The 57,671-nt window shown below is 41.0% G+C and carries 44 protein-coding genes, 1 other RNA gene and 1 pseudogene (1 of these 46 running past the window's edge); 31 read left to right on the top strand and 15 right to left on the bottom strand.

Features of this window, described 5'->3' with window-relative positions; translation table 11 throughout:
- From F8N35_RS06550 to F8N35_RS06500, 11 genes are all read left to right on the top strand, one after another.
- Positions 1 to 329: the 3' end of a hypothetical protein gene (locus F8N35_RS06550; RefSeq protein WP_293050616.1), read on the top strand. It extends 1,738 nt beyond the left edge of the window; 329 of the gene's 2,067 nt are visible here — the last part of the coding sequence; the start codon falls outside the window, past its left edge; the stop codon is at positions 327 to 329.
- Entirely contained in the window at positions 307 to 582 is a 276-nt protein-coding gene (locus F8N35_RS06545; RefSeq protein WP_293050615.1) for a RyR domain-containing protein, read from the top strand. Before F8N35_RS06550 ends, F8N35_RS06545 begins: the two co-directional genes overlap by 23 nt.
- Before the next feature lie 94 nt (positions 583 to 676).
- The gene (locus tag F8N35_RS06540) at positions 677 to 1,237 is read left to right on the top strand and encodes a sigma-70 family RNA polymerase sigma factor (protein ID WP_293050614.1); all 561 of its coding nucleotides are present in this window, start codon (positions 677 to 679) and stop codon (positions 1,235 to 1,237) included.
- Positions 1,224 to 2,345, top strand: a complete 1,122-nt coding sequence (locus F8N35_RS06535) for a RyR domain-containing protein (RefSeq protein WP_293050613.1) — start codon at positions 1,224 to 1,226, stop codon at positions 2,343 to 2,345. The genes F8N35_RS06540 and F8N35_RS06535 overlap by 14 nt, the downstream gene beginning before the upstream one ends.
- A gap of 165 nt (positions 2,346 to 2,510) precedes the next feature.
- The gene (locus tag F8N35_RS06530; RefSeq protein ID WP_293050612.1) at positions 2,511 to 3,509 is read left to right on the top strand and encodes a WG repeat-containing protein; all 999 of its coding nucleotides are present in this window, start codon (positions 2,511 to 2,513) and stop codon (positions 3,507 to 3,509) included.
- 107 nt (positions 3,510 to 3,616) lie between these two features.
- Positions 3,617 to 5,665: a tetratricopeptide repeat protein gene (locus F8N35_RS06525; protein WP_293050611.1), complete on the top strand. Its 2,049-nt coding sequence runs from the start codon at positions 3,617 to 3,619 to the stop codon at positions 5,663 to 5,665.
- Positions 5,666 to 5,722: 57 nt separating this feature from the next.
- Entirely contained in the window at positions 5,723 to 6,241 is a 519-nt protein-coding gene (locus tag F8N35_RS06520; RefSeq protein WP_293050610.1) for a hypothetical protein, read from the top strand.
- 44 nt (positions 6,242 to 6,285) lie between these two features.
- Positions 6,286 to 7,284: a penicillin-binding transpeptidase domain-containing protein gene (locus tag F8N35_RS06515; protein WP_293050609.1), complete on the top strand. Its 999-nt coding sequence runs from the start codon at positions 6,286 to 6,288 to the stop codon at positions 7,282 to 7,284.
- 324 nt (positions 7,285 to 7,608) lie between these two features.
- The gene (locus tag F8N35_RS06510) at positions 7,609 to 8,388 is read left to right on the top strand and encodes an HNH endonuclease (RefSeq protein WP_293050608.1); all 780 of its coding nucleotides are present in this window, start codon (positions 7,609 to 7,611) and stop codon (positions 8,386 to 8,388) included.
- Positions 8,389 to 8,449: 61 nt separating this feature from the next.
- Complete coding sequence (locus tag F8N35_RS06505; protein WP_293050607.1) at positions 8,450 to 13,276, top strand: RecQ family ATP-dependent DNA helicase; 4,827 nt, start codon at positions 8,450 to 8,452, stop codon at positions 13,274 to 13,276.
- A gap of 423 nt (positions 13,277 to 13,699) precedes the next feature.
- Positions 13,700 to 15,154, top strand: coding sequence for a carboxylesterase family protein (locus F8N35_RS06500; protein ID WP_293050606.1), 1,455 nt, complete (start codon positions 13,700 to 13,702; stop codon positions 15,152 to 15,154).
- Between the two features lie 345 nt (positions 15,155 to 15,499).
- Here F8N35_RS06500 and F8N35_RS06495 read toward each other — a convergent pair whose 3' ends face one another.
- Positions 15,500 to 16,393, bottom strand: a complete 894-nt coding sequence (locus F8N35_RS06495; RefSeq protein ID WP_293050604.1) for a DMT family transporter — start codon at positions 16,391 to 16,393, stop codon at positions 15,500 to 15,502.
- 171 nt (positions 16,394 to 16,564) lie between these two features.
- On the opposite strand from F8N35_RS06495, the gene F8N35_RS06490 reads away from it, so the two are divergent.
- On the top strand, positions 16,565 to 17,191 hold the full coding sequence (locus F8N35_RS06490) for a ribonuclease H family protein (RefSeq protein WP_293050602.1): 627 nt from the start codon (positions 16,565 to 16,567) through the stop codon (positions 17,189 to 17,191).
- Positions 17,192 to 17,204: 13 nt separating this feature from the next.
- On the opposite strand, the gene F8N35_RS06485 is transcribed toward F8N35_RS06490, so the two are convergent.
- The 3 genes from F8N35_RS06485 to ubiE form a co-directional block, all read right to left on the bottom strand.
- Positions 17,205 to 18,662, bottom strand: coding sequence for a hypothetical protein (locus tag F8N35_RS06485; protein ID WP_293050600.1), 1,458 nt, complete (start codon positions 18,660 to 18,662; stop codon positions 17,205 to 17,207).
- Between the two features lie 71 nt (positions 18,663 to 18,733).
- A complete protein-coding gene (menA, locus tag F8N35_RS06480; RefSeq protein WP_293050598.1) occupies positions 18,734 to 19,594 on the bottom strand; it encodes a 1,4-dihydroxy-2-naphthoate octaprenyltransferase in 861 nt (286 codons plus the stop codon).
- Positions 19,595 to 19,731: 137 nt separating this feature from the next.
- On the bottom strand, positions 19,732 to 20,430 hold the full coding sequence (gene ubiE, locus F8N35_RS06475; protein ID WP_293050596.1) for a bifunctional demethylmenaquinone methyltransferase/2-methoxy-6-polyprenyl-1,4-benzoquinol methylase UbiE: 699 nt from the start codon (positions 20,428 to 20,430) through the stop codon (positions 19,732 to 19,734).
- 679 nt (positions 20,431 to 21,109) lie between these two features.
- Here ubiE and ychF point away from each other — a divergent pair.
- The 6 genes from ychF to uraA all read left to right on the top strand — a co-directional run bounded on the left by ychF (position 21,110) and on the right by uraA (position 28,644).
- Positions 21,110 to 22,213, top strand: a complete 1,104-nt coding sequence (ychF, locus tag F8N35_RS06470) for a redox-regulated ATPase YchF (protein WP_293050594.1) — start codon at positions 21,110 to 21,112, stop codon at positions 22,211 to 22,213.
- A gap of 182 nt (positions 22,214 to 22,395) precedes the next feature.
- Positions 22,396 to 23,079 (top strand): hypothetical protein, encoded by a 684-nt coding sequence (locus tag F8N35_RS06465; protein ID WP_293050592.1) that lies wholly within the window; start codon positions 22,396 to 22,398, stop codon positions 23,077 to 23,079.
- Positions 23,080 to 23,153: 74 nt separating this feature from the next.
- On the top strand, positions 23,154 to 23,858 hold the full coding sequence (locus F8N35_RS06460; RefSeq protein WP_293050590.1) for an MBL fold metallo-hydrolase: 705 nt from the start codon (positions 23,154 to 23,156) through the stop codon (positions 23,856 to 23,858).
- A gap of 2 nt (positions 23,859 to 23,860) precedes the next feature.
- A complete protein-coding gene (locus tag F8N35_RS06455) occupies positions 23,861 to 24,937 on the top strand; it encodes a hypothetical protein (protein ID WP_293050588.1) in 1,077 nt (358 codons plus the stop codon).
- Positions 24,891 to 27,317, top strand: coding sequence for a hypothetical protein (locus tag F8N35_RS06450; protein ID WP_293050586.1), 2,427 nt, complete (start codon positions 24,891 to 24,893; stop codon positions 27,315 to 27,317). Before F8N35_RS06455 ends, F8N35_RS06450 begins: the two co-directional genes overlap by 47 nt.
- Positions 27,318 to 27,351: 34 nt before the next feature.
- Positions 27,352 to 28,644 (top strand): uracil permease, encoded by a 1,293-nt coding sequence (uraA, locus tag F8N35_RS06445; protein ID WP_293050585.1) that lies wholly within the window; start codon positions 27,352 to 27,354, stop codon positions 28,642 to 28,644.
- A gap of 425 nt (positions 28,645 to 29,069) precedes the next feature.
- Here uraA and F8N35_RS06440 read toward each other — a convergent pair whose 3' ends face one another.
- The 3 genes from F8N35_RS06440 to F8N35_RS06430 form a co-directional block, all read right to left on the bottom strand.
- Positions 29,070 to 30,383, bottom strand: coding sequence for an NAD(P)-dependent oxidoreductase (locus tag F8N35_RS06440; protein ID WP_293050583.1), 1,314 nt, complete (start codon positions 30,381 to 30,383; stop codon positions 29,070 to 29,072).
- A gap of 230 nt (positions 30,384 to 30,613) precedes the next feature.
- Complete coding sequence (epsC, locus tag F8N35_RS06435) at positions 30,614 to 31,486, bottom strand: serine O-acetyltransferase EpsC (RefSeq protein WP_293050581.1); 873 nt, start codon at positions 31,484 to 31,486, stop codon at positions 30,614 to 30,616.
- A gap of 43 nt (positions 31,487 to 31,529) precedes the next feature.
- Entirely contained in the window at positions 31,530 to 33,155 is a 1,626-nt protein-coding gene (locus F8N35_RS06430; RefSeq protein WP_293050579.1) for a S41 family peptidase, read from the bottom strand.
- Positions 33,156 to 33,410: 255 nt separating this feature from the next.
- On the opposite strand from F8N35_RS06430, the gene F8N35_RS06425 reads away from it, so the two are divergent.
- Positions 33,411 to 34,640, top strand: coding sequence for a PLP-dependent transferase (locus F8N35_RS06425; protein WP_293050577.1), 1,230 nt, complete (start codon positions 33,411 to 33,413; stop codon positions 34,638 to 34,640).
- 63 nt (positions 34,641 to 34,703) lie between these two features.
- Here F8N35_RS06425 and rnpB read toward each other — a convergent pair.
- An RNA gene (rnpB, locus tag F8N35_RS06420) (RNase P RNA component class A) lies at positions 34,704 to 35,065 on the bottom strand.
- A gap of 298 nt (positions 35,066 to 35,363) precedes the next feature.
- Here rnpB and F8N35_RS06415 point away from each other — a divergent pair.
- The 11 genes and pseudogenes from F8N35_RS06415 (at position 35,364) to F8N35_RS06365 (ending at position 47,624) form a co-directional block, all read left to right on the top strand.
- Positions 35,364 to 36,848, top strand: a complete 1,485-nt coding sequence (locus F8N35_RS06415; protein WP_293050575.1) for a Do family serine endopeptidase — start codon at positions 35,364 to 35,366, stop codon at positions 36,846 to 36,848.
- A 218-nt stretch (positions 36,849 to 37,066) separates the two neighbouring features.
- Positions 37,067 to 37,927, top strand: coding sequence for an RNA polymerase sigma factor RpoD/SigA (locus F8N35_RS06410; RefSeq protein ID WP_068704774.1), 861 nt, complete (start codon positions 37,067 to 37,069; stop codon positions 37,925 to 37,927).
- Between the two features lie 247 nt (positions 37,928 to 38,174).
- Positions 38,175 to 39,749 carry a hypothetical protein gene (locus F8N35_RS06405; protein ID WP_293050570.1) on the top strand — a complete coding sequence of 525 codons (1,575 nt, stop codon included), beginning with the start codon at positions 38,175 to 38,177 and terminating at the stop codon, positions 39,747 to 39,749.
- Positions 39,750 to 39,926: 177 nt separating this feature from the next.
- Positions 39,927 to 40,547, top strand: a complete 621-nt coding sequence (locus F8N35_RS06400; RefSeq protein ID WP_293050568.1) for a TetR/AcrR family transcriptional regulator — start codon at positions 39,927 to 39,929, stop codon at positions 40,545 to 40,547.
- A gap of 25 nt (positions 40,548 to 40,572) precedes the next feature.
- Entirely contained in the window at positions 40,573 to 41,829 is a 1,257-nt protein-coding gene (locus F8N35_RS06395; RefSeq protein WP_293050566.1) for a TolC family protein, read from the top strand.
- A gap of 44 nt (positions 41,830 to 41,873) precedes the next feature.
- Positions 41,874 to 42,785 carry an HlyD family efflux transporter periplasmic adaptor subunit gene (locus F8N35_RS06390; protein ID WP_293050565.1) on the top strand — a complete coding sequence of 304 codons (912 nt, stop codon included), beginning with the start codon at positions 41,874 to 41,876 and terminating at the stop codon, positions 42,783 to 42,785.
- A 69-nt stretch (positions 42,786 to 42,854) separates the two neighbouring features.
- The gene (locus F8N35_RS06385) at positions 42,855 to 43,760 is read left to right on the top strand and encodes an ABC transporter ATP-binding protein (protein ID WP_293050726.1); all 906 of its coding nucleotides are present in this window, start codon (positions 42,855 to 42,857) and stop codon (positions 43,758 to 43,760) included.
- Positions 43,761 to 43,798: 38 nt separating this feature from the next.
- Complete coding sequence (locus tag F8N35_RS06380; protein ID WP_293050563.1) at positions 43,799 to 44,158, top strand: four helix bundle protein; 360 nt, start codon at positions 43,799 to 43,801, stop codon at positions 44,156 to 44,158.
- A gap of 81 nt (positions 44,159 to 44,239) precedes the next feature.
- Positions 44,240 to 44,971, top strand: a pseudogene (locus F8N35_RS06375) (ABC transporter ATP-binding protein); the annotation flags it as partial.
- 422 nt (positions 44,972 to 45,393) lie between these two features.
- Entirely contained in the window at positions 45,394 to 46,506 is a 1,113-nt protein-coding gene (locus F8N35_RS06370; protein WP_293050725.1) for an ABC transporter permease, read from the top strand.
- A 5-nt stretch (positions 46,507 to 46,511) separates the two neighbouring features.
- The gene (locus tag F8N35_RS06365; protein ID WP_293050561.1) at positions 46,512 to 47,624 is read left to right on the top strand and encodes an ABC transporter permease; all 1,113 of its coding nucleotides are present in this window, start codon (positions 46,512 to 46,514) and stop codon (positions 47,622 to 47,624) included.
- A gap of 113 nt (positions 47,625 to 47,737) precedes the next feature.
- Here the strand turns inward: F8N35_RS06365 and F8N35_RS06360 are convergent, their stop codons facing one another.
- Both F8N35_RS06360 and F8N35_RS06355 read right to left on the bottom strand, forming a co-directional pair.
- Positions 47,738 to 48,055: a hypothetical protein gene (locus tag F8N35_RS06360; protein WP_293050560.1), complete on the bottom strand. Its 318-nt coding sequence runs from the start codon at positions 48,053 to 48,055 to the stop codon at positions 47,738 to 47,740.
- Positions 48,056 to 48,482: 427 nt separating this feature from the next.
- Positions 48,483 to 50,276 (bottom strand): hypothetical protein, encoded by a 1,794-nt coding sequence (locus tag F8N35_RS06355; protein WP_293050559.1) that lies wholly within the window; start codon positions 50,274 to 50,276, stop codon positions 48,483 to 48,485.
- 502 nt (positions 50,277 to 50,778) lie between these two features.
- Here F8N35_RS06355 and F8N35_RS06350 point away from each other — a divergent pair.
- Positions 50,779 to 51,213: a peptidylprolyl isomerase gene (locus tag F8N35_RS06350; protein WP_293050558.1), complete on the top strand. Its 435-nt coding sequence runs from the start codon at positions 50,779 to 50,781 to the stop codon at positions 51,211 to 51,213.
- 442 nt (positions 51,214 to 51,655) lie between these two features.
- Here F8N35_RS06350 and F8N35_RS06345 read toward each other — a convergent pair whose 3' ends face one another.
- The 5 genes from F8N35_RS06345 to F8N35_RS06325 form a co-directional block, all read right to left on the bottom strand.
- Positions 51,656 to 52,096 (bottom strand): hypothetical protein, encoded by a 441-nt coding sequence (locus tag F8N35_RS06345; RefSeq protein WP_293050557.1) that lies wholly within the window; start codon positions 52,094 to 52,096, stop codon positions 51,656 to 51,658.
- Positions 52,097 to 52,641: 545 nt separating this feature from the next.
- On the bottom strand, positions 52,642 to 54,372 hold the full coding sequence (locus F8N35_RS06340) for an AAA family ATPase (RefSeq protein ID WP_293050556.1): 1,731 nt from the start codon (positions 54,370 to 54,372) through the stop codon (positions 52,642 to 52,644).
- 292 nt (positions 54,373 to 54,664) lie between these two features.
- Positions 54,665 to 55,297 carry a MarC family protein gene (locus F8N35_RS06335; protein ID WP_293050555.1) on the bottom strand — a complete coding sequence of 211 codons (633 nt, stop codon included), beginning with the start codon at positions 55,295 to 55,297 and terminating at the stop codon, positions 54,665 to 54,667.
- Between the two features lie 266 nt (positions 55,298 to 55,563).
- Positions 55,564 to 56,607 (bottom strand): Gfo/Idh/MocA family oxidoreductase, encoded by a 1,044-nt coding sequence (locus F8N35_RS06330; protein WP_293050554.1) that lies wholly within the window; start codon positions 56,605 to 56,607, stop codon positions 55,564 to 55,566.
- 284 nt (positions 56,608 to 56,891) lie between these two features.
- Entirely contained in the window at positions 56,892 to 57,557 is a 666-nt protein-coding gene (locus F8N35_RS06325) for a hypothetical protein (protein ID WP_293050553.1), read from the bottom strand.
- Positions 57,558 to 57,671: the final 114 nt, after the last annotated feature.

Below are 57,671 nucleotides of genomic sequence, written 5' to 3'. Positions count from 1 at the left end.
GTGGAGAATATATTAACTCTCTAACAAATGTTCAGAGACTTAATTTATCCAAAGGCGAACATTTACGCTGGAACGCATTTTATTTTGTGCATGGCTGGACTACTATTCCGCTTGAAGAGATTGAGGGAGAGACTATTGAGGAAAAATACAACAACCGGAAGAATACAGCATTAAAGAGACATTCATGTCTGACCTCCTGGGAAAACTTGGAAAAACTAAAAGGCGTAATTGGAGAAGATATGCAAAAAGCAGACATCGACTCTGTGCTAAATTTATTTAACTTCATTAACTATAATCCTCAAGATAATGCGTCAAAGATTTATAATTGAGATGTTATCAAAAGAAGAATGTACAGAAATACTTGAAATAATAGCCCATAATGTTCACAACCAATGGATGGCCGGGCGTCTTGCTGATGGCTGGAAGTACGGTTCCGAACGTAATGATGAAAAGAAAGAACACCCGTCCCTTATCCCATACGAGGAACTCTCGGAAGATGAAAAAGAGTATGACAGGCAAACTACAAGGTCAGTTCTGAAGAGTTTAGACGAGATTGGATATAAGATTGTAAAAAAGCAATAGTTACGAAAGGGTTTTCTTCTGATTCTTATCTAAGAGTGTGTGTGCTCTTTGTCTTTAGTCGCGAATCCCTTAAAATTATAAACAGAATGTGCCAATGACCGATCAGGAAATAGTACAAGGCTTAATAGACAGAAACAACACGATTACACAGTATTTCTTTTTTGAGAAATGCCAACCCTTGTTTCGCAGTATTATGCGTCTTGTGTTCTCTTATAAAGTAGATTATAATGAGTTTGTAAATGAGCTATATCAGGAACTATTGGATGACGATGCATACAAATTGCGGCAGTTCGATTATCGCAGTACATTTTTACAGTGGCTCAAAGTGGTTGCCATCCGTTATTTCATACGAAAGAGAAATGATGTGATAGAAGATGTCAGTAAAGAAATTTTGTATAATGAAAGAACTGACGAACCGGATGAATCTGAAAATAAAATTATGGCGCGAATGGACGTAGAACGTTTGCTGGGTTTGATAGACAATAAAAGGTATGTTTACGTTTTGCAGAAACTGATGATTGAAGGTGTTCCGCCTGAGTCATTGGCGAAAAATATGGACATAACCCCTGCAAATTTGTATAATATTAAGAAACGTGCGATATTAGCTCTGACCCATATCGTATTAAATGATATAAAAAGCTATGTCAAAAGATAATAAAACGAAGATTTCGGACGAATTGTTGGCCGCCTATCTGGAAGGTAATACCACACCGGAGGAAACTGCTCGAGTGCTTTGCGCCTTGGAAGATGATGAACAGCTACGTGAAATCCTGATAACTGCGGAACGTCTGGATAGCATTTTTGCAATCGATGAAATGGAATATACTTTACTTCCGATGGAGCAGTTGGCTGCGACAACAGAAGATAATTTGTGCGATTTTCAATGCGAAGAATATATTCTGCAAAGATTATCAATTGAATATGATGTTCAACGTCTGTCGGATAAAGCAAAAGAAAACAGATGGCTCAAAGATAAAGGCACACCATTACATAGTGTAGGCCGCTTACTTGAACAAAAAGGGTTGTTTGTTACCCGCAAGTACAAAGCCTCGACAGAGGATTTAATGAAAGCTTTCGATCAAGGATATTATGTGATTGTGGTGGTAAACGTGAATAAATTGGCGTGTGAAAATAAAATTGAACAGACAAATTCATCCTTTTCATATCACGCAATGGTGTTGCTTGATTTTGATGCAAACAAAGACTATGTGTCTGTCTTCGACCCGGCTGACAATTCTGCTGTAGTGAGATATTCTAAGGCGCAATTTCTGTATTCGTGGGAAGATTCTCTTTGTTATATGGTTTGTGCAGCTAAAAAATCAGGTACTATTGTATATGATCCTCAACCGATTGATTTGGAAGATGTTGAACTGACTGAAAATATGATAGAGCTCCGGGAGGCTATTGCTGAAAATGCACATGATGTTTGGGCAGCAGCCAGAATAAATGAAGGTTGGACTGTAGGCCTTGTGCGGGATGACGATAAAAAACAACATCCAGATCTTATCCCTTATGCAGATCTGCCTGATTCAGAGAAACAATATGATCGGGATATGGCCATGAACACTATTAAGTTAGTGAGAAAACTGGGATATGATTTTGTGAAACATTCAAATAAAGAATTGCAGAGATTGTTAATTAATAAACTCCGTGCTCAGGAAGAAATTTATCATTGTAAGAAGTGTGGAGCATCAGTTTTTAAATGGCAACTGTATTGTGATCAATGTGGTAACAAGTTGGAAAATAACGATTTTTGTAATTAGATGATTTGAAAGAACATTTATATAGCTTGTTAAGATTCTCAGGAAGGCTACAGAAAGTAATTTCTGTAGCCTTTTTTTGATGAAATATTGAGGAAAAATTATTCTCCTAATGATAGATTTTGAAATTTTAATGACTCTTTGTATGAAAACATACAACTAAACATTATGAAAAATCTATCGAAATTCTGGAAGGTCGTGCTGATACTTCTGTCAACGACGACAACAATTCTTCTTATTTATTTGTGTTGGTTCATCTATGACAAGCATTATGGAGTATTTAGTTCCCCTGATGCATTTAATAGTAAACTTGATTTGGTCTTGTATAAAGACGGTAAATACGCACTTCAGGATAACTCTACTAATAAAATTATAACATCCAAATTTGATTGGATTGCCACTCCTGGGAAGCAAGATACATTGATTGTATTTTGTAAGAATAGCAAACGTGGGTTCATAGATGCTTATTCAGGGCAAATGGCTATTAATGCAAAATATGAAAGAGCTTGGAACTTTTCTGAAGGTTTGGCTGCTGTCGTGATGAATGGGCAATTGGGTTTTGTCAATGAAGAGGGGCAATTATTTATACCTTGCAAGTTTCACTACACAGACGAAAAAGCAAAACTGGCCGATTATGTATTTACAGAAGGTAGCTGTACAGTAATGGACTCGAAAGGTAAATTTGGTCTGATAAATAAAAAAGGAGTGTGGATTTTATCACCCAAATATGATTTTATAAATAAGCCGATATTAGGCTATCGTATAGTAAAGATGAATAATCTCTACGGATTACTTAATAGTAAGTTGCAATTAGTACTTCCTGTAACCTACAATCATATTGAAATTGAAAAAAGCGGGATAAAACTGGCAAAGGATGGTGGTCAACAACTAATTGCATTTGATATGAAAACTGTATTGAAGCCGTTCGTATATGATTCAATTGCAAGTTTACAATATGGTTCTGGTCGAAATGATTCTACTGGTACAGAAATCATGATAAATACTAACTGCTTTGCTTATAACATTTTCACCAAATGGGGGTTAATGAAACGAGATGGTACTGTGGTAACAAAAGCTATCTATGACGAAATAGATGGGTTGGGTCAAAATCTATTTAGTTGTACGATAGAGGGATATAAACAGATGATAAATGCAAATGGGAAATGAATAAAGTTGTAAGTATTTGAAACTATCATGTTATAATTGACATTCAGAAAGATGATGTGTTATAACAATGGAGTTTATTAGTTCTTCAAAATTAAAATCATTTACATATGAAAAAAATTGTTTTCATCCTAATGCTTGTGTTATTCGCATTATCAGGGTTTGCACAGAGTGTGAATTTCAAGGAAGGTAAAAACGCATTTAATAACAATGATTTGGAGACAGCACTGAAGTTCTTCTCTAATGATATTCAGGATAATCCATCTCGTTCTGTAACCTACTTTTACAGAGCATGGATATATTATAAAAAATCGTTATATGCCAAGGCTTTGGAAGATATTAATGTCGGCATGAAACATATTACCAGAAAACAGAAGTTATTAAAGGGTGGATTGTATGAGCTTAAAGCCAAGGTTAATAAAGAACTGGAAGAGCCTGGTTTAGCAATTGAAAATTATACAGCCGCCATCAAATGCGATCCTAAAGATGATGATTTTTATGCGGGGAGGGCACAGGTTTGTTATGAAGCATGTCAGTATGAAAAGTCGGAATCCGACTATCTGAGTATTCTAAAATTTGACGAAAATAATGCCCGTGCAATGGCAGGATTAGGAAGAAATTATCTGGCTCAAAAAAGATATGAAGAAGCCGGAAAATTGTTGGAGAGGCTCAAAAAATTACATCCTAAATACGGCACGGCTTATTATTTCAGCTCAAAAGCATTGTATAAGCAAAAAAAATATGATGAAGCAATAGACGATATGTTTCAGGCATATATAATATGTGATTTGGATGAAGAATATTTTGAGAAGTTTCTTACGTATTCAGAAAAGAATTGCGGGCTGGCTATGGCTAAAATTAATGATAAAATAAAAAATGAGCCGGATAACTATTATTGGAGAGGAAGAGCCGGAACGCTTTTAATGAATAATGGAGAATATCGACGTGCGCTTAAATATTTTACTCAGGCAATTGATCTCAAGAAAGAACCGGATGCTTATTTGTTGACACAGAGAGGACTGTGTTATAATAATCTCGGGTTATTGTCATTGGCATCTGAGAATTTTAAAGAGTCTTTGAAAAATGATTCTACCTACACTTTTGATTATATTATGTTGGCAGAAATTGAACGACAGAAAGATAATTATGAAGGTGCGAATAGTAGTTTTTGTAAAGCTTTGGAGATAACTCCGGATCCATCGTGGTATTTTTATTTTTGTCGGGCAAATTTGATGTACAAAACAAATAATTACCAATTGGCATTAAATGATTATAATAAGGCAATTGAAAAAGACACAACACAATCTTATGCTTATCTGTATCGTGGACGATTGTATAAGTACAAACTAAATGACAAAGAAAAAGCAATAGCTGATTTTGAATTGGTTCTTAAGCGTGACACACTTCCATCAATATCTGGTAATGCAAGGACGTTTGCGTTATTTGAATTAGGTAGAATAGATGAGGCTGTCAATTATATGCGCAAAGTGCTGGATCAAAGCACCACAAGTAGTAATTTGTATGATGCTGCCTGTCTATATTCGTTAATGAATAAACCTGATGAGGCAATAAAGTCTTTATCAATGGCGTTTGAATCAGGATATGCGAATTTTGCTCATATTTATGATGATGAAGATTTGAAGAATATTAGAACACAGCCATTGTTTAACCAATTGTTGTCGGTTTGGAAGACAAAAATTGATAACGAATTCCAGTCGCTAACTTCTGTTAAGACCAAAGATGGTATAACAGAGAATGCAGTCAAAAAAAATACGGTTGTGCCATTACACAGTAAAGGAAGTGGAACATTTGAACTTGCCTGTAAAATTAATAATCTGCCTTTGAATTTTATCTTTGATACAGGAGCAAGCGATATCTCAATTTCTCAGACTGAGGTTCAGTTTATGTTGAAAAATAATTTTCTTAAGAGTTCTGATATTCTTGGATCTCAGCAATACATGGATGCCAATGGCAATGTTGAGGTGGGCACAAAAATTGTGTTGCGAAAAGTCGAGATCGGTGATGCCGTTTTGTATAATGTTGCAGCATCTGTTATCAATAATAATAAAGCTCCGCTCTTGTTTGGACAAAGTGCGTTAAGTAAATACGGAACGATAGTTATTGATAATGATAAAAAAACATTATCAATTTTATATTAGGTCAAAGCATTTGACACTAGAAGACAATCATTTATTTGATAAAATCAAAATGTAGCAATGAAACCAGATAATTCACATATTATGAGTATCGAAAATAATCTTATTCGTGACAAGTTTGGTAATAAAATAGAAGTCACGGAGCTAAATGATAATTGTTTTAAGAAGGTTACGCAAACGAATAATCATTCTGATTTCGAATTCATGGGGGAAACTTATTCCTGTAATCTTTTACTGTCAGCTGAAACAGTTAAAGTGTACTGGGATGAATACCATTCAATCCGAGAGCTTGTCAAAGATAAATATGGACGATTATTCCATTATAGATATGATGAAGAAATGCGTTTTGATGGTGGACCGGATAGAGAAGACTTTTTATGGACATTAGTTGAAAGCGAATCTCAATCAGATAGATTGTCTGAAGAATCAGGTATGTCTCTTTTAGTTGAACCTTTTATTGCTGGGGATGAAACTGGCTGGATGTCGGCACATGAATATGTAGATAAGGCTTATGTGAAGAACCTAAGAGCAAAATCAGGTTTTTTACAAAGGTTGAAAGATCTGTTTTCTGCTTTCTAAGCAATTGCAATTAAATTACTCATATATTCAAAATACTTAAAGCTATGTTTTATAAAAGAAAAATTGTGTTTGTATTGTTTGTAACAATACTTTTGGCTTCGTGTAAAAGCCATAGAGAGTCGACTATTGACCAAAAATTACAACATCAATTGGATTCTGCATTGCAAGTTTCAATGAAGAATGTGGATATTGATTCAGCAAAGATAATTGTCATGTCTGTCAAAGATGCCCAAATAAAAGCTATGATAGGAGTGCAAAAGAAAGATGCCAAAGGAACACTGTCTTCTTTCTTACCAGAACAATTCAATACTAAGGTTGAACCAGGCTCATTGTTTATTCCATTTTCTATAATGGCCGCAATCGAAAATGGGAATATATCGGCTAAAGATTCTGTAGATACAGGAAACGGCATGTATAACGTCGAGGGAAGTGTGATCTCTGATATGAGTGCATTTGCAGGAGGCTATCATAATGTTGAAGTAAGCGATTGCATCTATTTGCCATCGAATGTGGGTACTGTAAGAACGATAGAAAAAAGCTATGGATTAAACAATAAATTTTTGTCAGACTTAGTAGGGATGAAGCTAATTAATGCTTCGGATATTGGTAAATGTTCAGGGAAGTCTTCTGTGGCTTATATTTCAATTGGTTACAATTTAAGACTAAGTCCTATACAGCTAATAGCCAGATACAATGCTATTTTAAATGGCGGTCAGGTTTTAGATCCAGTTATATCTCACGAAAGGAATAGAATTGTTGCATCAAAAATCTGTTCGGATAAGACTAGTAATGTAGTGCGAGAAGTACTAAATAAAAAGGGCGATTTAATATTGGAAAAATGTGGAATCAAACAGCGTCATCTAATAGGCGGTACGTTTGGAAGGACTAATTGCTCTGATAAGCAAGGTAAACCCTATGAAATTCGTTCTATGTGTGTTTATTACCCAGTTATAAACCCTCAATATATCTGTCTGGTAATCAGATGTGGTAAGCATGATTTTGATATGGGATTATATAGATCAGTCCTTAATGTTTTATTGTGATCAATCGAAAAAGAGATAAGGTAATAGATATTATAAATATATCATATTTGCAACATGTGTTTTATAATATGCTGATATATTGATATTCTAACATTTGAAGAAGTGAAATAAGCACTAAATTAGCTCCGCTGATTTTCAATTCCCCTGAAGGGGACTTAAATAAAAACACCCCAACCTGAAAGTAATCAGGTTGGGGTGTTTTGGTTTTATGCATGATAGAGATAAATTCTGTGCAATTAATTGAATTTGTTAACATAAAAGAGGCTATTTCAAAGGGAATTTGTAGATTTGTACAACTTTTATTCTACAAAATAATAGATTCAAATGAAACAAGGCCAATCACTATGGACGCGTGAAGAATTAATTCTGGCAATTAATCTTTACTGTAAAATGCCTTTCGGTAAGATGCACAAAACGAATGCAGCTATAATCGAATTGGCTGAGCTGATTGGACGTACACCTTCATCGGTTGCTTTGAAGCTTGGCAACTTTGCGAGTTTCGACCCTACTCTAAAAGCTCGTGGAATAAAGGGCGCATCCAATGCCAGTAAGTTGGACAAGGCTATTTGGGATGAGTTCTATAATAACTGGGACGAAGCCTTGTTGCAAAGCGAAGTAATGCTTGCCCAAAAGCAACATTCCACCATCGAAAAGATTAATGACATTGATTTAGAGCAGTTTCCAAAAGATGGTAAAGAGAAAGAACGACTGATTAAAAACAGAGTCAATCAATCGCTTTTCCGAAAGATAGTGTTGGCTACTTACAACAACAAATGTTGTATTACGGGTTTAGAACAGCCAGAGCTACTTATAGCCAGTCATATTGTGCCTTGGAGTAGGAACGAATCCATCCGACTAAGTCCTATGAATGGACTTTGCCTGAATGCTCTTCATGACAAAGCTTTTGATTCGGGATTAATTGCTATTCGCCCCGATGATTATACGATTGTTCTTTCCGATAAACTAAAACAAAAGAAACTGATAAGCCCCGTTCTGGAAAGTAACTTTATAGCTTACGAAAAACAGACGATTATTCTGCCTGATAAGTTCTTTCCTGAGCCGGAGTATTTGGATTATCATTATCAGCATATATTTCAGAAATAGCATATTTGATAGTTAGCTATATTCTTATTATACTACATGTATAAACTCACGTTCTCAGCCCATGCACACCATCGCCTTTATCGATACTGAAGTAGACCCCAAGACCAGTAAGGTATTGGACATTGGGAGCATCCGAAGCGATGGGAATGTGTTTCACAAGGCCTCACTGGCTGAGTTTGTGCCATTTTTGCAGGGGACAGAATATGTCTGCGGGCACAACATCTTGAGTCACGACCTCAAATACATCGGCCCAACCCTTAAGCAGCCCGGGCTGCAACTTGTAGGAGTTATTGATACCTTGTATCTTTCACCACTACTCTTTCCTACCAAGCCTTATCATGCATTGTTGAAGGACGATAAGCTTCAAACGGAGGAGATGAACAATCCGCTGAACGATTCGATCAAAGCGCGCGATTTGTTTTACGACGAGGTCTCGGCATTTATGAGAATGGACGAAACGCTGAAACAGCTACTTTACCTGCTGTTGTGGGATAAACGGGAGTTTCGGTCCTTCTTTCGGTTTATAGGCTATAAAAGCACTTCACAGTCTGCTGATACTTTGATTCGGAGTCTATTTGCCAACGAGATATGTGCACATGCTAATATTGCCACACTGATAGAGCAACGACCTGTGGAGTTGGCCTATTGCCTGGCGTTGATTCATTCGTTTGCTTATAACAAAAACATACACTCCATTACACCACCATGGGTGCTGAAAAATTTTCCGGAAGTGGAACGGATTATGTTAGGGCTCAGAAGCAAGCCTTGCATCAGCGGATGTGCCTATTGTAATACTGCGCTGGATATACACAAAGGACTTAAACGGTTTTTTGGCTTTGATGCCTACCGCACCTATGGCGGAGAACCCTTGCAGGAAAAGGCAGTAAAAGCGGCATTGGACAACAAATCCTTGTTGGCCATCTTTCCTACAGGTGGTGGCAAGTCCATCACCTTTCAGGTACCTGCGCTGATGAGTGGCGAAAGTACCAATGGGCTCACCATTGTGATTTCACCCCTGCAATCGTTGATGAAAGATCAGGTGGATAACTTGGAAAAGAACGGCATTACCGAAGCAGTAACCATCAACGGACTGCTTGATCCGATAGAACGAGCCAAATCGTTCGAACGGGTAGAAGACGGATCGGCGTCTATCCTCTATATCTCGCCAGAGTCGCTGCGTTCGAAGTCCATCGAGCGGCTGCTGCTGGGGCGAAAGATAGTCCGTTTTGTGATAGACGAAGCACACTGCTTCTCGGCCTGGGGGCAGGATTTCAGGGTGGATTATCTGTATATCGGTGACTTTATTCGACAAATTCAGGAAAAGAAAAATTTGGAAGACGGCATTCCTGTATCTTGCTTTACGGCCACGGCCAAGCAAAAGGTCATCGAAGATATTTTACAGTATTTTAGAGAAAAGCTGTCGATAGACCTCGAGGTATTTAGTTCCAAAGCTTCCAGAACCAACCTCACCTACAAGGTTTTTGAGAGAAACGACGACGAAGAAAAATATCAGACTGTCAGGGATTTGATAGAAGAAAAAAACTGCCCTACAATTATTTATGTATCACGGACCCGGAAGGCTTTTTCTTTGGCCGAACGTTTGGCGAACGATGGGTTCAGTGCCCGATCTTACCACGGAAAAATGGATGCACAGGAAAAAACGGCCAACCAAAATGCCTTTATTGAAGGCGATGTCCAGATCATGGTGGCAACATCCGCTTTTGGCATGGGTGTGGATAAAAAAAACGTGGGGATGGTGATTCACTTTGAAATATCGGATTCGCTCGAGAACTATATTCAGGAAGCCGGACGAGCAGGTAGAGATGAAAAGATAGTTGCTGATTGCTTTGTGTTGTTTAACGAAGAAGACCTGAGTAAGCACTTTATTCTGTTGAACCAATCGAAGCTTTCTATCAGGGAAATTCAGCAAATATGGAAAGCTATCAAAGACATTACCCGATTCAGGTCGCATGTATCTAATTCGGCCCTGGAAATAGCGCGAAAAGCCGGTTGGGATGAGAATGTGGCCGAAATTGAAACCCGTGTAACAACTGCCATTGCAGCGCTGGAGGATGCCGGTTATCTGAAACGTGGACAGAATATGCCACGGGTATTTGCCAATAGTATTTTATGTAAGAATGCCCAGGAGGCCATCGAAAAGATTAACCATTCGAAAAAATTTCACGAATCTCAGAAACAGAAAGGCGTTCGGATTATCAAAAAGTTGATTGCAAGCAAAAGCCATAAACAAAATCCGGATGATGAAGCGGAGACCCGGGTTGATTATATCAGTGATGATTTGGGCATTTTACGCGAAGAAGTGATTAATATCATTACGCTTTTGCGGGAAGAAAATATCTTGGCAGATGCCAAAGACCTGACAGCATACATCAAGCGCAGTGAGCAAATCAACCGCTCGTTAAGCATCGTAGACTCATATGGTAAAATTGAGAAATTTCTTCTTGCTCAAATTGAAGAACAGGAGAAAACATTCAATCTGAAAGCCCTGAACGAAGAAGCCGAAGCTGAAGGTTGTAAGGATATCAGCATCAATAAAATAAAAACGATACTCAACTTCTGGTCAATCAAAAACTGGGTAAAGCGGCAAAACCTGGAGTATACCAGGAATCATTTGGCTGTAATAAGCCTGCATCCTATTGATGTGCTCCGAAATAAGTTGGAGAAGCGACGCGAACTGGCTCGCTTTATCGTGGAATTTCTGTATGAAAAATGCAGCCGGATTAGCACCGAAGAAGCATTGACCAAAGAAGAACTGTTGGTTGAATTTTCGGTACTGGAATTGAAACAAGCCTACGAATCGGGAATGAGCCTTTTTAAACTGAACATTGAGCTGGCTGATGTGGAAGATGTTCTGTTTTATCTTTCCAGAATAGAAGCGATAAAAATAGAGGGGGGCTTTTTGGTAACCTACAACCGACTAACAATAGATCGGTTGGAGCAGGACAACCGAAAGAAATACACCAAAGATGATTATGAAAAGCTGAATCAATTCTACGAAAATAAAGTACAGCAGATACATATTGTGGGCGAATATGCCAAGAAAATGATTGACGACTACCGAAGTGCGCTTCAGTTTGTAGACGATTATTTTCAACTAAACTACGGATCATTCCTGAATCGGTATTTTCCGGGAAGTAAGGCTGACACGCTCAAACTAAAGATGACGCCGGCTAAGTTCAGGCAACTGTTTGGCGAATTATCGCCCACCCAACTTAGCATTATCAACGACAACGAATCCAAATACATAGCAGTGGTAGCAGGTCCCGGAAGTGGTAAAACCCGCGTGTTAGTGCACAAACTGGCCTCACTCTTGCTAATGGAAGATGTAAAGCATGAGCAACTGCTGATGCTGACTTTTTCCAGAGCAGCGGTCTCTGAGTTTAAGAAACGACTGTATAAGCTGATTGGCAATGCTGCTTATTTTATTGAAATAAAGACCTTTCATTCCTATTGTTTTGACTTGTTGGGCAAAGTAGGCAGTCTGGAGAAATCGGACGATATTCTGAAGAAAACCATTGAGAAAATCAGAAACAATGAAGTGGAAATCAGTCATATTACCAAAACTGTTTTGGTAATAGACGAAGCTCAGGATATGAATGAAGACGAATACAATCTGGTGAATGCGCTGATGGAGCTGAACGAAGAGATGCGGGTGATTGCGGTAGGCGATGACGACCAGAATATTTTTGAATTCAGAGGCTCAAGCTCAAAATACATGGAAGATCTTATTCTTACCAACAATGCGGCTAAACATGAATTGATAGAGAATTATCGGAGCAAAAATAATCTGGTGGAATATACCAATGAGTTTTCGAAGCAAATAAAGCATCGTCTGAAAAGTACCGATATTTTTGCCCGACAACGCGACAACGGACAGTTGAAAGTAGTTCGGTACTATAGTAATAATCTGATTACACCAATGGTGGATGATATACTGGCCACAGGTTTATCGGGTACCACTTGCGTACTTACCAAAACCAACGAAGACGCCTTACAAATTACCGGACTGTTATTGAAAAACAAGGTTCAGGCGAAACTGATTCAATCTAATGAGGGATTTAGTTTGTATAATGTGCAGGAAATTAGGTGCTTTATTAATGTACTGAATCTGACGGATGATGTGTTTGTGATTTCGGAAGATGCCTGGGAGGCAGCCAAAAAGGAAATTGCCTACCAATTCAGAAACAGTCATCGACTGGATCTCTGCATGAACCTGATCAGGGATTTTGAGCAAAGCAATCCGAAAAAGAAATACAAATCGGACTTTGATACCTTCGTTCGAGAATCTAAATTGGAGGATTTCTATAGCGAAAATGGCGAAACGGTATTTGTTTCCACCATTCATAAAGCGAAGGGGAAAGAGTTTGATAATGTTTTCATTATGCTCGATAATTATAACGCTGAAAGCGACGAGGCCAAGCGGGTACTGTATGTAGGCATGACCCGTGCCAAACGCAATCTGACTATTCATTTGAACACCTATTTACTGGATGTCCCGTCCAAAGTGTTGGTGGACAGAATCGAAAACAAAGAGACATATTTAGTACCAAATGGTATTTCGCTGCACCTATCCCACAAAGATGTCTATCTGGGATATTTTGAATATGTGCAAAACAGAATTCGAAATATTGTCAGTGGAGATGCATTGATAATAAAAGAAGAAGGCTGTGCGAACTCCAACGGCGATTTGGTGCTGAAATATTCTCAAAAAACAGGAGAGACACTGAAATACCATGCCGAAAAAGGCTATAGGCTAAAAGAGGCCAAAGTCAACTTTATCGTGTATTGGCACAAAGAAGGTTCTGAGAAAGAGATCAAAATCATTTTGCCTGAATTGTATCTGGAGAAAGACAGAAAAGAAGAATAGTGTGCACTTTGTCCTTTAGTCCTCTTGCTGGCGCAGATCTCCTAATCTGTGGCCGATCTGAACAATAAAGAAACTTTCACAGGTATTTTAATCTATTTCGTATGACTTATTATACCCGATAAGGTATAATTTTGGTTTTTACTGATTTTATACCCGATAGGATATAAAATAGCGAATGTCTATGACTTTAAATGAATTAGTAACGTCAACCCGAACTGGCTGAAAATTCATGTTGGTAAGTGGTTTGTTCTTAGCTAGGAACGGAGAAATTCAGGATTGCGAACGGATAAAGTACACAAAGTGTTGCTGCTTTGATCTTGAGGGGCAGAAATATTGAAACAAAACCAGAAATCAGAGTATTTGTTCTTCTGATTTCTGGTTTTGTTTATTTACATTTGTGTGTTTTATTAACCTTAAAAAATCATGAAGAAATTAATTTATTTATTGTTTGCATTTGTATTTGGATACTACAACTGCGACGCAGCAAATCCTGTGCTGACCATTGAAGGCGGACAGCTTCAGGGTGTTAAAGCCGAAATAGAAGGAGTAACTGTGTATCGTGGAATTCCGTATGCCGCACCTCCCATTAAAAACCTCCGTTGGAAGGCTCCTCAGCCGGTTATTCCATGGCAGGGTGTGAGAATTGCCGACAAATTCGGGCATCCGGGTTATCAGTCTGTTCACTATCCCGGTGGTTATACAACAGAGTGGGGCTATGGTGATGAGTCACCTTATAGCGAAGATTGCCTCTACCTGAATGTATGGACAAAAGCTCCCGGTAACATTGGGAAGAAACTTCCTGTGGCTCTTTGGATTCACGGTGGTGGTTACAGAGAAGGGTGGGGCTCAGAGCCTGAATTTGACGGACAGGAATGGGCAAACAAAGATGTTGTGCTTGTTTCAATCAACTATCGTCTAGGTGTTTTCGGATTTATGACACATCCGGAACTTTCGAAGGAAAGTCCTAACCACGTTTCAGGTAACTATGGTATCCTCGACCAGATAGAATCTCTCAAATGGATTAAGAAAAATATCGCACAGTTTGGCGGCGATCCCGATAACGTTACCATATTCGGTCAGAGTGCAGGTGCCGGTAGTGTAAAAACACTCTGCGAATCTCCTCTGGCAAGAGGTTTGTTCAAAAAAGCAATTATCATGAGTGGCGGTGGCATAACGACAACCCCGCCTCCTGCTGCTGCTCCGGGTGCTCCTGCTACTATGCCGGCGTTTGCCCCTATGACTTTTGAACAGTCGGAACTTCAGACAAAGGAAATTATGGACTGGGCAGGACTTACAAGCCTTGAAAAAATGCGTGCTGCTTCTACTGAAACCATTTACACGCTTGGTAGCCTGTACAACGCAGTTACCGGAAAACGTACCCGTATGACTGCTATGCCTGTCGTTGACGGTTATGTTTCCCTTCAAAGCTTCGATGCTGCTGCCGTTGATAACAAACTGGCACAGGTTCCGTATATGATTGGTTACACCCTGAACGATATGGGTAGCATGGCTCCCGGTATCGCGGAATTCTGTCTGAATCGTGAAAAATTGGGAGGTAAGGCGTTTGCGTATGAGTTTGCCCGTCCTCTTCCAACCGATGGCAGAAGTGATGTACTCAAGGGAGCATTTCACTCTTCCGATCTTTGGTTTGTGTTCAAGTCACTCAAGCGTTGCTGGAGACCCTGGACGGCAGGTGACTGGGATCTCTCAGAAAAGATGCTGACTGCCTGGTCGAATTTTGCCAAATACGGTAATCCTAATGGAAAAACCGGTGAAAAGTGGGCGCCTTATACAAAGGAAAATCCCAAGTTCATGGTCTTTAAACTCGATGCAAGCGATAAAGAAAATTCAGGAATGGGCGAACCCTTAAAACCATAGGATTCCCTTTTTTTTTGATTTGATTCAAAATGTTGAATATTAATAAATTGAGTGGTATTTACTTTTAAAACAATGTAATTTCGCTCCTATGGAGCTCTGAAAAACATTATTCAATCATTTTCTACCATAATGTCGCTTCTCTGAAGCTTAATAAATGCTCCTTTGGGAGTAATATTATGGTAGTGATTTATTATTATTCACGAATCAAAAGCTCCGTAGGAGTGACATTATAAAAAGTCAAGATGATTTCATACGAAAATCATTAGCGTAGAGGAGTCAGAACAGATGTATAAACTTCGGTTAAAATAATCACGGAGGCTGTTTCATTTTATGAGGCAGCCTCTGTTATTTTGTTCTGCGAGAACCGGCAAAATATTCATTAAAAATAATACCAACGATAATCAGTATTAAGCCGATAAAGGTGGTTGTGTATATGTGCTCTTTCAAAACTAAGTGTATGATAAAGAGCGAAGTGAACGGGGCTAAATAACACAGTTGGTTGATAAGCACCGGATTGTTCGTTTTTTTTAGTGCAAGACTGAAAAAGATAAATGGTATGGCCATTTCAAATGCTCCGATATACATGCTGGCAAGGAATCCGTTGTTTGATGTAAGGTTTACTGGAACAAACAAAGTGGCAATCAGCAGATAGACAGAGCCGAACAGAAAGATGGCAAAAAGATTCACCGTATTGTCTACATTTTGATTCATTTTATTGACGATCCAGAATCCTGCCCATAATAAGGCACTCAGCAATGCTAACAGTAAGCCGGCAACAGGAATGGCTGATTGTTGGATTTGCCCGGAACCAGCCGAAATGATGATTACGCCTCCCAGCGAAAGCGCCATGCCGATGTATTTCTTGTGCGGAATGGGTTGGTGACTGACGATTGCTATGAGTATCAAAAGTAGGATTGGCCATGAATAATTAATCGGTTGTGCAATTTGCGCCGGTAATAGGGCATAGGCTTTAAAGAGAACAAGATAATAGATTACAGGATTCAACAGTCCAATGAGAGCATAAAGCAACCACTGTTTTGTGGAAAGTAATGCCAGCGAACTCCATTTTGACTGAAAGGTCATAACTGTTGCCAGAATGACAAGTGCCGTACAACTGGCGATGAGCAGCATTTCAAAATGCGTTTGCAGTTGCAATGCCAGTTTAAAGGCAGTAGCTACAGTCGACCAGCTAAGGACAGATAATCCTGCGTAAATGATTGCTTTATTTGAATTTTGCATTCTGTTTTATTGATGTTGGTGTATTTGGAAAAAGCAAATGCAAAAGACGGAAGAATTTTTTAGAAAAAGGCAAAAAATAATCCCAAAAAATACAAGAATCCTCTCAGGTAAGGTTTTTGGGTACGATGTGATTTTTTTGTAATTTTACTTACTGAAACAGATAAACCGGATATGGCTAAAAATAAGTTCTACGTGGTCTGGAAAGGCCGGCAAACGGGAGTGTTCAATAGTTGGGAAAGCTGTAAAGAGCAGGTGAATGGATTTGAAGGTGCCCAGTATAAAGGCTACCCGACAGAGTCGGCTGCAAATGCTGCTTTTAAAATGAACTACTGGAAAGCTGTCGGTGCCAACCAAAAACAATCTGTGATTGCAGTCGGAGAAGGCGGAGCAAAACCTGTGGTTCCAAGTTTGGCTGTAGATGCGGCTTGTAGCGGTAATCCCGGAAAAATGGAATATCGTGGCGTGGAAACATCCACCGGAAGAGAAATTTTCAGACAAGGGCCGTTTGAGCTCGGGACGAACAATATTGGCGAATTTTTGGCTATTGTCCATGGTCTGGCTTTTCTCAAGAGCCAGAATAGCGATATTCCTATTTATTCTGATAGTGTCAATGCTCTGGCCTGGGTAAAGGCAAAACATTGCAGAACGAAGCTGGAACGCTGTGCTAAAAATGAGGAATTGTTTCAGTTGATAGAGAGAGCCGAAAACTGGTTGAAACAGAACTCTTTTTCTACTAAACTGCTGAAATGGCCAACGACAGAGTGGGGCGAAATACCGGCAGACTTTGGCCGGAAATAAACGTTGCTTACTGCTACTTACCTTGCCATTGGTAAGCTCCGATATCCGGCGCATTTTCCCACAGTCGGTAAATGTCGTTCATGTCAAAGCAGAATGCGGGCTGACGGCTAATCTGTATATCTGCTTTTTTTCTGAGTAGCGATTCTTCTGTCAGACGGAAGTCGTAATAGCCGTCCTTGTTAATGGTGCTTCTTACAAATAATTGGTCTCTGGGATTCCCCCATAGTACATTTTTGATGAACGGCGAATGAATCGGGTTTGACATCAGGTAGCAATGGTCAAACGAATACTTCAGCGGCGTGTTGCGTGTTGTATCGGAAATCATTATTTCGTTGGACATCGATCCGGTTATGACGCAATTGATAAACTGCGCACTGATAGGTGTTGGAACCGGAGCATGCCTGTCATTATTGCTGTTGAGTAACATTACCGAAGGCGTTCCGTCACGTCTCTTTCCGGCATAAATATCGTTGTAATAGTTGGCAATGGTATTGTGTACAAACGCGTAATTTCCCCCCATTAAGCTCAGGCAACTACTTCTGCAATTCGAAATTTCGCTGTTCCATAAAGTAAGATTGGCATTGTGTGATGCAATTCCACACGAATCAAAATTTTGAATCCTAGTGTGGTTAATTACGATAGAAGGAGACGAAGTCAATGACGGGTTGATAATGTGAATGGCTGTTTTTCCGCTATTCAAAGTTACAAAGTCAAGCAAAACCGAGCTTTGAGCACCCAACACCTGAATGCCGTTCCACTGTCCTGACAGATAATTGTACGGGACATTGTCAAAAAGCTTATCCAGCCGATCACCCCGGAACAGAATTCTGGCTTTTTGCTCTCCTTCCGCTTTTAAGTTTCCAACAATTTTCAGCGATGCATTTTTATGAAAGTAGAGCGTGCTGCCCGGTTTTATGGTAAGCGTTTTGTCTTTGTCAATGGCCAGGTAATCGTAAATGAGATAAGGTTTTGTTCCGGAAAGAGTCGTGTCATTATGAATGGTTTTGCTTCTGAAAATCTCGACATCCTGCCCGTAAGCCTGAAGTTGTACACTTTGCCGGTTGCCGTTTGTGATACAAATAATAGAGTCCTTAAGCAATAGCGGATTGTCTTGTTTGGTCGGGTTTACGGTAACGCTGACAAAAACATAAAGGCTGTCGTGAGCCCGTATTTCAACATTGGAAATCTGATTGTTGGCAGGGATCGTTCCGTCTACTACCATGTGAAAGCCGGTGGTAGCTCCGTTAGCGAGAGTGATTGAACTGATGGATACTGGTTTTGAATTATGGTTGTATATCACAAAGCCGCTGGTGGTGGAACCGATCGTGCTGAATACCGTATCGAACGAAAGAGAGTCTTTTGAAAAGCTGAGTTTGTAATTCGGGTTGGTTGACATGGATTCGTCTGAGCAGCTGTTGATGATGCAGCTACTTGCTATAATGAGAAATAATATGAGAAACCCGTTTTTCATTCCAGAGCTTTCTTTTTGCATTTAAAACGAGAAAACAGATGGCATATTATGTCTGATAATCAGAAAAAAGGTCATGAAATCAGATATTCTATCCAAAGTAAAAATGCAAACAACAGGTTGGCCTGTCCGGTGCGGATCAGTAATTGGTTGTAAGCTTTTCCTTTTGCTTTGCGTAACTGAATAAATAATCCAATCCCCATTGCCACGACAGCATAGCACAGACCGGCTGAGTTCGCCAGATACAGGCAGGGAATGATTAGCATAAAGAGCGAAAAATATTCCCATTCGCCGAATTTTTTCCCGAAACGGACAACGATACTCCGTTTACCGGCCTTTTTGTCGGAGTCGATGTCGCGAATGTTATTGATTGTGAGAATCCCCATAGAAATGAGACCGCTCACCATTCCAAGCCAGAATGCCTTTTCTGAAAATTGTTCAATTTGCAGATAGGTGGTGCCGAGTGTGGCAATCGGGCCGAAGAACGCCAGCACAAATAAATCGGCAATACCCAGATAGCTGAGGGAGTAGGGGGTGGCTGTATAGAGCCAGGCGCAAAGCAGAGACACACAGCCGATCATCAATATGGGGAGTCCGCCTACTAAGGTCAAATACATGCCACACAACACTGCAATAGCAATATCAATGATGATAGCTTTTTTCATGGTTTGAGGAGAGACCTCCCCTTCGGCAATGGCGCGTTTAGGTCCAAGCCGTCCTGCTTTGTCGAGTCCTTTCTTGAAATCGTAGTAATCGTTAATCAGGTTGCTGGCAATTTGGATGGTTAATGCGGCCAATAAGGTGACTAACGCAATGATCCAGTCGAACGTGCGTTCTTCGGCAGCAATGATTAGTCCCACAAAAACGGGCGCTGTGCCTGCACCAAGCGTGCCGGGACGCACAATACGTATCCATTTGAGTATAGATGATTTCATTCTTATTTCAGTTTGATTCCAAGTTCCAAATTTCAAAATTTCAGGTTTAGCTTTGCGTATTTCTTCGATTCAAAATTCCATCGGATACTTTCGTGTATTCGGATGAATGGAATTTTGGAGTGTTGAAATATTGAAATTTATTTTACCCCTTTGTAAACGGTTGCAACGCCGAATGTCAACGGATGGTATTCTACGGCAGTAAAGCCAGCTTCACGCATCAGTTGGGAGAAACCTTCTCCGTATGGAAATTCTTTCACGCTGTCGGGTAAATAAGTATAGGCCGATGAATGTTTGGAGAAAAGTTTGCCGATTTGTGGCAACACGTAGCAAAAGTACAGGTCAAACAGTTTGCACAGCAGTTTACTTTTGGGGCGCGAAAATTCAAGGATAATGGCTTCTCCTCCGGGTTTCAGTACGCGGTACATCTCGGAAAGACCTTTGTTCGGATGGAGAAAATTGCGGATGCCAAACCCAACGGTGACTGCTTCGAAGCTTCCTTCTTCAAAGCTGAGGGCTTCGCAATCTTCCTGAGTGAGCGTTACCATTTCAGAGAGGCCGAGTTTTCCCATTTTCTTGCGTCCGAAACTGAGCATCCCTTCCGAAATGTCGATGCCGAATACTTTTTTAGGAGCCTTTTTGCGAACCAGAGTAACGGCCAGATCGCCAGTGCCGGTGGCTACGTCAAGAAAAGAACTGCCTTTGGGTGCAGTGATGAGGCTTACCGCTTTATTGCGCCAGAGGTTGTCGATACCGAGCGTGAGAAAATGGTTGAGAAAATCGTATCGCCATGCAATTGCATCGAACATGTCGCCTACGCCGGATTTATCAAGAGTCATGAACTTTAATTTGAAGATTAGAAATTTGAAGATTAGAAAATGGAAAAGCAATGATACCGTGATTCTTTTGACAGAATTGAATTGCTCAAATTGGCATATTTTTACATTTTCAAATTTATTACAAAGATAAGGTTTTGTCTTTGATTTATTGGCTGCAAAAATGCTAATTGTTGGCAGAAAGCCAGGGATTACGTATTTAGAAGTTTAGCAAAGGGCAGGTTATTAATTTTCAAATGCTGCTAAATCAGATTAGGGACGGCCTTGTCCGGTGAGTCAAAAAACAAGTGAGTGAAGCGTAAAATCGCTCACTGTTTGAAACTCCTGACGCAAGGAAGGAGTGAGTTTGGACGATTTAGCTTGGCGAATGCTAGTTTTTTGAGCGAAGCGGGCATAGCCTTGAATTTTTTGCATCCTTTTTGATTCAAGGCAAAAAGGATGTCGGGGTCACAGGGGCGGAAGCCCCTTATCAACATCTTTAATGTGTAATCCCTGAACAGAAAGCGGTCGGGCAGGAAATAATTCGTACCTTTGCATGCTCAAACAATTTCAAGACTGGAAGTTTCAATATTCCAACTATTGAGGGTATAATGGAACGTTGTATTGAAGATTGTTGATGCAAAACCGGAATTCCGGGATATGGAATTTTGGAACCTGAAATTTTGAAATTGAATTTACTTTTATGGCATTACAGTGTGGTATAGTGGGTTTGCCCAACGTGGGTAAATCGACTCTCTTTAATTGTTTGTCGAATGCGAAAGCGCAATCGGCGAACTTTCCTTTTTGTACAATAGAACCGAACGTGGGTGTTATCACTGTTCCCGATCATCGTCTTACCGAACTGGCAGAAATCGTAAATCCACAACGTGTTGTGCCTACTACGGTTGAAATAGTGGATATCGCCGGTTTGGTGAAAGGTGCCAGCAAAGGCGAAGGTTTGGGCAATAAATTCCTCGCAAATATTCGTGAAACGGATGCCATTATTCATGTGTTGCGTTGCTTCGACGATGATAACGTAGTGCATGTGGATGGTAGCGTAAATCCTATTCGTGACAAAGAAATTATCGACGCTGAGTTGCAGTTGAAAGACCTTGAAACGGTGGAAAGCCGTTTGTCAAGAGTGCAAAAACAGGCGCAGACCGGTGGTGACAAACAGGCAAAACGTTTGGTGGATGTACTTTTGCAATATAAAGAAGTACTCGAACAGGGTAAATCAGCCCGCGTAGTGACTTTCGACAGCAAAGAAGACCAACGTTTGGCAAAAGACCTTTACCTGCTTACTAACAAACCGGTATTGTACGTATGCAATGTGGACGAAGCTTCAGCTGCGAGTGGAAACCAATACGTGGAACAGGTACGCGCAGCAGTGAAAGACGAATCGGCCGATATTTTGGTAGTTGCTGCTAAAATCGAATCGGAGATTGCCGAATTGGAAACATACGAAGAACGTCAGATGTTTCTCGAAGAGGTCGGCCTGACCGAATCGGGTGTGGCTCGTTTGATTCGCACAGCATATCACTTGCTCGATCTGCAAACCTACTTTACCTGCGGTGTGCAGGAGGTTCGCGCATGGACATTCGGTCGTGGATGGAAAGCTCCGCAGTGTGCCGGCGTTATTCATACCGACTTTGAAAAAGGATTTATCCGCGCAGAGGTAATCAAATACGACGATTACGTTCGCTTGGGCTCTGAAGCAGCCTGTCGCGAAGCCGGAAAAATCGGAATTGAAGGAAAAGAATATGTTGTTCAGGATGGTGATATACTTCACTTCCGTTTCAACGTTTAATAAGATATTAATCGTGCTTATGGATGTTCGGGTGACCAGTCAGCTCCCGGACTTGATGCCGGGGAGGTCGTTTTGTGCGAACTCTCCGGTTTTCTTTTGTTCAGTCGACACCGGAAATGAAAATACATTTTTTTACTCAATAAGAATATTTACCTTTGTGTGAAGATTAACTTAATAGAGAGATGGTAAACGCAAATCAAGTAAAAGAGCTGGTTTTGGCGGCTGGTGCTGATCTTTGTGGTATTGCATCGGTCGAGCGCTTTGATGTGGCGCCGGAAGGTTTTCGTCCAAAGGATTTATTTCCCGGTACGAAGTCGGTCGTTGTTTTTGCAAAGAAAATACCCGAAAGTATTTTGCACTCCAAATCTCAGATTCCCTATTCGTTTATAGAAGATATAGCTTTGCAAAAAGTGTTGCAATTGTCATTTGATATTGCCGTCAGGCTGGAACGTGAAAATGTCTCCGCACTTCCGGTTCCGTCAGAGCCTTACGAATACTGGGATAAAGAAACTATGACCGGCAAGGGCTTGTTGTCGTTGAAACATGCCGGATATTTGGCAGGTATGGGAGTAATTGGGCGAAATACATTGCTGTGTACGCCTGAATATGGAAATCTGATAAAGCTCGGAGCTTTGCTTGTAAACGTTCCACTAGAGCCGGATCCGATAATGGAGAATGATATGTGCTCTGAAAAATGTAATGCCTGCATCAATAATTGTCCTTCGGGAGCATTACAGGATGGAGGTGTTGACCAAAAGAAATGTCGGACTTATTCGGAAGGTTCTACCATAAAAGGTGCTCCGATAACCGTTTGCTACAACTGCCGGAAAGTTTGTCCAAACAGATCAGGCTGGAAAACCGCTTGACATAATTCATTTTTGATAGTCTTGCTATTTATTGCTTATTTTGCGAAATACAGTACAAATCAAATTATTTACACATGAAAACTTTACTTGTAACTTTACTTGCTTTATTACCATTTATGGCTATGGCTCAGCAACATCCCGATGTGTATTCCACCCCAATGGGACCGTTAGTAGTTACTCCTATTAACCATGGCTCCATCATGCTCAAAATCATGGGGAAAGTAATTCACGTGGATCCGTATGAAAAAACGGTAGATTACAGCACATTGCCCAAGGCTGATCTGATTTTGATTACGCACGAGCACTCTGACCATTTTGATAAAAAAGCGCTTAAAAAAATTGTTACTCCCGATACTTATATAATAACAACAGACAGCGTGGCGTCTGCCGGTATTCCTAATGCAACCGTCTTGAAGAATGGTGAAGATGCAACATGGAATGATATTGGAATCTTAGCAGTTCCAGCGTACAACATCGAACACAAACGTCCTGATGGAAAGCCTTACCATGAAAAAGGTGTTGGCAACGGATATATTCTTTCATTTAAAAAATTTAGAGTATACATTGCCGGCGATACTGAAAATATTCCGGAGATGAGTCAGCTTGGTAAAATCAATATTGCGTTCTTGCCCAAGAATCTGCCTTATACCATGACGGACGAACAGTTTATTACGGCTGCAAAAATGATACACCCCAAAGTGTTGTACCCTTATCATTATTTTGAAATTGATCGCGATGCGTTGATGAAGCAATTGCCTAAAGATATTGAATTGAAATAAGCATGTTTTGGCTCCGGTTGGTTGTTTTCTCGTTTTTAGTGTCACTGCTCGTTTCGTGTGGAACTGACGCAGGGCGGCATTCGTTTTGCTACTGGCAGCGTACTTTCAAAATGACGAAAGAGGAGAAGACTTCTTTACAGCAAACAGGAGCCAATCATTTGTATATTCGCTATTTTGATGTCGATTGGGACGAAGCCGGACAAGAGCCTAAACCTGTGGGTACTTTAATTGTCGCTTCTGTTCCTCCGTGTGATTTCACACCTTCAGTTTTTATCACCAACAAAGTTTTTGACCACGCTACCCACGCAGCTATCGACTCGCTGGCTGCACGGGTGAGCCGTCGTATTGCAATGGTGAATAGCCGTTTCCTTGAAATGGCAATAAAGGACAGTCTCAGCGGAAATAAAACTGCTCCTGCGGTTGTGAGAGGCTGGACGGAAGTTCTTTTCGACTGCGACTGGACCGTTTCTACCAGGGATCGCTATTTCTATTTTCTGCGAAAAATGGAGGAATTCTTCCCCGAAAAAGAACGGTCGGCTACGTTGCGTTTATGGCAGTATAAACACCGAGATGTGAGCGGTATTCCACCGGTTAACCGCTGTCTTTTGATGTGCTATAATCTTTCTGATCCCCAAAAACAGACAACATCCAATTCCATCGGCAGTGCGAAAGAACTGGAAAGCTATCTTACACAAAGTAACTATGCTCATCATCTTGACATTGCACTCCCGATTTTCGGGTGGGGTGTTGTGTTTCACCGTGGAAAATGGCTGGGCTTGATGAAAGATGCTGATGCAACGGGATTTCGGCGTGATAAAGCGCATTATAAAGAGATCACTACGAACCGTTTTATGCTGATGAAAGACACAGTTGTCGGGAAACATTATCTTCGTTACGGGGATGAAATCAGAATAGAACAAATCAGTGCTGCCGAAATAGAAAAAATGATAGACGTTGTTAAAAAACGAGTATCTTTGCGGGGCAGCTCACGTTTAACCCTCTTTTCGTTAGATAGACAAAATGTTAACCGGTATGGAATGGAAGAAATTGGGCGTTTTTACACGCTTTTTGATCATTAGCCTCTTTTTGATACTTCCTTTTTATTCGTCAGCTTGTGTGGTGATGGAATCTCCCGATACCTACAGGATGATGTTTTTTCAAGCCAGAACCGGTAACAGTTCTCCACTTCAGATTTTCAATTACTCACCCGCTCTTTATGCAAGTTATAATCCTGACCCGGATGGTGTCGATCGGGTAAGAAATGCCAAAGAATGGCAGGCCGTTACGGGCAATGGTGTTGTGCTCGAAGATATTCTTGCCATTCAGTACGAAACTTCTCCCGATTCTCTTCAGTTTGCTTACTCTCATAATAAGCTGCAAGCAGTCTTTGAGGACAATAGCTTTATTCAGTATCTTCTCCGTCCATCTTCCAAACTATTATTGGAATACCTGCTTTTCTCAAAACAGGCAGAAGCTACCGAGACTGCCTGGTCAGAAGGGTTTGAGTCGTGGAACAGCGATGCCAATGAAATGGCTGTGGTGAAACAAAAGAAACTTGCATTGCTCATGATTGCAAAAAAACGATTGAGCTCTGTAAAGGACGATTTTCTCAAAAAACGCTATGCTTATCAAGTGTGTCGCTTGTCGTACCAACTTCAACGGCCGACAGATGTCATTGCCACTTACGAACGTTGTTTTAAAAAGTTTAATGGCAATGGACTCATGAATGTCTGGAGCTCATTGTTTTATGCACAATCGCTTAATGCCACAAAGAAAAAGGCAAAAGCAAACTACTACTATAGCCTTGTCTTTGACAATTGCGACAGCAAGAAATTGCGTGCACATCAGCTTTTCAATAGCGATGAAGCAACGTTTACGGCTGGATTGAAACTGGCCAAAACTGCTCACGAAAAGGCGGTGATGTGGGTGATGAGAATAATTAATAATCCGGGGCCTGTGCTGAGTAGCCTTAAAACTATCAGTTCGCTTGATCCGAAATCTTCCTATATGACGTTTTTGCTGGCTCGCGAAATCAATAAACTGGAGGATTGGATTTGTACACCAGCTTTTACCGCGTTTTCTCCGGCGGTATCACCGCAATGGAATTTTTCGCAGGCGATGGCAAAAAACATGAAAACCGATCTGGAATATCTTGGGTCGTTCATGGAATTTGTAAAACAACAGCAACAGCAGGCGAGGGGAGAGCTCCATCAATACCTGACGCTCGGCCTGGCGCATCTTTGTCTGATAAATGACAATACGAAAGAAGGTCTCGATTATCTGAATGCTATCGGTTTATCCGAAAATAGTTCTATTGAGATACAGAAAAATATTGAAACGGCCTGGGTGATGGCGAAAACCACCGATATAACCGACAACGTGTTCAAAGATCAGTTTGTGATTTATTGCCACAAGCTTCACCGGTTGGCCAAAAGCGACAATACGATCAACAAAACGCTTTATTCTCTGTTGCTTGGTGTAGCTGGCGAATATGAAAAACGCTTTGACTTTGCTACAGCCGGTTTGCTCACTATGAAAGCCGATCAGTATAAGCGACGGTATGATGCGGCATATGCAGAGGATTTTTCAATAACTGCCGATGATAACTATCAAAAGATAAGATATTTTGATAAGTGTGCTGGCATCGGAGATGTAGACAATCTGATCCGTCTTTTATCGAAGACAGATAAAAGCGATTTTGAAGATTATATTACCGAACAACCGCTGGGAAGTGTCAATCTTTATCGCGATTTGCAGGGGACCTTGGCATTCCGGCAAAACGACCTCAAAACGGCGTATTCGATTTTCAGGAAAATTGATCCAGCCTTTTGGCGGACAAGCTATGCTTACAAAGATTGTCTGAATGAAGATCCGTTTGTGGCTAAGGTGTTGTGCAAGAACAGAAATTTTTCATACCATTTCGATAAAGCGAAATTTGTAAAACGCCTGCTCGATCTTCAGGATAAAACGCATAAGAAAACCGGAGTTGCCGAGAATGCAATCCTTTTGGGAAATGCTTATTTCAATTGCTCTTATTATGGTAATTCGTGGATGATGGTGGAATATGGCTGGAGCAGGGCCGAACCTGAATATCATTCACCTACTGATAGTTTGGGCTATTTCAATCAGTTTCTTGCCTTTAAGCTTCCTCCGGTCAGAGTGGTCCCAAATCCGTTGAAAGACGATAATTATTATAATTGTAAACTGGCGGCTCGCTATTTTCATTTGGCAGCCGACGATCCCAAAGCAAGCAATGAGCAACGGGCTTATGCTTTGTTGATGCTGCATGAATGCAACTACTTGCCCTGGACAATAACTAATTATTCGTGGTATGACGATAAAAAGCCCAAATATCCGGCAGGAAAAGAGTTGCGCGAATTTTATGCTCATTACGCCGATACAAAAGTCTATCACGATTATAAATGCCCGTTACTGGATGCTTTTATTGCACGAAAATAATGCTCTTCAATTAAATCTTTATAAACTTCAAAAAATGGAAAAACGACGTACTATTGGTATTCATGAGAAACTACCGGTTCTGCAGAGCATGCCTCTCAGTCTTCAGCACCTAACCGCCATGTTTGGTGCCACAATTTTAGTTCCTATTTTGTTAGGTGTCGATCCCGCTATTGCTTTATTGATGAACGGTATCGGTACTTTACTTTATTCGTGGATAACTAAAGGCGGCATTCCGGCCTATCTGGGATCAAGTTTCGCATTTATTGCTCCAACAATGCTAATCATTAGTAGTTATGGAGGTTTTGCTCATGCTCAGTCCGGTTTTATCTTTTTCGGATTATTTTTTGTCATTATCTCATTCGTGGTGAAAAAATGGGGCATCCGCTGGATTGACGTGGTGATGCCTCCTGCCGTTATGGGTGCAGTGGTTGCCATTATCGGTCTTGAACTGGCACCTGTTGCTGCACAACAAGCTGGTTTGGCTGCCGGTTCTACCGCTGTAGGACAGGTAGTGCAGCCTTTTGTGGTGAATTCGAATGTGGTACTGGTTTCTATGTTTACTCTTTGTGTCGGTATTATAGGTTCTGTATTGTTCAGAGGTTTCTTGCAGGTTATTCCTATCCTGATTGCTGTTGTTGCCGGATATGTGATGGCCTTGTGTCTTGGAATGGTGGATACTACAGCTATTAGTAACGCTTCCTGGTTTGCATTGCCGAAATTCAGCGCACCGGTTTTTGATACCAAAGCGATGATTATTATAGCTCCTGCATGTATCGTGGTTTTGGCCGAACACATCAGCCACCTTATTGTTACGGGCGAAGTGACCGGCAACGATTTGATGGCCAATCCCGGCTTGCACCGTTCTTTGTTAGGCGATGGTTTGAGCAACCTTTTTTCTGGTTTTGCCGGTTCTCCTCCGAATACCACTTATGGCGAAAATATCGGTGTGATGGCTATTACCCGCGTTTATTCGGTTTGGGTGATTCGTGGAGCAGCTTTGTTTGCAATTGCCTTTTCATGCGTAGGCAAGGTCTCAGCAGCCATTTCGACTATCCCTACTGCAGTTCTCGGTGGGATGACCATGTTACTGTATGGTGTGATTGCCGTTCAGGGTTTCCGTATCTTTATCCAACAGAAAGTCGACTTCAGTAAGAACAGCAATATGGTTCTCGGAGCAATTACTTTTGTGGTGGGTGTATCGGGCGCAGCTATCAATATCGGCTCAGTTCAGCTCAAAGGTATGGCCTTTGCAGCTATCGTGGGAGTAGTTCTTTCTCTTCTTTTCTGGATTTTCCGCAAACTCGGAATTATGAATCAGGAATCTTAACCGTTTCATTCTCTTTTTGTTCTGAAAAGTTGATGGTTTTTTGCGATAAAAAGATGTCGCAAGGTGAACAATTCTGACTTTCAGTATATATATTTGTGATGTCATGGAATTGGCCATTCCCTCTGAGGTTTATTGTTGAACTAAAAGGAACGCTTATGGAAGAAACCTCACAGTTACAGAAATATCGCTCTAAATGTCAGTTTCATACTGACTGATTATTAATCCAACAAAGGAATAGAAAGAAGAAACTAAAAAATGAACATGGCTTTCTGCTGTTGCACTGGCAACTGGAACCCGTTATGTGACGGATCACCTGCTAAAGCCTGCTTCAAAAAATTAATTGAATGTCAATAAAAAACGAGGGTGTCCCGCAAGAGACATCCTCGTTTACATTTACAACACTTACTAGGGTATACTCTGGAGTTTTATTCTTCCAGGAGTTTCTTTGCATCAACAAACTGAGCTATTCCTTTAGCTACCTGCTTGGCTTCCTTCATGGCAAGCACTACGGTTTGCGGGGTATGTACAACGTCACCGCCCGCAAAAACGCCTTTCTTTGTGGTCATCCCGTAGGGACGTTCTTTTGTAATAACGTAACCGGTATCGTTAACTTCAATGCCTTCGGTGGTGGAGACAATACGGTTCGCAGGCCGTGAGCCGATTGCCAGTAATACCCGGTCGGCCGGAACTATTTTTTCGCCTTCCGGAGTCTGAATCGTTATTTCGGACAACCGTTTTCTCTTTCCGATTAATTCAACGGTGGAAGTATTCCATAAAAAATGAACTCCTTCATCAACGGCTTCTTCGTATTCGGTGCGAAGTGCAGGCATATCGGCTTCAGTTTTGTGGTAAAGCACAGATACGTTTTTGGCTCCCATACGTAAAGCTGTTCGGGCAGCATCCATGGCAACATTACCGGCTCCAATAACATAGACTTCGTCGTTAACCCGTAGCGGTACATCTTTGCGGTCGATACTCTCATTCTGATATAAGTTGACCATGCGCAGGAAATAAGATGACTGAACGACTCCTACCAAATCGGATCCGGGGATAGACAGCGACTTGGGGATGGCGGTACCGGTACCGATAAAGACGGCATCAAACCCACGGTCGAACATGTCATCTACCGTAATGTCTTTGCCAACCATGCAATGGGTGATGAACGTGACACCTAAATCGGCAATCTTCTCAATTTCACGTTTTACTACGTTCTTGGGAAGTCTGTATTTGGGAATGCCAAACATGAGTACGCCACCCAATTCCTGTTCTCCTTCGTAGATGACTACATTGAAACCCTGTCGGGCTAAATCGCCGGCCACAGTTAATCCTGCAGGACCGGAACCGATTACGGCTACTTTGCCTCTGTTCTTTTGAGGAAGTTTTTCGCGTATCAGCCCCATTTCTCCATCAAAATCGGCAATAAAGCGTTCCAGTTTTCCTACGCGGATGCGTTTCCCTTTGTTGTTGAGAATGCAATGGCCTTCACATTGTTTTTCGTGCGGACATACGCGACCGCATATGGCAGGTAAGTTACTTTTTTCATTGATGATTTGAAGGGCGTTTCCAACATTTCCCATTGAAAGCTGGTGAATAAAGCCCGGTATGTTATGCTCAATGGGACATCCTTTAACGCAAAGAGGGTTTTTGCAATTCAAACAGCGTTTTGCTTCATCTATGGCTTCTTTGGCGGAAAATCCTTCGTTAATTTCTTCAAATTTCAGATCTTTCGATTCTTGCATACAGAATGATTAAGTGTGAATTCAAAATAAGAAAGTCTTATTTTGCTATATAGACGTTGCAAAAATACATACAAAATGCTATTCAGAGATTGCAATTAATCATATTTACGTTTATTTTGAAATGTTATTTGTTGTAATTAACGAAAAGACAAAATATAAACATAATTTCAAAACCGGATTTAATGCGGGCATAAAAAAAGCAACTCTTTCGGGTTGCTTTTTTGTTTTTGTTATTTTTTTGGTCGGCTCTGTACTATGCGGGCTCCGGGTGGGACATCCTGATCTACCCAGATATTTCCACCGATAACAGCTCCTTTTCCGATGGTGATACGTCCAAGTATAGTAGAGTTGGAATAAATAATGACGTCGTCCTCCAGTATCGGATGTCGGAGAATTCCCTTGATGGGTTTCCCGTTTTCGTCGAGCGGAAAGCTTTTTGCTCCCAGTGTCACTCCCTGATACAATTTTACGTTATTTCCAATGATGGCCGTTTCTCCGATCACAACACCGGTACCGTGGTCAATGGTGAATCCATTGCCTATGGTAGCTCCCGGGTGTATGTCTATCCCCGTTTCGGAATGAGCCATTTCGGTGATAATCCGGGGAATAAGCGGGACTCCCAATTCCAGTAGTTCGTGAGCAATGCGATAATTGCTGATGGCACGAATAGCCGGATAGCAAAAAATCACTTCGCCAAAGCTCTTGGATGCAGGATCGCCGATATACGTCGCTTCTACATCTGTTGCCAAACGTTCCCGAATGCAGGGAAGGTGTGTGATAAATTGAGTGGCAATGTCAATGGCTTTTGCTTTGGGCTCTTCTGTGTCTGTGGAAAAGCAGAGCCCAGCCATGATTTGCTCTGTTAGTAAATGGTAGAGCTCCTCAACGCTAACTCCGATATGGTACTTAATCGTGTGCCGGTCAATTGCCGAGCGTCCGAAATAGCCGGGGAATAAAATGGATCGTGTCAGTCGTACAATTTCTTCAAGTACATCAACAGAGGGTAGGAGAGTTCCTTCCTTTTGCTGATGGCTTAATGTTTTGAATTGCTTGTAGTCTGACAATTGACGGATTGCTTCCGTTATGACTTCAGATGAATTCATGCTGTTTGTTGCTTAATGTTGTCTTACATCCTACAGACAACGATTATTTGCCTGTTTTCTTTGTATTCGTCGATGGCGTTAGTAGCTTGTTATAAGCTCCTGGTTGTTTGAATAAATCCAATGCTTTTTTTACGATTGCGTTTTCCGTGTTCACAATGCGGTAGAAAGCATCTCTTTCCCATATGTCGTTTGCTATCATGGCTTTTATTTGTGTTGACAAATAAGCTTTGGATTTATCGAACTGCTCCTGATTGAAGGTGATTTTTTCCTTGGTGGCAGCACTTGCCAAATCGTCGAACAGTGATTGAGGAACAGAATAAGATGCGGCGAAAGTATCGAAGGTTTTATATTGTTCGGTAATCGCGTTTCTGTTCTTGTCAATGTATTGCATAGTAGTTTTGTTGACAATCCCTTTCGCTATGATTTTTCTGAGATAATCGGAATAATAGGTTGTGTCAAGCGGAACAAACACATCGGGCATAATGCCGCCGCCGCCATAGACCGTACGAGAGAGTCGCAAAGTTTTGTATTTGAGCGAGTCAGCAAAATGAATGCTATCTGCGTGTTGGAACTCTCCGTGCTTGTATCTGTCCAATATGTCTTTTTCATATTTGTCCAACCCGTCTTTATAAGATTTTTGAATACAACGTCCGGATGGAGTATAGTAACGTGCTGTAGTCAATCGGATCATCGATCCGTCGGGCAAAATTACAGGGCGCTGTACCAATCCTTTGCCAAATGTACGGCGGCCAACGACCACACCTCTGTCCCAATCCTGCATGGCACCGGAGAAGATTTCACTGGCTGATGCCGAATATTCGTTGGTCAGTACGATGAGCCGACCGTTTGAAAACCCTCCTTTGCCGGTAGCGTTGATCGATGTGCGTGGTTGTTTTACTCCTTTCGTATAAACAATCAGGTTCCCTTGTTGCAAAAACTCGTTTGCCAGATCTGTTGCGGCATTCATATACCCGCCACCGTTATCCTGCAGGTCGATAATCAAATCTTTCATGCCTGCTTTCCTGAGTTTATCTAATGCTTCAAGGTATTCCCGATAAGTTGTTGCTCCAAAACTGTTGATCTTGATATACCCGACTTCTTTATCAATCATGTAAGAAGCGTCAACGCTGTAAATAGGAATTTTATCTCGTGTGATGCTAAAATCAATCAGTTCGGGTACTCCGCGACGAAGCATTTTGACTCTGACGACAGTGCCTCTTGGTCCGCGTAGCTTTTTCATGATAGCCGTGTTTTGCATTTTTACACTGGGGCCAGCGATCAGCGTGTCTTCAATAAAAATCATACGGTCGCCTGGCAGTACGCCAACTTTGGCAGCAGGACAACCCGATATGGTTTGTATAACATAAAGTGTGTCTTCAAGCATTTGAAACTGAATGCCTATACCGTAAAAAGAACCCTCGAGCGGTTCATTCATCCGTTCAACTTCGTCTTTTGGAATATATACCGAGTGAGGATCGAGATCTTTCAGCATTCCAACGATAGCACTTTCTACCAGATTGTTCTCTTTTACCGAATCGACATATAAACTGTTAACAGCATTGAGGGTGTAAACCAGTTTGGCAGATTGCTCATCCAACTTGAATTGTGCAAGCGCAATGCTGGAAAATACAACCAATAGTAAGATAATGAAAGATTTATGCTTTGTCATAAAAATAAGAATTTGCAAAATTACAATTGTGCGGCTTTGGTTATAAATATAACCATAATATAAAGCAAAAGTACAAAAAAATAGGAGAAACCGGACCTTCGTGTTAGCAATCGTCACAAGTAGGGCGTGAAAATGAAGCTGATTTTGAATCGTCACGGAAATCTTGCAACTTTGTATCTGCAAATAACAAATACACTTCGCGCTTGTTTTTATGCTCTGCTGTTTAGAAACATCCTGCCTATAAGATTATTAAAGATGTCGGAAAATATTACCACTAAGATTTTGGAGACCTCATTTGCGAAAAATGATCTCAATAATCCGCTTTCAATGCCCGTGTACAATACTGCTGCCTATGAATTTGCTACAGCAGAAGAAATGGAGGCTGCATTTATCGGAAAATCGGCTTTTCATACTTACACTCGCATTTCGAACCCAACAGTTGAATTTTTTGAAAAACGGATACAACAAGCATCCGGAGCGATGGGTGTAACAGCTGTATCTTCTGGTATGGCGGCCATCTCGAATGTATTTATGACATTGGCTTTTAGTGGGGCAAATATTGTTACTACCTCCCATTTGTTTGGTAATACATTTTCTGTTTTGCAGTTTACACTGGCAAACTTCGGAGTAGAGGTTCGCTTTTGTGATTTGTTGAACCTTGATGAGGTGGAAAAGAATATCGATGAGAATACAGCTCTCGTTTTTACGGAAGTAATCACCAATCCCCATCTTGAAGTCGTCGATTTAAAAGCTCTCTCGGAATTAACACGAAAAAAACAGGTTCCTTTGGTGGTTGATACCACTGTAGTTCCGTGGTGTGCCTTCAAATCGCGCGATTTCGGCGCAAACATCGAAGTGGTTTCCAGTACAAAATACATTTCGGGAGGAGCTACCAGCATCGGAGGATTGATTCTCGATCATGGCAACTTTGACTGGAGCCACTCAAAAAGATTGAGTGTTGAAGCGACAAAATCAGGGCCGATGGCATTTCAAGCCAAGTTGCGGGGCGAAATTTTCAGAAATTTCGGAGCCTGTATGTCGCCGCAAACTGCATACCAACAAACTTTGGGGCTTGAAACTATGGAGTTGCGCTTTAATAAGGCTGCAAATACGGGTCTTGAATTAGCGCAATGGTTGGAAACTCTGCCGGAAGTGAAAAAGGTTAGTCATAACAGTTTGGAAAGTAATCCGTTTTATGCCATAAGTGCAATGCAGTTCGGGAAAGTAGGAACAGCCATGTTTACTTTTGAGCTGGCTGACAAGGCTGCATGTTATGCCTTTATGAATAAACTGAAGGTGATACGTCGAGCCACCAATCTTTTTGATAATAAATCGCTTATAATCCATCCGTTGTCTACCATCTATGGCACATTTTCACCGGAAATGAAAGAGAAAGTCGGTATTTCAGATACCTTGCTGCGTTTTTCTACCGGATTGGAACATGTGGACGATTTGAAAGCGGATATACTTCAGGCGTTGAGATAGAAAAAACAGAACGGTTAAGCAAGTTGTTGCTTAACCGTTTTATTTTGATAGTAGTTATACAGATAAAAAAGCAGGCCTGTAAGCCGGGTTCTGTATCCCGCCGAAACGGGATGCCTGTCATTTATCTGGGAAGATTGTCACCAATCAACTCTTGCGGCCTACCCTCCGGCTCGGGCGAGCAACCCTCAAACGCCGGTTTACATGGCCTTACAACCCATAAGGCGTACGGCCGCCGATGTTGCCATCAGCGCCGGTGGGCTCTTACCCCACCTTTTCACCCTTATCACGAACGAGTCGTGACGGTTATTTTCTGTTACGCTACTCTGCCCTCACGAACAGCTTCCCGTTAGGAAATATGGTGCTCTGCGTTGCCCGGACTTTCCTCTTCTCCGCACAAACGGAAAAGCGACAAGCCGGCCTGCTTTGATGCAAAGGTACGGCAAAATATGTCAGCTATCAAGCGATATTTTTTTTGAATTGCCACTTTGTCAGCCTTCTGACAGTTTGAACTGTCTAATAATCAAATGGATTTCTTTGATTTTAACATTTCGATATTTTGGTAGCAAATAACATTTAAGCGGAGAATTTCAAATGTTAAATGAGGCAAAAGTCAACATAGTTTAGTAATTGCAGCGATACACATGTCGAAGTTTTTGCAGATATTTGTCATCGGTTTTAAGTTAAAATAGAATTGTTCAATCCTTTAATAAAACGATTATTGCTATGAAAATGAGATTAGTAAGTGTTATGTTTTTGTTGGCGGGGATGTTGGCGGTGAATGCGCAAAATGGAACTGCCAAGAAAAAAGAGATAGTTGCCAATGGAGGTTTTATCCAAACTCCCATTACGAATGTTGCATATACCCCAACCCGGGGTGCTTCGGGGCTGCCTGATTTAACTGTTGCCGCAGAAAACTCCGTTAATGCTGTAGTTCATATCAAAGTGGAAACCAAGCAAAGAACCATGATGAGAGGAGATATGGATGATGATCCGTTCTTTAATTTCTTTTTCGGTCCTAACGGTGGAGGTTCGCAACGTCAGCTAGAACCCCAGAAAGCATCGGGTTCGGGTGTGATCATTTCTACCGATGGCTATATTGTGACAAACAACCACGTGGTTAGTGAAGCGGATAATATTCAGGTTGTTTTGAATGACAAACGTACTTTTACAGCAACAGTAATCGGCACCGATCCGAACACGGATATTGCGCTTCTCAAGATTGACGCCAAGGATCTGCCCACACTTGTCTTTGGAAATTCGGACGATCTGAAACTTGGAGAATGGGTTCTGGCTATCGGTAATCCGTTTAACCTGACATCGACAGTGACAGCGGGGATTGTCAGTGCAAAAGCCCGTAATATCAATATTATTTCCTCAAAAACACCGATTGAATCATTTATTCAGACTGATGCTGCCATCAATCCGGGCAACAGTGGTGGTGCTTTGGTAAATACAAAAGGAGAACTGATCGGTATAAACACAGCTATTGCTTCTCAAACAGGAAGTTATGCCGGTTATGGTTTTGCTGTTCCGGTAAGTATCGTGAGCAAAGTAGTGGCTGATATCAAACAATACGGAACTGTACAACGTGCGCTGATGGGTGTTCAGATCAGAGATATTGATGATGATTTCGCAAAAGAAAAGAAAATTAAAGTGCTTGACGGTGTGTATGTTGCTGAAGTAAATGACCTGAGTGCTGCAAAAGATGCCGGAATTAAGGAAGGTGATATTATTACAAAGATAAACGGGGTCGCCGTAAAATCATCTGCAGAACTGCAGGAACAGGTAGGACGTCATCGTCCGGGCGACAAGATTGAAGTCTCTTTTGTTCGTGAAGGCAAAGATAAAACGGCGGAAGTGACATTGAAGAACCAACAAGGTGATACAAAGGTTGTGAAGAATAAGGGCATGGAAGTGCTTGGTGCATCGCTCGAAGAGGTGGGCGATGATTTGAAGCAGAAGCTGCGTATTTCCGGTGGGGTTCAGGTTGTAGGCTTGCAGAAGAACAGCTTGTTGTCTGATGCTGGAGTGCAGAAAGGTTTTGTGATCATCAAGATCAACAATAAACCTATTCGGAAAGTAACAGATCTGGAGAGTGCCGTGAAAGCAAATAATTCTGCAGACGAACAAGACAGAGCTCTTTTTATTACAGGTATTTATCCTAACGGAAAAGTTGCTTATTATGCAATAGACCCAACAAAAGACTAATAGGTAAAGAGCCGGGCCTGAACTGATTGAAAGGAACGTAAAGTTCAGGTTCGGTTTTGTGTGAATGAGAAGGTTTATTGTCTTGTGATAAGAAAATTGTAAATAGATTTATATTTATTCACTTTGCGATTTATTGCAACAACTTTTAGCAAGAAAAATTTGCATTTGGCTCAAAAAATGAGTAAATTTGCAAGCTTATTTTTCCGTCATAAAAATCAATGAGACAACTAAAAATTACCAAATCGATTACGAATCGCGAGAGTGCTTCGTTGGACAAGTATCTACAAGAAATTGGCCGCGAAGAGCTTATTACCGTTGAAGAAGAAGTCGATTTAGCTCAGCGTATCCGGAGAGGCGATCGCCGTGCTTTGGAAAAGCTGACACGTGCTAACCTGCGTTTCGTCGTTTCAGTTGCAAAACAGTACCAAAATCAGGGGCTTAGTTTGCCCGACCTGATTAACGAAGGGAATCTTGGCTTGATTAAAGCTGCAGAAAAATTCGATGAAACACGTGGGTTCAAATTTATTTCTTATGCTGTATGGTGGATTCGTCAATCCATTTTGCAGGCATTAGCGGAACAATCGCGTATTGTACGCTTACCGCTGAACCAGGTAGGTTCACTCAACAAAATCAACAAAGCGTTTTCTCGTTTTGAACAGGAAAACGAACGTCGTCCATCGGCCGAAGAGTTGGCTGATCAGTTAGAAATTCCGGTTGAAAAAATTGCTGAAACTCTCAAGGTGTCAGGCCGTCATATTTCGGTTGATGCTCCTTTTGTGGAAGGTGAAGATAACAGCTTGCTGGATGTGCTCATCAATGAAGATGCACCTCATGCCGACCGTGGTTTGATTAACGAATCTCTTTCGATGGAAATTGACAGAGCCCTCTCTACGCTCAGCGAACGGGAAGGCGAGATAATCAAAATGTTCTTCGGAATAGGACGTGCAGAAATGACTTTGGAAGAAATTGGCGACGAATTCGGGCTTACCCGTGAACGTGTTCGCCAGATTAAAGAAAAAGCTATTCGCAGATTACGCTCAAATTCGAGAAGTAAACTTTTGAAAAGTTTCTTAGGCTAACCACAGACTGATTTTTTACATTGACGAACAAGAGAGTGATTTATTGTTTGTCGCACTTTAAAAACGGCTTTCTCTTTTTGAGAAGGTCGTTTTTTTTTGTTGCGCCACTGACGGAATATTGTATCAAATCTTGTACATTCTTATTAACTTTGCACTTACAATTGTTAACAGGATTCTGTTTTGTGTTTCTTGCTTACAGGAGTCTGATTTATAACCAAAACCATAACCAATCTCAACTTTGCTTCTCATGAATGTATCGCTTCTTTTACAGTGGTTCAAAAAACACGGAGATTCATTGCTTGCATCTTTGGCTGGTTTTATAATCATTTATCTTTTTACGAAGCATGGAGGAATAGGCATTTCCCCTGATTCTATCGCTTATACAAGTACAGCCAGAAATCTTATTGCGGGCAAGGGCTTCTTTATTTTTGGAGGCCATCCGTTGGTGGATTTTCCTGTGTTTTATCCTCTTTTTCTTTCGTTTGTCATGTTTGTGACCGGTCTCGATGTTATAGCATGTGCGCCGGTTTTGAATGGCCTGATGTTCTCCGTTGTGATTTTTTTGAGTGGAATAATCATGGAGCGTTTTATTCGTCGTTCGAAATGGTACAAAGGAATTCTTTTGGTAGCTATTACAACAAGCCCATCACTGATAGAGGTCTACTCGATGTTGTGGTCTGAGACCCTGTTCATTATTTTATCCCTGCTTTTCTTCTTTTCTCTGCATAGGTACTATAGAAACCATTCGCTGAGATCATTGCTGATGCCGGCTATCATTACGGCTATTGCTTTTGATACCCGATATGCCGGGATTACTTTCGTGGCTGCGGGTGAGCTATTGTTGTTCCTTGATAAACAATTGAAATGGAAGCAAAAAGTAAAGCATCTGGTTACATTCGGAGTGATTGGTTGTTCGCTTGTTACGGTTAATCTTATTCATAACGCATTTGCAACCGGTCTTGTGACGGGCAAAAGGCAAAAGGGAATCACACCGTTGTCGGACAATATTGCTTATTCCGGCAATGTGCTTTCCGACTGGACTTCGCTGTGGGGGAACAGTCATGTTTTCTTTATTATTGTGGGTCTGTTAGTTATCGCATTGTTCGTGTGGTTATTTGTTAAAAACCTAAAGAAGAAGCAGGATTATCATTCCTATGAGAATATTGTTATCGCCTTTTTTATTGTTTATGTGGGATTCATCATTCTTTCGTCGACAATCTCACGTTATGAGAAAATAAATAATCGCTTGCTTTCTGCTGCATTCCTGCCTTTTTTATGGGGAATTACATATAAGGTTCCTGCGTGGATCAGAGCACTGAAAAAAAAGCACCATAAATGGGGTATCGGAATCATTTTTACGGTAATAGCAGTGGCTGTATGTTCAAACTATTATTCAATTAATGCCGAAAATTATTCGTTTATGCGCGAATCGGGTATTCCCGGTTATACCGAAGATTGTTGGCGGCAATCTCCAACGGTAACGTTTCTTCAGCGTAATCGTATTTACTTTAACGCTGATTCGGTTGTCTATTCCAATCATAATCAGGCGGTTTATTTTTATACCAACTACGCAGTGGATGCAGTCCCCGAAAGAGCGTATAAGAATGATGTGAAGATGTTTAAGGACGAATCGCCCATTGTGCTTATCTGGTTTTATACAGATCCTAATCCTGAAATTCTTTCTCTGAGAGACATAAAAAAAAGCAAGAAACTGAAGGTGTTGCACTCTTTTGATGACGGTACAATTTTCCTGTGTACCAATAAAGATACCACATCTACAGGCCCTCCAAAGATTAAAACCTCTTTCACTCATTTCCGATAATGAATTTTAGCCCTCAGTATTTATTTGATATTGAGGGCTTTGTTTTGTTTGTGAGTATTTTGTATGTTAAATAATGCTAATAAATTATTCTCAGTATTGTTGTCTTTGTAAATCATGTATACCTTTGCGTTTATTAATAGAGCTATTAAATTGTAATATTAAATAGATGTATTAGCTATGACACAAGAACAGGAAGCGGGATTAGAACAAAAGATATTGGAAACAGCAGAACAGTTGTTTCTGGAAAAAGGTTTTGCCATGACATCGACCACCGAAATTGCGAAAAAGGCTGGTTGTAATCAGGCATTGGTACATTATTATTTCAGAACCAAAGAGAATTTATTTCAGTCGATTTTTGAACAAAAAATCCGGTTGCTTATTTCATCTTTTCAGGATCATGAAATGCAGAATCTTACATTCGAAGAGAAGCTGAAAAGAAAAATTGAAACTCACTTTGAGATGATTCGGGCAAATCCACGACTGCCGTTTCTTGTTATGAATGAATTCACGACAAATCCTTCCCGGTTAGAAGCTTTTCGCATAAAAATTATTGCTGTGCCTCAGGCTGTATTCCATAAGCTTGAAGAAGAACTGAATGAAGAAATACGGGCAGGAAGAATAAGGGATATTACAGTGATGGATCTCGTTCTGAATATTGTATCGCTCAATGCGATGTTATTTCTAACGGGAAATATTTTTAAATGTGTAGCGCAGTTGTCGGAGGAACAATATCAAATGATGATTGAACACCGCAAGCAGGAACACGTAAAGGTAATTCTCGCAAGTCTCAGGCCATAAATAATCAATTATAGCATACTATATTATGAAGCAGAAATTTATCTTAATAGCAGGTTTGATCTTGGGGGCATTTCAGCCGTTAATGGCTCAGCTTACGATAGAAAATTGCCAGCAGAAAGCCAGGGAAAACTATCCGCAGATCAAGCAATATGATCTGATTCGGCAGACGGAAGAGTATTCGCTTTCAAATGCAAACAAAGGCTATTTGCCTCAATTTTCCTTATCGGGGAAGGCGACCTATCAATCGGAAGTAACCCAACTGCCGATAAAGCTTCCCGGCATTTCGGTTTCCAGCCTGAGTAAGGATCAGTATCAGGCAACAGCTGAGGTGAATCAACTTATTTGGGATGGAGGCGTGATCAAATCCCAGAAAAATATTACCAGAGCATCATCGTCGGTGGATGTGCAAAAAAATGAGGTCGACCTTTATGCGTTGACAGATCGTGTCAATCAATTGTTCTTCGGTATTCTATCGCTTAATGAGCAGCTGGTTCAGAACGATTTGCTGCAAAAAGAGTTGCAGACCAATTACGAGAAGATCTCTGCCTATATGCAAGGTGGTATAGGCAATCAGGCTGATCTCGATGCGATAAGAGTAGAACAGCTCAAAGCCAAACAGAGAAGAATGGAAATGGCAGCTACTCAAAAATCGTTTTGCGATATGCTGGCAGCTTTTATTGGCGAGCCGGTTACGAAACCCAATACATTGATTAAACCGGAGAAAAACATAGTTGCCGATACAAATAACCGACCGGAACTGAAATTGTTTGATGCCCAAAGCTCTCTCTTAGATTCTCAAATCAGTTCTGTTAAAGCGGGGAATATGCCAAAACTCAACTTGTTCGTACAGGGCGGTATAGGCCGACCGGGATTGAATATGCTTAACAATGATTTTGCTCCTTTTTATATCGGGGGTGTTCGCCTTTCGTGGAATTTCGGAGGCTTCTATACACAGAAAAACAACCTGCGAAAGATAGAGCTGGATAAACATAGTGTGAGTGTTCAAAAGGAGACGTTTTTGTTCAATAGCCAACTGAAGTCACTCCAGCAGAAAAACGAAATTGCCAAAATTGGAGCCGTTATTGAGGATGACGACGAAATTATCAGATTGAGAACCAATATTAAAAATGCTTCACAGGCAAAAGTTCTTAACGGAACCCTGTCTGTGAGTGATTTGATTCGTGATGTTAACGCCGAAAGTCAGGCAAAGCAGGATAAAGCGCTTCACGAAGTACAGCTCTTGCAGGCTATTTACAATCTGAAAGAAACAACGAATAACTAAGCTTATATTTTGCTTTTGAAATAAACAATAGAAAATAGAATAATATGGAAACTAAGAAGTTACTCTTCATTCTTGTTGCAACGCTTTCTTTGGCAACGGGATTAACATCGTGCCACGGTTCTAAAATTCAATCGGATGCCTCCGGAACGTTTGAGGCCACCGAGGTGATTGTTTCATCCGAAGCCAATGGTAAAATTCTTTCTTTCACCGCGGAAGAAGGCAGTTCTCTGGAAGCCGGTCAGCTTATCGGTACAATTGATAGTACCCAGCTTTACCTGAAGAAAAAACAGTTACTCGCAAGCGTGCAGGCCGTACAAAGTCGCCGTCCGGAAATCAGCAAGCAAATCGCTTCACTCCAGCAGCAAATTGCAACGCAGAAAACCGAAAAGCACCGTTTTGAAAATCTGGTAAAGGCAGGTGCCGCGAATCAAAAACAGCTTGACGATATTAATTCCGGACTGGCAGTGCTGGAAAAACAACTGATAGCACAACAGTCATCGCTTTCCACTTCCGATCGTGGAATGATTGAAGATGCGGCTGCATTCCGTGCTCAAATTGACCAGCTGAACGACCAGCTTGCAAAATGCCGTATTGTGAATCCTCTTTCAGGCACGGTACTTACCAAATACGTTGAACCGAATGAGGTTACTGCTCAGGGCAAGCCTCTTTATAAAATTGCAGACACGGGCAATATGAAATTACGCGCTTATGTCACAAATGGTCAGCTTTCGGAAATTAAACTGGGCCAGACGGTGAAGGTGTATATCGATAAGGGAGACAATGATATGAAAGAGTATTCCGGCAAGATTGAATGGATTTCTGATAAAGCAGAATTTACGCCAAAGACCATCCAGACGAAAGACGAGCGTGCAAACCTGGTGTATGCTGTAAAGATTGCCGTAAAAAATGACGGCCTGATCAAAATAGGTATGTACGGAGAGGTTAAATTCAACTGATTTGAAAATTTGAAGAGATTGGATTTTTCAAATTGATCTTTTATGTCTTTACAAAACAATATACAAGCAATGATCCCTGTTCAGTGTCGCTCACTGAATAAAAGCTACAAGAAGATAGCGGCGTTGCAGGATGTCAGCTTTGAGGTGAATCCCGGGGAACTCTTCGGAATCATAGGACCTGACGGAGCCGGAAAAACTACCTTGTTTCGCATTCTTACCACTCTTTTATTGCCGGAAAACGGTTCTGCGACGGTAGATGGTTACGATGTGGTGAAGGATTACAAAGAAATTCGCAAGCGAGTGGGGTATATGCCGGGGCGGTTTTCGCTGTATCAGGATTTGAGTGTGGAAGAGAACCTTACTTTTTTTGCATCTGTGTTCAATACCACCATTGAAGAGAATTACGACCTTATAAAGGACATCTATTGCCAGATTGAACCCTTCAAAAAGCGTCGTGCAGGAGCATTGTCGGGTGGAATGAAGCAGAAACTGGCTTTAAGTTGTGCGTTGATTCACCGTCCGTCGGTTTTGTTTCTCGATGAACCTACTACAGGTGTTGATCCTGTTTCCCGAAAAGAATTTTGGGAGATACTGAAAAAACTCAAGCAGGAAGGGATTACCATTCTTGTTTCGACGCCTTACATGGATGAAGCGAGTCTTTGTGATCGTATTGCGCTCATTAACAATGGGAAAATCCTGAAAATAGACACTCCTGGAAATATCACCAGTCAGTTTGGTAAGATTCTGTGGACGGTGCAAAGTCGCAATATGCACACTCTTTTAACTGATTTAAGGGAGTATCCGGCAATCGGTAGCTGTTTTGCATTTGGTGATACTCACCACGTGACAATTGACAACGAACAATTGACAATTGATAATTTGAAAATGTATCTTTCTGAGCGAGGGCATTCAGACATTGTGATCAGACCTGCCGGCGCTACCATTGAAGATTGTTTTATGGACTTGCTGAAATAATTGACAATTGAGAATGAACAATTAAATTATAGAACAATATGAGAGAAAATATTGTCATGGTCAAGGCATATGCCTTTGCATTACGCATTGTCAAGGCGTATAAGTTTTTGTATCAAGATCAACATGAATTTGTTATGTCTAAGCAATTACTTCGAAGTGGCACTGCCATTGGAGCTTTGATAAAAGAGTCGGAACATGCACAGTCAAAAGCCGATTTTATAAATAAAATGAATGTGGCTCTGAAAGAGGCCAACGAAACCGAATATTGGCTGATGTTATTGCATGATAGTGACTTTATGAATGATAATGTGTTTACGTCTATAATAACAGATTGTCGGGAAATAGTACGACTACTGATAAGCATTGTCAGATCTTCAAAAGAAAACAATATTAGATAGTACAAGTTTTATATGACAAAAAATATCACAACTCCCGGTTCTAATTCTCCATTCTCCATTGTCCATTCTCAATTGGAGCGCGTGATTCAGGTTAACAGCCTTGTAAAACGCTTCGGCAATTTTACTGCTGTCGACCACATCACTTTCGACGTACATCAGGGCGAAATTTTCGGTTTCCTTGGAGCCAACGGAGCAGGGAAAACCACTGCTATGCGAATGCTCTGCGGACTGAGCAAACCCACCGAAGGCCATGGACGTGTGGCCGGTTTTGATATAGATAAAGAAGTCGAGCAGGTGAAAGCAAGTATCGGTTACATGAGCCAGAAGTTTTCGCTCTACAACGACCTGAAAGTATGGGAAAATATTCGCTTGTTTGCCGGTATTTACGGGATGCGCGATAAAGAGATTGCTCAAAAGACAGACGCGTTATTGCAACGCCTCAATTTTACTTCCGAAAGGAATACTCTGGTCAAAGAGCTTCCGCTTGGCTGGAAACAGAAGCTCGCTTTTTCGGTTTCTATATTTCATCAACCGAAAGTTGTTTTTCTGGACGAACCCACAGGAGGCGTCGATCCGGTGACGCGCCGACAGTTTTGGGAATTGATTTATGAAGCAACGTCGGAGGGGATAACTGTTTTTGTGACAACGCACTATATGGATGAAGCTGAATATTGTAACCGTGTTTCTATTATGGTTGACGGTCAAATAAAGGCGCTTGATACCCCCGGTAATCTGAAACGGCAGTTTGAAGCTGATACTATGGATAGCGTTTTTCACCGCTTAGCCCGTAATGCCACGAGAAGCGACAATTAGTAATTGATAATTAAATGATTATCTGATATGTCACTGGCTTTAGTTTCATATCGCCTGAAAGGCGTCATTTTCATAACCGTATGCCAATGGCTTACGGATTGTCAATGCCCCGTTCTCCTATGCCTGAAAGGCTTTACTTTTAGTATAGTCCGACCTTTCAGGTCGTGTAAGTTAAAGTTATGCTTACGCGCAGGTCACGACCTGCGGTTATGAAAATGAGGCTTTTCAAGCCGTTAGGAAAAATATCAAATACTCATAATAATTAATAATGCTGCATCATGAAGACAGATAATGTTGTCAAAGATAAATCATATGCATTTTAATTCTTCCAAGAAGAAAATAAACAAGATTACAGCCTAATGAAATTATTCAACCTCATAATACACCCCATTCGATTGTTAATTACTAATTGTTCATTATTAATTAACCGAAGCGTTTTCCTTGTCTTTGTCAGGAAGGAATTCTACCATATTTTTCGTGACAAGCGAACAATGCTCATATTGTTGGGAATGCCCATCATACAGCTGATTTTGTTTGGTTTTGCTATTACCAACGAAGTGAAAAATGCCAAAGTGGTAGTACTCGATCCTTCGAATGATGTTGCCTCCCGGCGAATTATTAATCAACTTGATGCAAGCCAGTATTTTACCGTTGTACGCTATGTGAAAAGCCAACAGGAGCTGACACATGCTTTTCAGGATGGCAATATCAGTATGGCCGTCGTATTTGACGAACGGTTTAACGAGAACTTGCAGCATACCGGCAAAGCTCAGTTACAACTACTGACCGACGCTACCGATCCCAATACGGCTACGCAGTTAGTGCAATATGCTTCCTCCATTATTGGCGACTATCAGCAGGAGTTGATGGAGCAACATAAGGTTCCGTACCAGATTCAACCCGAGGTTAAGTTGCTTTATAATCCTCAGATGAAAGCGGCCTACAACTTTGTGCCGGGAGTGCTGGGTATGATTTTGATGCTGATTTGTGCCATGATGACCTCTATTGCCATTGTGCGCGAAAAGGAGATGGGTACGATGGAGATTCTGCTGGTGTCGCCCATGAAACCGATCTATATTATTCTGGCCAAGGCTGTTCCGTATTTCACTTTGTCGGCCATCAATCTTATCACAGTATTACTGCTGGCGGTTTTCGTCCTCAATGTACCGGTTGCCGGCAGTCTTATATGGTTGTTTGTTGTGTCGCTGCTATTCATCTTTGTCTCGCTTTCCATCGGGTTGCTCGTCTCCACGCTGGTGAGCTCTCAAATGGCCGCTATGCTGGCATCTGCCATGGGATTGATGCTGCCGGTTATTCTTTTGTCAGGAATGATTTATCCGATTGAAAACATGCCGGCAATCCTTCAGGGTATTTCCAACATAATTCCGGCACGTTGGTATATTTCGGCAGTAAAAGGCTTGATGATTAAAGGGGTAGGGATTGCAGCCGTGGGCAAAGAGGTGACAGTGCTTTTTGTGATGGTAGTTGTACTGATCACTGTCAGCATGAAGAAGTTTAAAATCAGATTAGAATAATTGATATGCTACGTTTTTTAATCGAAAAAGAATTCAAACAATTGTTGCGCAATCCTTTTTTGCCACGCATGATTGTGATGTTTCCCGTCATGGTTTTGCTGGTGTTTCCCTGGGCGGCCAACTTCGAAATCAGCAATATTAATCTCAGTATTGTCGATCACGACCATAGTAGTTTCTCTCAACGGCTGACTCAGAAAATTGTCTCTTCTGGTTATTTCCGACTGACGGATGTTTCGCCCGGTTATGATCAGGCTGTGAAGAGTATTGAGAAGAACAATGCCGATGTGGTTTTGGAAATACCTCCCCGGTTTGAAAAGGAACTGGAGCGGGATCAACATGCCAAGCTGCTGGTGGCTGCCAATACCGTGAATGGAACGAAGGGCGGTCTTAGCACCGGTTATCTGGCCAATATTATTAATGGGTTTGCATCCGATTTGCGCAGGGAATCGGGACAGATAAGCAGGGCTTCCATTACGCCGACGATTGATATAGTACCCTATTATCGATTCAATCCTAATCTTAACTACAAGGTGTTTATGGTTCCGGCGCTGATGGTGATGGTGCTTACTATGTTGTGCGGATTTATGCCAGCTCTTAACATCGTCAATGAAAAGGAAGCCGGTACCATGGAGCAGATCAACGTGACCCCGGTTCCGAAGTTTACGTTTATTGTCGCAAAGTTGTTGCCCTTCTGGATTATAGGGTCGTTGGTGATTACCGTGAGTTTTGGGGTGGCATGGCTCGTGTACGGTCTTGCGCCAGCCGGGCACTTCAGCACCATTTACCTTTTTGCGGCCATTTACGTGTTGGGTATTTCGGGATTCGGACTGGTCATTTCCAACTATTCCGACACGATTCAACAGGCCATGTTTGTGATGTATTTCTTTATCATGGTGCTCATTATGCTGAGCGGACTGTTTACGCCTGTTAGCAGTATGCCGCAGTGGGCTCAAACCATTACGATATTTAACCCGTTGAAATATTTTATGCAGGTAATGCGGCTTGTTTATCTCAAAGGAAGTGGTATCGCAGATATGCTGCCTCAGTTGGGCGCGCTTGTCGGTTTTGCTCTTGCCTTTAATACCTGGGCTGTATTAAGCTATAAAAAGAAAAATTAACCGGAGGTCCTTTTGAATTGAATATAACTTGTGTTCCTGAGATCAAGCAGAAAATTTAAAACAATAAAGGAGTTGCGAAAGCAGCTCCTTTGTCGTTTTGTGTAAGAAAAACATTACTCAATTTCGTTCCATTCATTTTCTTCGTTATGCAAAAAGATGGCGTTAAAAATGAGTTGCAATAAAAGCGCGAGAGGAACAAAGAATAGTGTATTTATAAGAAAATACACGAATAGATGGCGGTCAATTAGTGGAGTGGAGATGTTGACTCTCAGTGCATTTTCTGTAAATACAAGCAGAATAGGGTATAAAAAAATCAGAATGCCGGTTCCATAAAAGGTATATTCCCGGAGCGAATAATTCACATTGCGATAAACCATTGTCATTGCCACAGGTACCAAAACATAGGGTAATTCTATCAAAAAGGTATTCATACTCTTTTGTTTAGCGATTAGAAACATTAAAAGGAACTCTCTTCTCGTTTGGCACATATCGAACGATATTTGTATAACGTTAATACCGATCAATTATTGTAAACATTTGACTCGCAAGAACAGAAAAAGTTTAAATGCAGAAAAATAATATTAGACATTATATCAATTAAATGTATATAAATATCAATTACAGACCTCTCCTTTCACGACGACCTCGTGTCGGAGTCATATATTTATCGTCTGACCCAACCCCCTCCTACAGACGACTGTGTGTCTGTATCTTCAACCCAAGGGGAGGAGGAGCAAGACAGTGAGATGTTTAGAATTCAATTTATTTAGCAGATTTCCCCTCTCTTCGGGAGAGGGGTTAGGGGAGGGGTCAAATGCGAAAATTAAGAAATGAATTAAGCTGTATGATATCTAATAATCAATCGATGATTTCTATTTTCTTCATCAGGAAAGAAGCGTTGAGTTTTTTGCTGATGCCGTCCTTCAGCTTGTAATCAAAAAACAGCTGGTCGTCTGTTAGTTCCACTTCAAAGCAATGGTTGGAAACATAATCCGGATATTTCTGCTCCATATTACCGATTACCAGATCGTGGGTGGCGATGATTACCATCGTGTTCAGACTGATGAGTTTTTCCAGCAGTCCTAATGAGCCCGTCTGTTTGTCTTTGGTATTGGTGCCGCGCAGTATTTCGTCAAGAATGACCAGCGTGCGGGGATTTTGCTCCACCTGTTCAATGATTTCCTTCAGGCGAACCAGTTCGGCATAGAAGTAGGATTCGTGATTTGCGAGTGAATCCTGTATTTTGATGCTCGACAAGATGGAGCAAGGAGTAAACTCAAACTGTTTTGCAGGTACCGGTGCCCCGTTCATTGCCAGTATCAGGTTGACCGCCACGGTGCGCAGAAAGGTGCTTTTGCCGGCCATATTTGCGCCGGTAATGATCACCACCGATGGAGTGCCCGAAATGGTGATGGAATTATTGACACGACCAGAAGGAGGCAGCAGGGGATGCCCCATGTCGGATGCTACTATCTTAAATTCGTCTTGCGTAAGGGTCGGGTAGACGGTTAGTTCGGAATTGTTGAACGCAAAAGTAGCAAAGCTGATTAGCTGATCGATTTCGGTCATTGTTGAGAACCAGCCGTTGACATCTTGCTTGTACATCGCTTTCCAGCGCAGCAGTCGGTAGTACACATGGATGTCGAATAAGAAGAAAGCGTTTAATAATGCTGCCAATAATACGTTGTCCCGAATGTCGAAAAACGCCAGAACGCGGAAAAGAGAATTCAGGGCACCGCTGGCTTTTTGCTCTTTGACAAACAGCGCTTTTTGCAAGGTTTGAAGATATTCCGACGAAAAGGTCTCTTCTTCAATCAGACTGAACAGGTTTTTGTATTTTGCGAAGGTTTTGGATATATTTTCCAGTTGAGAATGCGCTTTTATGATGCGTTTACTTTGTTTACCAACAACCAGTATCGAAACAAAAAGAGGAAAGCCTAACGAAGCCCAGGTAAAGATATTGAAGGCAGCCAGCATAGTCCATAGTATGTTTATGAATGCCAGCACTGTTGCAGTTCGTACCACACCTGAATAGTTCACGTCCGGCTCGGCCAACCACGATTGCAGAGCCGGTGCTTCGTGCCCGTTTTCTTCATACGATTTGCCGTTTGCCTGAAAATCCTGTATAAAATTGTTCTTTTGACACAGTTCACTGATAGCAGCCTGTTTGCGGAGTATATCAACTGCATCCGTGTTTTGGGTGCAAAGTGCTTTTGCTAGTGCTGTTTTGCCGGCACGGGTCGAACTTCTGTTGATGTACTGATAGAGCGATCCTGTTCCGAACAGGTCAAAATCGTTCGCCAGATAAGGATTGATTACCGCAAATTCGCTGCCGGTTTCCCTGTGCTGATAGTTGTGATCCAGAAAGAGCAGTTCGTCTTTGTTGATCTGAATCTTGTTCGAAAGTAAGGTGATTTTGTCTTCCAGACGGAAGTTGAGGTTGACGAGAATGGTAAATGCCACTAATGAAATCAGAGAGGCTATTATCACCGGGATGTGGTGTCCGGCGGTAAAAAACAGTACCAGAAAGCCCGTAAATCCTATAAAGGCAACAAGGCGGGCCCATGATAACAAACGGCTTTTTTTCTTCAAAAGTGCAAGGTCGTTTTCGAGAGCAAGAATCCTGTCTGTGTAGTAAGTATGTGGAGTCATCGGGAATGAACGTTATAGTTTTAGGTCTGCAAATAAACAAATAATTGTTGAGAAATAACGATGGAACGCAAATGCCGCAAAAGATTCTAAAGACACGAATTTCACAAATTTACACCAATTGTAATGGAATGAAAAATAGCTATTTATCGTGTTTGGGGTTGTGCGTGATTTGCGAAAATTCTAATGATTCGCATCATTTGCGTGCGATTAATAAATATGATTAGCAGCAAAGCGACCACTAAACACTGGAGGTGTTGTCCCAATAATAACGTCGGGATTTATCCCGATGGGAATGGTAGTCGCATTTTTACATAACGATGTAAGCGTTCCCCTGCAAACGGGATACCGCCTGGCGTAGGAAGACCATTAGGTCATTATGCAGATAATCATCTTAATAAATTCGAGTCTTTGTGTCTTTGTGCAGGAATTTTCTCCCGAAATTTGGCAGTAAAGCAAAACATCACGACCTTTGCACACATAAAAGTAACACAATTATTTATCTATGGCAACGGCTAAAATTATTACCGAAAAAGGGGAGATGCAGGTTGAATTCTTTGAACAGGATGCTCCCAAAACTGTAGCAAACTTTATTAAACTGGCTAAAAGCGGCTTTTACGACGGCTTGACTTTTCACCGCGTAATTCCTGATTTCGTTATTCAGGGCGGATGTCCTGACGGAACAGGTGCAGGTGGTCCCGGTTATACTATTCCCTGCGAACTTACAGGCGGCAATCAGTACCACGACAGAGGCGTTTTGTCGATGGCTCATGCCGGACGTAATACCGGTGGTTCACAGTTTTTTATCTGCCATTCAAGAACCAATACCTCTCACCTCGACCGTCAACATACCTGTTTTGGTAAGGTAGTGGAAGGTTTGGAAGTGATCGACCAGATTCGTCGTGGCGATGTAATCCTGAAAATCGAAGTGTCAGAATAAGATTCTGATAAATCCATTACAACAACAAAGTCCGGAAAGAACCTTCTCTCCGGACTTTTTTTATCCTTAATGCTTATCTGCAAAATGACCTGTTAATCTCTTACAGCCGATTGGTATAACTCCGTCCTTTAGGGCGGAGATTAAGACGTCAAAGACCAAGCGGACTTCAGCCCTGAATGCAGAGTTTTCCGATAATCGGAGGAGTCATGGCTAAAGCCGAGAGTACGCATTCCCTCTTTTACTATGAATCTAAAGTCGACTTGGCTTATTTACCCCAAACCCACTGACGATCTACGATGTCACTACTACAAGCCTGAAGGGGCTATAAATCTGCTGCTTTTATTGGCGTAAAAGTCCCCTTTAGGGAATCGCAGATCAGCGAAGCTAATTAGGGGTATAAAAACGAGATAGCTTTTCAGTTTGTCAGTGGATCAATCTTCCCTCAATACTCAAAAAGTAACTTCGCCAGTTGCTGACATTCCCTGTAATCTTCCAGTGCGAAATCGGGCCGTGGGAACAGGAAATAGTAAAAGCCGTTGCGCACAAAACTTTTCAGGAATGGTTTGCTGATGTCCGTTTCCTTCAATTTTAGCTGACGGAGGGCATAGTCGTTCAGTTTCTTTATCAGAACGGTATCTTTGGCCGGATATTCAAACACTAAGTATTTCACGGTGTGTTTTGCCGAATCGGTGTCATATCTGAATTCCAGCGATCCGACCTTGTTTTTGCCGGCGAACGGCATAAATTTGACGCTTTTCTCCGTTTTTACTTTCCAGTTGTCGGGCAGTTTGTAGTTGAGCCAGTCGCGTGTAAAATCACCGGCGTATAAACTGTAGCTGAGCAGTACGAAGCTCAGCAATAAGAGTGTTTTCTTGTTCTTCATAATCAGGATGCAAGCAGAGTTGGTTGGGACTCCTTTTGACTTTTAACAGCTATATAATTTCGTTTTGTGGTTATCCGTTATTTTGCCTGAAAGGCATTATTTTCATAACCGTATGCCGATGGCGTACGGTCGCTAATGCACTATTCTTCTCTGCCTGAAAGGCTTCATTTTGAATATTGTCCGACCTTTCAGGTCGTATTCAGTCGAGGGCTACTTTCTCTCACAGGTCACAGACCTGCGGTTATGCAAATAGGGCTTTTCAAGCCATTTGGCAAAATGTCAGATACCTGCTTTTCGTTTTCTGAATATCTTCTATCAATATCCTGCTTCTTCGAAGGGAATATAATATCCTTACACATAGATTTTTAAGATAGATATTTTTCGGCTTTTAACCTCCTTCAAAAGTAGTAATATTTCTTCCAAACAAAAAAGCGATAGGAATAAACTATCGCTTTTGGGTCTTTATTTGCAAGGCAAGAGCCTTGTTTTTATGTTTGACGGCAGAGCTGTACGCCGAATAATCTATGCGCAACGAGGGAATAGCATTAGTTATACCAAATATTATCAGATAATTCTTTCAAAGTTGAATTTTGAATAAAATCTGATTGTGAAATCAAATTAGGGTTTGTTTTAATTTCGTTTTGAATATATCCTTTAAGTCGCGAAAGTACTTTTTTGCTGTATCTATATCTTTTTATATCAGAGTTATACATATCTATGATTTCTATGCCAAACTTCTTTTGCTGACCTTTTTTCTTTAATAATCTATCTACCGAGTCTCTTTCTACATCTTTGGTCGCTAATTCAATTAATTCTTCAGCCTTTTCAATTGATATGTTATTATATAATGCATTTATATGATGAGCATTAATGAATTCGCTTTCTATATCGACGCCTTTTGTGCAATAGAATGAGAATCCAAGAGTTTCAATACGCATTTTAATTTCTTCAATTTCTTCATTAGTTAAATAATCTCGATCCCTGTGTATTAATATATTTGCATCTGGATTTTTCGTTTTGATATATTTGCCGATTGCAATTGCAGAACCAATTGTATCACAACCATAATATGATATGATTTCTATTGTTTCTTCCTCAAAACCATTATAGAGCAAAAAAGACTTTATTAAATCAAATTTTTCATCTTCCGTTAAAATAAAACATTTGATGTTTGGTTCAATTGTAATATTGCAGAATTTACTCGCTAATTCATCTCTTATAGTTCCATATGTGTCAACAGGAGATGGGTATAAATGTCCCATTTTCTTTATGTCATCATTTAAAAACAACAATTCACCTTCTGGAATATTGTCTATTAATCTGTCGTTATGTGATATTACAAAAGATTGATAATTAGTTTGCTTTTTTAATTCATCCAATAGATTAAACTGCATATTAGAATGAATATGAGAATCTGGTTCATCTATCAAAATGAGGTTTAAAACTTTAGGATCTTTGTTTACAAACTCAAGAGTGGAAAAAATTTCAACGACTTGCAGAAATCCACTTCCCATCAACGCAATGTCAACTTCAGATTTATTATCTTCTCGTATTGTTATCTTGACAAATTCGTCATCTATTGTATTCCTATTTTTACAACGAATATTATATCTTTTCCCAAATACAGCACTCAATCTATCTTCTAGAGTTTTAAATCGTTCATGCACAAAATAACTCTGTCTATTTTGAGTTTTAAGAATTTTATTCCTAATTAATTCATGTGATTTGGCTAATGAAATTTTTTTGAGAAGTTGTGCGTTATTGAAAAAAGGTTCCTCCTTTGTGATTTGAGAAATTGGCTTGGTTTGATATATGAATATTGCATCTTTTAAGTATACTCCTTTCAATTCCATTAATTCAGAGAATCTATCAAAGTCGGGTTGTGATCCGTTATAGTTTACTTTTAAATATGAATTTCTAATTCCTGGTTTTTCAAAATTGAACCCTAATCGAACGATTTGGTTATCGATTTTGAAAACTAGCTTAATAGAAGCAGTATCCCAATCTCCATAAAATATATCAGAGTCTTCTATGGCCCTTAAGAAGTACAAATCTTTAAAAGACAAATATCTATTGTTGTACCCGACATAAAACTTCTTTCCGTTCCTTTCTTGAATAAAATTATCATAAGCAGATTTCCATAAAAATATTGCTTCTAAGATTGTCGACTTTCCAATGTTATTTGGCCCAATAATTACATTAAATCTTTCATTACATTCAATTTTAAGATTCTTAAATGTTTTGAAGTTTTTCAATTCAATTCCAATAATATTCATAAGACATATGTTGTTTTTTTGTACTTGTCGATAATGCTAATATATAAGCTCTTGTTGCTGAATGAATACTTTGTGTTGTAATCTTCTTTTTCGATACGCTACATTTTATGGTAGAAAAAAGTTTTCTTGAGCGCTTTTTCCTAATCTCCAAAAGTAAAGATTTTATTTTTACTAAAAAAAGAAATGACAAAATATATTTTACGCAAAAATATATTTTGTCATGTAAATGCCTGAGATTTGAATCTGTTAAGTAAATCAGGCTGGTTAGCTTCTATATCAGAACGTTTTAGTTTTAATGCAGAATGTCGTGAAGAATGGGTTTCAGGCCACTGAAGAAAAATTCAACGGCAATCACCATCACAATAAGCCCCATCAACCGCATCAGTACGTTGTTGCCGGTTTCGCCGAGTAGTTTGATAATGCGGGAAGAGCTGAGCAGGATAAGGTACGACAGGATCATAACCAGTACAATGGCGGCGATAAGAATCATCTTTTTCTCCAGCGTAACGGCCTGCTCCATCAGCACGATGGCATTGGTGATGGCGCCGGGTCCGCAGATAATGGGGATGGCCAAAGGCGTGATGGAAATGTCGTTGATGTAACTCTTTATTTCCGAATCTTTTACCTTTACCTGTCCGAGCCGTGCCTGCAACATGTCCATTCCCATAATGAAAAAGATAACCCCGCCCACAATTTTGAAACTGTTGACCGAGATGCCGAAAAATTTGAATAGCAGCTGTCCCGAAAAGGCGAAAAAGAGGATGCTGAGCAAGCCGACAAGCGATGCTTTTTGTGCGATTTTACCACGGCTGTGAGAGTCAAGCTCCGATGTCATGGTCATGAAAATAGGCATCGTCCCGATAGGATTTATCAGGGTAAAAAAGGAAGTCAGGCACAAAAGGCCAAATGTCATCTCGTCGTTCACGGTATTTCGGTTTTTATGGTATTGGGAAAAGGTTATTTTGATATGTTTTCAGGTCAGTTTTTCTAACCCCTCCGCTGCGCTCGTCCCCTTTATCCAAAGGGGACACCACTGTCGGCGAAGTTGTAGCTCTATTTGTCGATCTATTGCTAAAATGGCAGATTTGTCTCCCCTTGAGATCAAGGGGAGTACCCGATAGGGGGTAGGGTTTGATAAGCAGATAATCATTAATGTGAAGTAAAACAATTTTATCTGTTTTTCAATCTACATCAAAGCTCAATCACCCGTTTTTCTGCCTGGCTTTTGAAGGCGGCTTCGATAATCTGCATTACGCGGATGCCGTCGCCGGCAGTGACCGGCATCGGCTGGTTGTCTGCCAGTGCGGTATACACGCCTTTGTAAAACTCGAAATAGTTGCCCTGTTCGCTCTGTACCTTCTCACGGATAGTTTCACCGTTTGACAGGTAGTTGAGGGTGCCTTGTTCCGATTCGGGTTCGGTACCCCAATCGGTGCTACCAGGTTTGACCCCTTGCAGCAAAACGCTTTCCTGAATGTCGGCGCGTGACTTGAGGAAAGAGCCGTTGGTGCCGTGGATAATGTAGGCCGGAACCGGCTCTTTGGCGATCAGCGTTGCTTTCACCCTGACGTGCAGAGTGGGGTAATAGAGCAAAATATCGAAGCAATCGTCCACGATAGAAACTGGTCGGATGGTGCGAATGTCGGCAAACACCGCCTGCGGCATTCCAAACAGATATAACGCCTGATCGATGGCGTGTGGCCCCAGATCTTTGACGATACCCGAACCGGAATTCGGTTCTTCCTTGTGCATTTTGTAACTCAGGTCGAGGTTATAACGATCGAAGTGTATCTCCATCTCTTTGAGATCGCCCAACTTGCCGCTTTCTATCACTTTTTTTACGGTCAGAAAATCACTGTCCCAGCGGCGATTCTGGTACACGGCCAGCTTCTTGCCTTGTTTTTCGGCCAGCATTTTCAGTTCTTCCGCCTCAGCAACCGTAGAGGTAAAGGCCTTTTCGACAACGACATGCTTTCCGGCTTCAAGCGCCCGTTTGGTATATTCGTAATGCGTGTAAGTCGGCGTGTTGACCACCACCAGCTCCACGGCATCGTCGGCCAGCAACTCGTCCAGCGAAGCGTAAGAACGCGTCCCCGGATAGGCATCCTGAATCAGTTTCTTGCTGCGTTCCCATGCCCCCAACAGGTGAAATCCTTCGTGAAGGCTGATAAAAGGGGCATGAAAAACCTTTCCGCTCATGCCGTAGGACAATAGTGCCGTATTGATGATCTTCATTTTATGATGAAATAGAGTTCGGGGTTAGTGTGTGTTTGACTATCTGTCTAGTGGATTTATTTGTTACTTTCAGTATTGGACCTCTCCTCATGACGACTACGTGTCGGAGTCAGACATTTATCGTCTGACCCAACCCCTCTCCCTAGGAGAGGGGCTTTAAACCTGCATTAATGAGTCTTGTTTTATATTTTTACTGTCGTGTTCCTCCTCGCCTTGGGAGAGGAGGCTAGGAGGAGAGGTCGGAACAAGATAGTGTTAATCCATTTTGTTTAGAGGAATCGGCATCATTCTTGTGTGGTATCATTTTTTGTTACCACTTCGTTGTAAAGTTCGAAGAACAACAAGATGAGTAGCAGCCAAAAGCCCCATAGTAAAGAAACGGATGACAACAGGCTGACCACTAGAAATATGATTAATGATAAGATGTTTGTGGCAAGAAGAATAGTCTTCCTTTTGCCGGTTTTTATGTATTTGGTATTGAATAACAGTAGCAGTGAGATGATAAAGCTGAGACCAACCAGCATTTTCCCGAATATGTTTTTGTAGCTGAAAATGGTTCCTATGCCGGATAATGAGGTGTCCGTCGGCATTTTTACGCGTTCCCATACGCTATAGAGTGACCACGCAAAATTATTGAGCTTCGATTTGAACTTGCTTTGCTTTTCGGGCGGAACGTTGGATAAGGTGCTTTTTTGAGTAGTGTCTGCTTTCAGGGTGTCTATAGCAGGTGCCTGACTCAAATGATCTTGTGACGTGTCCGACATATGTTTAGCCACTATGCTATCCTGAATGTGTTTCTGCTTTTCGTAAGTCAGTGCGGCTTCTTTGTTGACAGCGACTTCATTTTTATTGTAAGCCAATTTCATTTCAGGACCGACACACGTCTTTACAAAGAACGTGAAGGGAAGAAAATAACACACCAGTGTCAGAATGCGGAGAAAAGTTTTCATATGTATGAATTTTTACTGTTGCAAGTATTGTTATTCTGTTTTTTTTTTTTTTTTTTTTTTTTTTTTTTTTTTTTTTTTTTAAATTGTGGGTTTAAAAACAAAAATTTAATTAAT

Source organism: Paludibacter sp. (assembly GCF_009712605.1).
Taxonomy (GTDB): Bacteria; Bacteroidota; Bacteroidia; order Bacteroidales; family Paludibacteraceae; genus Microbacter.
This window is presented reverse-complemented; position numbering and strand designations above follow the sequence as displayed.

What these genes read in the sequence shown, in the direction of transcription:
- ychF (WP_293050594.1), top strand. Translation starts at nt 21,110, where the DNA reads ATGGCATTACAGTGTGGTATAGTGGGTTTGCCCAACGTGGGTAAATCG.
- F8N35_RS06355 (WP_293050559.1), bottom strand. Translation starts at nt 50,276, where the DNA reads ATGACTCCACATACTTACTACACAGACAGGATTCTTGCTCTCGAAAAC.
- F8N35_RS06325 (WP_293050553.1), bottom strand. Translation starts at nt 57,557, where the DNA reads ATGAAAACTTTTCTCCGCATTCTGACACTGGTGTGTTATTTTCTTCCC.
- F8N35_RS06405 (WP_293050570.1), top strand. Translation starts at nt 38,175, where the DNA reads ATGAATGTATCGCTTCTTTTACAGTGGTTCAAAAAACACGGAGATTCA.
- F8N35_RS06365 (WP_293050561.1), top strand. Translation starts at nt 46,512, where the DNA reads ATGCTACGTTTTTTAATCGAAAAAGAATTCAAACAATTGTTGCGCAAT.
- F8N35_RS06330 (WP_293050554.1), bottom strand. Translation starts at nt 56,607, where the DNA reads ATGAAGATCATCAATACGGCACTATTGTCCTACGGCATGAGCGGAAAG.
- F8N35_RS06345 (WP_293050557.1), bottom strand. Translation starts at nt 52,096, where the DNA reads ATGAAGAACAAGAAAACACTCTTATTGCTGAGCTTCGTACTGCTCAGC.
- menA (WP_293050598.1), bottom strand. Translation starts at nt 19,594, where the DNA reads ATGAAATCATCTATACTCAAATGGATACGTATTGTGCGTCCCGGCACG.
- F8N35_RS06465 (WP_293050592.1), top strand. Translation starts at nt 22,396, where the DNA reads ATGGTAAACGCAAATCAAGTAAAAGAGCTGGTTTTGGCGGCTGGTGCT.
- F8N35_RS06535 (WP_293050613.1), top strand. Translation starts at nt 1,224, where the DNA reads ATGTCAAAAGATAATAAAACGAAGATTTCGGACGAATTGTTGGCCGCC.
- F8N35_RS06430 (WP_293050579.1), bottom strand. Translation starts at nt 33,155, where the DNA reads ATGACAAAGCATAAATCTTTCATTATCTTACTATTGGTTGTATTTTCC.
- F8N35_RS06350 (WP_293050558.1), top strand. Translation starts at nt 50,779, where the DNA reads ATGGCAACGGCTAAAATTATTACCGAAAAAGGGGAGATGCAGGTTGAA.
- F8N35_RS06510 (WP_293050608.1), top strand. Translation starts at nt 7,609, where the DNA reads ATGAAACAAGGCCAATCACTATGGACGCGTGAAGAATTAATTCTGGCA.
- F8N35_RS06530 (WP_293050612.1), top strand. Translation starts at nt 2,511, where the DNA reads ATGAAAAATCTATCGAAATTCTGGAAGGTCGTGCTGATACTTCTGTCA.
- F8N35_RS06415 (WP_293050575.1), top strand. Translation starts at nt 35,364, where the DNA reads ATGAAAATGAGATTAGTAAGTGTTATGTTTTTGTTGGCGGGGATGTTG.
- F8N35_RS06450 (WP_293050586.1), top strand. Translation starts at nt 24,891, where the DNA reads ATGGAATGGAAGAAATTGGGCGTTTTTACACGCTTTTTGATCATTAGC.
- F8N35_RS06380 (WP_293050563.1), top strand. Translation starts at nt 43,799, where the DNA reads ATGAGAGAAAATATTGTCATGGTCAAGGCATATGCCTTTGCATTACGC.
- F8N35_RS06485 (WP_293050600.1), bottom strand. Translation starts at nt 18,662, where the DNA reads ATGAAAAACGGGTTTCTCATATTATTTCTCATTATAGCAAGTAGCTGC.
- F8N35_RS06385 (WP_293050726.1), top strand. Translation starts at nt 42,855, where the DNA reads ATGATCCCTGTTCAGTGTCGCTCACTGAATAAAAGCTACAAGAAGATA.
- F8N35_RS06440 (WP_293050583.1), bottom strand. Translation starts at nt 30,383, where the DNA reads ATGCAAGAATCGAAAGATCTGAAATTTGAAGAAATTAACGAAGGATTT.
- F8N35_RS06460 (WP_293050590.1), top strand. Translation starts at nt 23,154, where the DNA reads ATGAAAACTTTACTTGTAACTTTACTTGCTTTATTACCATTTATGGCT.
- F8N35_RS06360 (WP_293050560.1), bottom strand. Translation starts at nt 48,055, where the DNA reads ATGAATACCTTTTTGATAGAATTACCCTATGTTTTGGTACCTGTGGCA.
- F8N35_RS06400 (WP_293050568.1), top strand. Translation starts at nt 39,927, where the DNA reads ATGACACAAGAACAGGAAGCGGGATTAGAACAAAAGATATTGGAAACA.
- F8N35_RS06505 (WP_293050607.1), top strand. Translation starts at nt 8,450, where the DNA reads ATGCACACCATCGCCTTTATCGATACTGAAGTAGACCCCAAGACCAGT.
- F8N35_RS06545 (WP_293050615.1), top strand. Translation starts at nt 307, where the DNA reads ATGCGTCAAAGATTTATAATTGAGATGTTATCAAAAGAAGAATGTACA.
- F8N35_RS06425 (WP_293050577.1), top strand. Translation starts at nt 33,411, where the DNA reads ATGTCGGAAAATATTACCACTAAGATTTTGGAGACCTCATTTGCGAAA.
- epsC (WP_293050581.1), bottom strand. Translation starts at nt 31,486, where the DNA reads ATGAATTCATCTGAAGTCATAACGGAAGCAATCCGTCAATTGTCAGAC.
- F8N35_RS06515 (WP_293050609.1), top strand. Translation starts at nt 6,286, where the DNA reads ATGTTTTATAAAAGAAAAATTGTGTTTGTATTGTTTGTAACAATACTT.
- F8N35_RS06540 (WP_293050614.1), top strand. Translation starts at nt 677, where the DNA reads ATGACCGATCAGGAAATAGTACAAGGCTTAATAGACAGAAACAACACG.
- F8N35_RS06395 (WP_293050566.1), top strand. Translation starts at nt 40,573, where the DNA reads ATGAAGCAGAAATTTATCTTAATAGCAGGTTTGATCTTGGGGGCATTT.
- ubiE (WP_293050596.1), bottom strand. Translation starts at nt 20,430, where the DNA reads ATGACTCTTGATAAATCCGGCGTAGGCGACATGTTCGATGCAATTGCA.
- F8N35_RS06525 (WP_293050611.1), top strand. Translation starts at nt 3,617, where the DNA reads ATGAAAAAAATTGTTTTCATCCTAATGCTTGTGTTATTCGCATTATCA.
- F8N35_RS06495 (WP_293050604.1), bottom strand. Translation starts at nt 16,393, where the DNA reads ATGCAAAATTCAAATAAAGCAATCATTTACGCAGGATTATCTGTCCTT.
- F8N35_RS06500 (WP_293050606.1), top strand. Translation starts at nt 13,700, where the DNA reads ATGAAGAAATTAATTTATTTATTGTTTGCATTTGTATTTGGATACTAC.
- F8N35_RS06455 (WP_293050588.1), top strand. Translation starts at nt 23,861, where the DNA reads ATGTTTTGGCTCCGGTTGGTTGTTTTCTCGTTTTTAGTGTCACTGCTC.
- F8N35_RS06390 (WP_293050565.1), top strand. Translation starts at nt 41,874, where the DNA reads ATGGAAACTAAGAAGTTACTCTTCATTCTTGTTGCAACGCTTTCTTTG.
- F8N35_RS06490 (WP_293050602.1), top strand. Translation starts at nt 16,565, where the DNA reads ATGGCTAAAAATAAGTTCTACGTGGTCTGGAAAGGCCGGCAAACGGGA.
- F8N35_RS06340 (WP_293050556.1), bottom strand. Translation starts at nt 54,372, where the DNA reads ATGAATATTATTGGAATTGAATTGAAAAACTTCAAAACATTTAAGAAT.
- uraA (WP_293050585.1), top strand. Translation starts at nt 27,352, where the DNA reads ATGGAAAAACGACGTACTATTGGTATTCATGAGAAACTACCGGTTCTG.
- F8N35_RS06520 (WP_293050610.1), top strand. Translation starts at nt 5,723, where the DNA reads ATGAAACCAGATAATTCACATATTATGAGTATCGAAAATAATCTTATT.
- F8N35_RS06410 (WP_068704774.1), top strand. Translation starts at nt 37,067, where the DNA reads ATGAGACAACTAAAAATTACCAAATCGATTACGAATCGCGAGAGTGCT.